Below are 55,800 nucleotides of genomic sequence, written 5' to 3'. Positions count from 1 at the left end.
CGGTCGGGTAGATCGACCGGAGGGGCCCTTCGCTCGTTCCCGACGACGAGGCGACCCGCTGCCGGCGCGACTAACGCAACGCCAGTTCGGCGCGGACCGGGGCGGCCGGGAGGACGACCGTCGTGCGGGTGTCCCCCGGCACGCTGGTCACCTCCACCGTGCCGCCGTGCTCGGTGACCACCGCCGACACGATGGAGAGCCCGAGCCCGGTGGAGCCGGTCGTCCGGGCCCGGCCGGCATCGCCGCGCGCGAACCGCTCGAGGACGCGCGGCAGCAGGTCGGGCGCGATCCCGGGCCCGTCGTCGCGCACCACGAGCCGGACCTCGGCGCCGGTGCGACCGAGTTCGACGACGACGTTCGTGCCCGCCGGGGTGTGCGTGCGGGCGTTCGCGAGGAGGTTCGCCACCACCTGGTGCAGCCGCTCGGGGTCCCCGATGACCATGACGTCGTCCGCACCCTCGTCGTCGGGGAGCTCCAGCGCCCAGAGGTGCTCGGGGGCGGCGGCGTGGGCGTCGCTGACGGCGTCGAGGACGACGCGGGCGAGGTCGACCGGTTCCCGCGCGAGCGGGCGTCCGGCGTCGAGCCGTGCGAGCAGCAGCAGGTCCTCGACGAGCAGTGTCATGCGCTCGGTCTGCGACCCGACGCGCTCCAGCATCGCGCCGACCTCGTCGGGCAGTTCGTGGGTCCGGCGGCGGGCGAGCTCGGAGTAGCCGCGGATGGCGGCGAGCGGGGTGCGCAGCTCGTGCGACGCGTCGGCGACGAAGCGCCGCACCCGGGTCTCGGACTCCTGTCGGACCGCGAGCGAGCGGGCGACGTGGTCGAGCATCCGGTTGAAGGCCGCGCCGACCTGCCCCACCTCGGTGCGGGGGTCGGCGTCGGCCTCGGGGACGCGGTCGTCGAGCTCCACCTCACCGCGTCCCAGCGGCAGCTCGGAGACACGGCGGGCCGTGGCCGAGACCCGGTGCAGGGGGCGCAGGGTGGCGCGCGTGGCGAAGGCGGCGATCACGCCGGCGACGAGCACGCCGCCCCCGAAGATGATCGTCTCGTACACCGCGAGGCTGCCCACGGTGGCGTCCATCCGGCCCGTGGAGATGCCGAAGTAGACCACCGAACCGTCGGCGGCCTCGCGGGCCGACAGCCGGTACGACGAGGCGAGGCCGGGCAGGTCGATCGTCTCCACCCGCCCGTGGTCGGAGGGATCCTCCGGGTCGTCGCCGGTGGGCGTCACCGCGAGGACCGGCGCGACGTCCGCCAGCGCGATCGGCTGGTCGGAGGACCGGAAGCCGCCGAGCGCGATGCCCGAGACGACCCGGCCGTCCACGCTGCGGACCTCGATGCGGCTCGTGGCCGAGTCGCCCCCGCCGAAGCCGCCGCCGGCGTCCGGGGGCGGCGGGCGACGGCCGTCGGAGTTCTCGGGCGGATTCGCGAGGAAGCCGAGTGTGCGGGTGACCTCCTGGTCGAGCTGTTGGGTCAGGTAGTGCCGCAGCGACAGCGCGGCGCCGACACCGACGACGGCGCACACCACGAGGAGCAGCACCATCGTCGTCAGGACGATCCGTGCCTGGAGGGACCGCAGGAAGCGCACCGCCGTCACCCGGCGGGCTTGAGGACGTACCCGGCGCCGCGCACCGTGTGGATCATCGGCGTGCGGCCGGCGTCGATCTTCTTGCGCAGGTAGGAGATGTAGAGCTCCACGATGTTCGACTGGCCGCCGAAGTCGTAGTTCCACACCCGGTCGAGGATCTGGGCCTTCGACAGCACGCGCCGCGGGTTGCGCATGAGGAAGCGCAGCAGCTCGAACTCGGTGGCGGTGAGGTCGATCTGGTCGCCGCCCCGGAACACCTCGTGCGAGTCCTCGTCGAGGGTCAGGTCCCCGACGACGAGGCCCGCGTCGCCCCGGACCGCGGTCGCCACGGCGGCGCGGCGCAGGAGCCCCCGCAGGCGCGCGACGACCTCCTCGAGGCTGAACGGCTTGGTCACGTAGTCGTCCCCGCCGGCCGTGATGCCCGCGACCCGGTCCTCGACCGCGTCGCGCGCGGTGAGGAACAGGACCGGCACGTCGGGGTTGTCGGCGCGCAGCCGGCGCAGCACCTCGAAGCCGTCGATGTCGGGCAGCATGACGTCGAGGACGACGACGTCGGGGCGGAACTCCCGGCCCGACGTCACCGCCGCGAGGCCGTCGCCCGCGCTGCGGACCTCCCAGCCCTCGTAGCGCAGCGCCATCGAGAGCAGGTCGGCGAGCGTGGGCTCGTCGTCGACGACGAGGGCACGGACCGGGGTGCCATCCGGCCGCCGGAGCTCGGCGCGCACTGCTGCGTTCATGGTGCTCACTGTGGCACCGGGCGCTCCGGCCCCGCTGGGCGAATCCTGTGCGTCAGCTGTGGACGGGGAGGCTCGTCCAGCCACGCAGGATGATCGTCGGCCGACGGACGGGTGTCCCCGCCGGCGCCAGGTCCGGGAACCGGCTGAAGAGGCCCCGCAGCGCCACCTCGCCCTCCATCCGCGCGAGCGCGGCGCCGAGGCAGTAGTGGATGCCGCTGGAGAACGCGACGTGGTCGCGGGCGTTGGAGCGGGTCACGTCGAAGCGCTCCGGGTCGGTGAACACCGCCGGGTCCCGGTTCGCCGCGCCGAGCACCGTCACCACGATCTCGCCCTGCCGGATCGCGACGCCCTCGACCTCGGTGTCCCGCCGGGCCAACCGGGCCGTGCGCTGCACCGGCGAGTCGTGGCGCAGGACCTCGTCCACGGCGTTCGACCAGAGGTCGGGCTGCTCGGCGAGCAGCGCCCGCTGGTCCGGGTGTTCGAAGAGCCGCTGCGTGCCGTTGCCGATCAGGTTGACCGTCGTCTCGAAACCGGCGGCGAGGATGAGCATCGAGGTGGCCACCAGCTCCTGCTCGGACAGACCGGAGCCGTCGTCGTCGGCCACCTGCACGAGCCGGGAGAGCAGATCCTCGCCCGGGTGCGAGCGCAGCGTGCGGAGGTGCTCGCGCAACCACCCGTCGAAGGCCGCGAGCGAACGCTCCGCGGTCGCGTACCGCGACCACGGCAGCCCGAGGTCGAGCGTCGCGGCGCCGCCGTCGCCCCAGGCGAGCAGGTCCTCCCGCCGCTCCGGCGGCACGCCGAGCATCTCGGCGATGACGGTCAGCGGCACCTGCGCGGCGAAGCGCTCGACGAGGTCGACCGGGCCGCGGCGCAGGTCGGGCTCCAGCCCGTCGAGCAGCTCCGCGGTGATCTCCTCCGTGCGTGTGCGCAGGGCGGCGACGGCCTTCGCGGTGAAGGCGCGGGTGACCAGTCGCCGGTAGCGGGCGTGGTCGGGCGGGTCGACGGCGAGCATCGAGGGGGCGTCGTCGATGCTCGCGTAGCGGCGCGGACCGATGAGCCGCATCCCGAGGCGCACCGGGGCGGGGAAGACCTGGTCGCGGTCGGCGACCCCGAAGTCGTCGCTGCGCAGGATCCGCGTGGTGATGTCGTGGTGCGCGGTCAGGCGCCCCATCGGCCCCTGCGCGAACGGCCGGTGGCGGCGCAGCTCGCGGTAGTGCTCCCACGGCTCGGCCTGCAGCGCGGGATCGCGGAGCAGCCGCGCGTCGCGGTTGCCCGACCGCTCCCGCGCGGCGAGCGCGCGCCGCAGCAGCCCGTGGGTGAGACCCCACCGCACCGCCAGTGCCGGTGTGGACGGCACCCCGGAGCGGGCACCGTCGACCAGGAACGCGACCATACCGACCACCTCTCACCGACCCGTCGTCGGGAACATACTCGGGGTATGTGACTGACCGGGACTATGCTCCGGCGTCGTGGCCGAGGTCAAGAGTCGTCGCGGCGAGTACACCGAGGCGACGCGGCGTGCCCTGCTCGACGCGGCGGCCCGCCTGTTCACCGAGCGCGGGTTCGCGCGGACCTCGCTCGACGACGTCGCGGCCGACGCCCGGGTGACCAAGGGTGCGATCTACCACCACTTCTCGAGCAAGACGGGGCTGTTCGAGGTGCTCTTCGACGAGGTCGAGGAGCAGGAGAACGACCGCGCGCGGGCCGCGTTCGCCGCGGCGTCCGACCCGGCGCTCGGGGTCCTCGCCGCGCTCGACCAGTTCCTGCTCGCCTGCTCGGAGCCGGAGTACGGCGCGCTCGTCTTCCGCGAGGCACCGCTGGCCCTGGGCTGGGACGCCTGGCGGCGCTGCGAGGAGAAGTACTCCTACGCGCTGCTCACCGACATGCTCGTCGCCCTGGCCGACGCCGGCCGGATCCCCCGGCACGCCGGGGAGGCGCTACCGAGCATCGCCTTCGGCATGCTCGGCGCGGCCGGCCAGCTCCTCATCCGGACGCCGCCGCAGGACCGGGAGCGCGTCCGCGCCGAGTGCCGGCTGCCGTTCGTGGCGCTGCTGGCCGGACTGAGCAGCACCACGGCCTGAGCGGCCGCGCTCTCCGCCTCGTGACAGGAGAGCGTCGTCGCTGTCACCCAGTGGCAGGAATGCCTCGCCGTCAGCGGTGCGGTCGCGGCAGCGGCCGGCCCGCCGCCCGTCGGCACCACCCGCCGCGCGTGGTCGACATCCGTCGCGTCGTCGACGGCATGAGCTCGCCGTGCAGGACGATCTCGCCGTCCTCGTAGGCCCAGTGGAGGTACCGCTCCTCCCACGGGCGCTCCAGCAGGCTCAGCCGCTCGGACATCTCCTTCTGCTCCGCCCAGAACCGGGCGAGGGCGCTCCACCGCTTCACACCGTCCATGCTCCGAGCCCGTCGTCGTTCTGAGAAGCGATTACTTCCGCGCCGGGGCTTAAGCTGTCCTTCATGCTCGACCCTCGGCGGCTGCTGACACTGCGGGCGGTGGTGCGGGCCGGCTCGATGACCGCCGCGGCCGCCGATCTCGGCTACACGCCCTCGGCCGTCTCGCAGCAGGTCGGCGCGCTCGAACGGGAGACCGGGACGCCCCTGCTGGTCCGCCACGCCCGGGGCGTCGTCCCCACGGAGGCGGGCGCGTTGCTGGTGGAGCACGCCGAGGTCGTCGCCGGCCGCCTCGCCCGGGCCGCGGAGGAGGTGGGCGACCTCACCGCGCTGCGGTCCGGCCGGCTGCGTCTGGCGTCGTTCGCGAGTGCCGGCGCACGGCTGCTGCCGGGCGCCATCGGGGAGTTCCGGCGCCGCCATCCGGCGGTGCGGCTCTCGCTCGAGCTGGCCGAACCCGACGAGTGCCCGGACCGGTTGCGCGACGGCGATCTCGACCTCGCCATCACCTTCGGCTACGTGCCCGGACCGGCGCCGGACACCGACGGGCTCACGGCGACCTTCCTGTTCGACGACGCCGTCAACGTCGCCCTCCCGGCCGGCCACCCCGCCCTCGGCGACACCCTCACCGCCACCGACGAGCTCGACGTGTCCACGCTGCGCGACGCCGCGTGGATCCGGGACGCGGGCAGCCTGTGCCGGGAGCAGCTCGTCGACATGTGCGCGACCGCGGGCTACACGCCGAACATCGCGTTCGACTCCGACGACTTCCCCATGGTCAGCGGGCTCATCGAGTCGGGCGTGGGGGTGGCGCTGGTGCCGGACCTCGCCGTGCACCAGATGGGGCGCCGGGTCGTGCTGCGTCGCCTGCGGCCGCGGGTGGTGCGACGGATCGAGGCGCTGACGCTGCCGAACCCGGCGCCGGCCACCGCCGCCATGCTCGACGTGCTCCGGTCGCGCCGGGCAGCCTGACGACGGCTCAGGAGCCGAACGCCTCCAGGATCCGGTCGGCCGCGAGGGCCGGGGTGAGCTCGCCGTCGAGGACCTCCCGCTCGAGCTCGGAGCGCATCTCCTTGACCTGCGGGTGGTCCTTGAGCCGGGCGAGCAGACGCTCGCGGACCATCTGCCAGGTCCAGTCGACCTGCTGGCGGGCGCGCTTGGCGTCGAACTCCCCGCGCTCGTCGAGGAACTCCTGGTGCCCGACCAGCGCCGACCAGACGTCGTCGAGACCCGTCCGCTCCTGCGCGCTGCAGGTGAGGACGGGGACGGTCCACGGATCGCGCTCGCCGCGCAGCATCTTCAGCGCCGACTCCAGCTCCCGCGCGGCGCGCCTCGCGTCGCGGGCGTGCGGGCCGTCGGCCTTGTTGACGGCGATCACGTCGGCGATCTCGAGGATGCCGCGCTTGATGCCCTGCAGGGAGTCCCCGGTGCGGGCGAGGGTGAGGAAGAGGAACGAGTCGACCATCTCGGCGACCGCGGTCTCGGACTGCCCGACGCCGACGGTCTCGACGATGACGACGTCGTAGCCCGCCGCCTCCATCACCACCATCGTCTCGCGGGTGGCCTTCGCGACGCCCCCGAGCGTGCCCGCCGTCGGGGACGGCCGGATGAAGGCCCGGTCGTCGGTGGCGAGGGCGTCCATGCGCGTCTTGTCGCCGAGGATCGAGCCACCCGAGCGGGTCGAGCTGGGGTCGACCGCGAGGACGGCGACCTTGCTGCCGGCCGCGGTCAGCTGCGACCCGAGCGCCCCGATGAACGTCGACTTCCCGACGCCGGGTACGCCCGAGATGCCGATCCGCCTCGCCCCTCCCGCCTGCGGCAGGAGCTCGACCAGCAGTTCCTGCGCGGCGTCGCGGTGGTCCGCGCGCGTGGACTCGACGAGCGTGATCGCCCGCCCGATCCACAGCCGGGAGCCCGACCGGACGCCCTCGACGTACTTCTCGAGATCGATGTCGGTCACGTCGCCGGCCCGGGGTCCGTTGTCGACATGGTCGGTCATCCTACGGGCGGGGACCGTCGGGCGACGCCGGTCGGCCGCTCCCGCGAGACTGTCGGACCCCCGCTCTACCGTCGGGCCCCAGAGATCGAGAGGGGGCCTCACATGGTGGAACGTGTGACGGTCGAGGGGCTCGACGCCGGGGAGCTGGCCGAGGTGCTCGGCCCGGTGGTGTCGGAGCGGGGGCGCCGGTACGCGCGGGACGGTGCGGTCCTGTACGCGGAGTGGCATCGGGGCACGCTGCAGCTGCGCGGCGTGGTGCGGGGCGGCGAGGGGCAGGTCTACTCGACGATCGTCCGCTTCGACGGCGACGGCCACGGCGGCCTGCAGCTCGTCGACGGCGAGTGCTCGTGCCCGGTCGGATCGATGTGCAAGCACGTCGCCGCGATGGCGTTCGGCGCGGTGCCGGAGCCGGCCGCGCCGAGCCCGCCCGACTGGGAGCGGGCACTCGACGCCCTGCTCGGGCCCGCGCCGGCGACGCGCACGGCCACGGGCACGCTCGCGATCGAGGTGACGCCGGACGGTGCCGGCGGGCTCATGGCGCGGCTGATGCGCCCCGGCGCGCGGGGCTGGGTCCACGGCGGGCTGCAGTGGAACCGGATGCTGCAGGGTGCGGCCGAGGTGGAGCACCGGCCGGAGCAGCTCGCGGTCGTCCGCGAGCTCTACCTCCTCCACCACGCGGCGCAGGCCGGCTCCGGGTTCTCGCCGTACCGCTACTACGGCTACGGGGCGGACGAGAAGGTCATCGACCTCGCGGAGATCGCCAGCCCGCGCCTGTGGCCCCTGCTCGACGCGGCGGCGGAGGCCGATCTCGCGATCCTGCCGTCCCGACACAAGCTGGGCCCGGTCACACGCCGCGGGGTTGCGGCGCTGCAGCTCGACGTCACGGCCCGCCCCGACGACGGGGCGCTCGTCATCCGCCCCGTGCTGCGGGTCGACGGGGAGCCCGACCCCGACGCGCGGCCCGTCGCCTTCCTCGGCGGCGACCTCGCGCACGGCGTGGTCACCGTCTCGGCGGCGGAGAACCTGGCGCCCGTCTCCTGCCGGCTGAGCCTGGCCCGCCTCGAGCCGCCCGTGGGCCGGGCCGTCTGGCAGGCCGCGCTCGACGGGACCGACATCGCGGTCCCGGCCGACGCGGTGGACCGGTTCCGGTCCCGCTTCGCGTCCCGCCTCGCGGAGGTGCGGGGCGTGACGTCGTCGGACGGGGCGTTCGCCCCGCCGCGGATCGGTCCGCCGGTGCTGGTGCTCCGGGCCGCGTTCGCCGCCGAGCACGCGCTGACCCTGGCCTGGGAGTGGTCGTACGACGTCGGCGGGTCGGACGTCCGCGCCGCGATCGACCGGCCCGCCCCCGACGAGGACTTCCGCGACGTCCCGGCCGAGCGGGCGACGCTGGACCGCCTGGCCGACCTCCCGGTCGACTGGCGCCGGTTCCGGGTCCGCCCCATCGACGGGCCCGGGCCGCACCGCCTCATCAAGCTCCTGACGGCCGCCTTCGTCACCGAGGTGCTGCCGGTCCTCGAGGACACGCCGGGGCTGCGGGTCGAGCGGACCGGGGAGCCGGCGCGCTACCGCGAGGTCGGCGACGAACTCTCGATCGACGTGTCGACCACCGCGTCGGAGGAGGCCGGGAACGACTGGTTCGACCTCGGTGTGACCATCTCCGCCGAGGGTAGGGAGGTCCCCTTCAGCGACGTGTTCTCGGCCCTCGCGAAGGGCCGCACCCACCTCCTCCTGCCCGACGGCGCGTACTTCTCGCTGGAGAAGCCCGAGCTGGTCGCCCTGCGCCGCCTCATCGAGGAGGCGCGGGCGATGCAGGAACGGCCCGGCGGCCCGATCCGGCTCAGCCGCTACCAGGCGGGTTGGTGGGAGGAACTGGCCGCGCTCGGGGTCGTCGCGCGGGAGGCCGACGCGTGGCGCGAGCAGGTGGGCGGCCTGCTCGCCGCCGGATCCCTCGACCCGGCACCGGTGCCGGCGACGCTGCGCGCCGAGCTGCGGCCCTACCAGCGCGCCGGGTTCGAGTGGCTGGCCTTCCTGGCGCGGCACCGCCTCGGCGGTGTACTCGCCGACGACATGGGCCTCGGCAAGACCGTGCAGGCGCTGGCCCTAATCGCCCACGCCCGCGAGGCCGAGCCCGACGCGGGTCCGGTACTCATCGTCGCGCCGACGAGCGTGGTGCCGAACTGGACCGCCGAGGCCGCCCGGTTCACGCCGGCGCTGCGGGTGGTGGCGCTGACCGACACCCTGCGGCGGCGGGGCCAGGACCTGCAGGCGGTCGTGGCGGGCGCCGACGTCGTCGTCACCTCCTACACGCTCTTCCGGCTCGACGTGGAGGCCCACGAGCGCGTCGGCTGGTCGATGGTGCTGTTCGACGAGGCGCAGTTCCTCAAGAACCGCCGGTCGAAGGTCTACCTGTGTGCCCGACGGGTCGCCGCACCGACGAAGCTCGCGATCACCGGGACGCCCATGGAGAACGACCTCATGGAGCTGTGGTCGCTGCTCTCGATCACCGCGCCCGGCCTGTTCCCGAACTCCGAGCAGTTCCGCGAGGGCTACGCGCGCCCGATCGAGAAGGGCGACGCCGAGCTGCTCGCCCGGCTACGCCGACGTATCCGGCCGGTGATGCTGCGCCGCACCAAGGAGCAGGTCGCCCCCGACCTGCCGCCCAAGCAGGAACAGGTACTGCCCGTCGAGCTCGCCCCGGCCCACCGACGGCTCTACCAGCGGGTCCTGCAGCGCGAGCGGGCGCGCGTCCTGCAGCTGCTCGACGACGTCGACGACAACCGGATCGCCATCCTCGCCTCGATCACGAAGCTGCGGCAACTGAGCCTGCACCCGGCCCTGATCGGGGAGGACGGCGGTGGTGGCTCGGCCAAGATCGACCTGCTCGTCGAGCAGCTCGGCGACGTCGTCGGCAGCGGTCACCGGGCCCTGGTCTTCAGCCAGTTCACCGGCTTCCTCGCGCACGTGCGGGAGGCCCTCGACGCGGCCGGGATCACCTACGCCTACCTCGACGGCTCGACCCGCGACCGGGCGGCGGCGATCGCGGAGTTCAAGGACGGCGACGCCCCGGTCTTCCTCATCAGCCTCAAGGCCGGCGGGTTCGGGCTGAACCTCACCGAGGCCGACTACTGCTTCCTGCTCGACCCGTGGTGGAACCCCGCCACCGAGGCCCAGGCCGTCGACCGGACGCACCGGATCGGGCAGGACCGCACGGTGATGGTCTACCTGCTGATCTCCCAGGACACGGTCGAGGAGAAGGTCCGGGCCCTCGCGCAGCGCAAGGCCGAGCTCACGGCCGGGGTGATCGACGACGGCGCCGCGTTCGCCGCGACACTCGACGCCGACGACATCCGAGCGCTGATCTCGTGAGGCGCTCGTCGGACGTCGCCGTCGTCGCGCGGCTCCCGGCCGGGTCCGCCGATCCGCGCCCCCGTTCCGCGAGGGCGTGCAAGTTCGGGACCCGGTCAGGACGTCGCGTGGCCCAGCTTCTGCGACAGCTGACCCAGCAGTTCCTGCGCCGCGTCCGCGATCACGGTGCCCGGCCCGAAGATCGCCGCGGCACCGCCGGCGTAGAGCTCCTCGTAGTCGCCCGGCGGGATGACGCCGCCGGCGACGATGAGGATCTCGGAGGCGCCCAGCTCGGCCAGCGCGTCGCGCAGCGCCGGGACGAGCGTGAGGTGCCCGGCGGCCAGCGACGACACCCCGACGACGTGCACGTCGGCCTCGACGGCCTGGCGTGCGACCTCCTCGGGGGTCTGGAACAGCGGGCCCACGTCGACGTCGAAACCGAGGTCGGCGAAGGCGGTCGCGATGACCTTCTGGCCGCGGTCGTGGCCGTCCTGGCCCATCTTCGCGACGAGGATGCGGGGACGCCGACCCTCGGCCTCCTCGAACGCCGCGGCCGCCGACCGTGCTGCATCAACCCCCGCCGACTCGCCCACCTCGTCACGGTAGACCCCGGAGATCGTCCGGACGTCCGAGCGGTGACGGCCGTAGACCTTCTCCAACGCGTCGGAGATCTCGCCGACCGAGGCGTGCACCCGGGCGGCGTCGATCGCGAGCTTGAGCAGGTTGCCGTCGAGCTCGGAACCGCGCGAACCGTCCTGCGCCGACTGTGCCGCATTCGTCAGCGCGGTCAGCGCCGACTCCACCGCTGGGGCGTCGCGGCCGTCCCGCAGGTCAGCGAGGCGCGCGACCTGCTGACGGAGCACGTCGGCGTTGTCGACCTTGAGGACCTCGACGTCCTCGCCGCCGAGCAGCGGGTACTTGTTGACCCCGATCAGCGCCTGACGTCCGGAGTCGATCCGCGCCTGGGTGCGGGCCGCGGCCTCCTCGATGCGCATCTTCGGCAGGCCCTCGTCGATGGCCCTGGCCATGCCGCCGGTGTTCTCGACCTCCTCGATGTGCGCCCACGCCCGGCCCGCGAGCTCCCGGGTCAGGCGCTCGACGTACGCCGAGCCACCCCACGGGTCCACGGTCCGGGTGGTCCCCGACTCCTGCTGCAGCAGGAGCTGGGTGTTGCGCGCGATACGGGCGGAGAAGTCGGTGGGCAGCGCGAGCGCCTCGTCGAGGGCGTTGGTGTGCAGCGACTGGGTGTGCCCCTGGGTCGCGGCCATCGCCTCGATGCAGGTGCGGACGACGTTGTTGTAGACGTCCTGTGCGGTCAGCGACCAGCCGGAGGTCTGCGAGTGGGTGCGCAGCGAGAGCGACTTGTCGTTCTTCGCGCCGAAGCCCTTCACGAGCTTCGCCCAGAGCAGGCGCGCGGCCCGCATCTTGGCGATCTCCATGAAGTAGTTCATGCCGATGCCCCAGAAGAACGACAGCCGCGGCGCGAACCTGTCGACGTCGAGGCCCGCGTCCCGCCCGGCCCGCAGGTACTCCACGCCGTCGGCGAGGGTGTACGCGAGCTCCAGGTCGGCCGAGGCCCCGGCCTCCTGGATGTGGTAGCCGGAGATGGAGATCGAGTTGAACTTCGGCATCTTCTGCGAGGTGAACGCGAAGATGTCCGAGATGATCTGCATCGAGGGCTTGGGCGGGTAGATGTAGGTGTTGCGGACCATGAACTCCTTGAGGATGTCGTTCTGGATGGTCCCGGCGAGCTGCTCGGGCGCGACGCCCTGCTCCTCGGCCGCGGCCACGTAGAGCGCCATCACGGGGAGCACGGCCCCGTTCATGGTCATCGACACCGACATCCGGTCCAGCGGGATGCCGTCGAAGAGCTGCCGCATGTCGAGGATCGAGTCGATCGACACACCGGCCATGCCGACGTCGCCGGACACGCGGGGGTTGTCCGAGTCGTAGCCCCGGTGGGTCGGCAGGTCGAATGCGACCGACAGGCCCTTCTGCCCGGCGGCGAGGTTGCGCCGGTAGAAGGCGTTCGACTCCTTGGCGGTGGAGAACCCGGCGTACTGGCGCACCGTCCACGGCTGGGTCCGGTACATCGTCGGGTAGGGCCCGCGCAGGAACGGCGGCAGCCCGGGCAGGGTCGCCAGGAAGTCGAGGCCCTCGGTGTCGGCGGCTGTGTAGAGCGGCTTGACGCCGATGCCCTCGGGGGTCTCCCAGAGCAGGTCGTCGGCGTCCTTCCCGGTCGCCTCGTGCAGCGCGGCGGTCCAGTCGCCGTCCCCGGACGGCGTGCCGAGCTCGACGTCGGCGAACGATCCGATGCTCATGGTTCAGGCCCCCAGCTCGTCGAGCAGGTCGGTGAGCAGCGCCGCGGCGTCGCACCCGGTGTACAGATGCCCGGTCAGGGCGTCATCGTCCAGCGCCTTCGGCGATCCCGCCAGCACGATCCGGGTCGCCCCGGCCGCGGCCAGCGCCTGCGCGAGCGGTACCGCGTGCTCGGCGTAGACCTTGTCCGAGGACGCGATCACGGCGACGGACGTCCCGGCCGACCGGAACGCGGCGACGATCGCGTCGACGTCGGTGCCGCCCGGGCCCGCGGTGACGTCGATGCCGCCGGCGTGGAGCAGGTTCGTCGCGAAGGACACCCGCGCGGTGTACTGCGCGAGCGCTCCGAGGGTCGCGAGGAACGCGGTGGGACGGGACCCGGACGCAGCGGCGGCGTCGGCCCGGTCGCGCAGGTCCTCGAAGACCTGCGCGTAGCGGCGCCGCGGCAGCCCGCCCTCGGCATCGCCCGTTCCCGACGGCGGGGCGGTGCGGGTCGGGAGGGTCTCGTGCAGGTTCGGGAACTCGCTGACGCCGGTGATCGGGTCCTTCCGGTGCGCGATCCGGTCGGCGCGCGCGGTCCACGTCTCCTCGAGGGCCGCTGCGAGCGACCCGTCGTCGAGAACGGCCTCGATGCCCCCGTCGCGCTCGATGCCGGTGAAGACGTCCCACGCGGCGTGGGCGAGCGCGTCGGTCAGCGACTCGACGTACCAGGAGCCGCCCGCCGGGTCGATGACGTGTGCGAGGTGGGACTCCTCGAGCAGCAGCGCCTGGGTGTTGCGGGCGACGCGGCGGGAGAAGTCGTCGGGCAGGCCGAGGACGGAGTCGAACGGCAGCACGGTGACGGCGTCCGCCCCGCCGAGCCCGGCCCCGACGGCGGCGACCGTGGTGCGCAGGATGTTCACCCAGGGGTCGCGGCCGGTCAGCATCGCCGGCGAGGTCACCGCGTGGGTGCGCATCGCGCGGGCCGCCGCACCCGATGGTCCAGCTCCGCCGCGCTGCGTGTCCGAAGCACCGGCGACCGAGCCGATCCGGTCCCAGCACCGGCGCGCGGCCCGCAGCTTCGCCAGCGTGGCGAACTGGTCGGCGGTCGCCGCGAACCGGAACTCGACGCGGGCGAAGGCGTCGTCCACCGACAGCCCGGCGTCGTTCAGGAGTCGGACGGCGTGGAGACCGGCGGCCAGCGCGGCCCCGAGCTCCTGGCCGTCCGAGCCGCCCGCCTCGTGGTACGGCAGACCGTCGGCCACGACGGTCGCCAGGTGCGGGTGCTTCTCGGCGGCCGCCCGGGCGTGCTCGACGAGGGACGAGCGGTACGCGTCGGTCAGCGCCGCGCCACCGCGGGTGCGCGCGAGCAGCGGGTCGTACCCGAGCGAGCCACCGAGGTCGCCGGTCACCCCCTGGTCGGCCGCGAGCGCCAGCAGCGCGTCGGCGGCCTCGGGGGTGTCCCGGCCGGCCTCCAGCGCGATCGGCGCGAGGTCGAGGTACACGCCCTCGAGGAGCCGCGGCAGCGCGTCGACGGCGGGGCCGCCCGCCTCGCCGAGCACCAGCCAGAGCGAGGAGACACCGTTCTCCAGCTCGGCCATGACGACGTCGTGGGCGCCCTCGAGGTCGGTCAGCGCGTGGCGCTGGCGCCGGTACCAGCCGTCGGCGACGTGGCCCTCCGGCCGGGACGCCCGCGTGAAGGGCGGGAGTCCCGGCGACCCGGTCGGCACGCCGGGGGCGTCGTCGGCGGTGTAGAGCGCGGCGATCCCGAACCCGTCGTCGGTGGGGGTGCGCAGCGCCGCCTCGGCGTCGGCCGGGTCGACCTCCCGCCCGGACTTCGCGAGCACGCCCGCGACGAGGTCCCGCCACGCGTCGCGCGTCGGCGTCGGGAACTCGCCGGCGAGCACGAGCTCCTCGGGCGCCTCCGGTGCTGTCATGGCCGGGATCGTAGAGCGGTCAGCGCGGTCCGGTTTCCCGACGATGGCGCTTCCCACCCGGGCCTACGTCACGGAATCGGTGCAGACCCACACCGCGATGTCAGCGGTGGCACACGGCTGCCACCGGAGGTCACCGGGGGACCACCGCTGACGCCGACGCCAGCGTCTCCAACAGCTCCACCGTCGTGTCCCAGCCGACGCAGCCGTCGGTGACGCTGCGGCCGCGCACCATGTCGGGACCGATCTCCTGGCGACCCTCGGCGAGGAAGCTCTCGATCATCACCCCGACCACCGAGCGTCCCGCGGCGCGCTGCCGGGCGAGGTCGGCGACGACGGCGGGCTGGCGCCGGTGGTCCTTGCCGGAGTTGCCGTGGCTCGCGTCGACCACGACCCGCCCGGCGTGGCCCTTCGCCCCCAGCGCGGTGCAGGCGGCCGCGACGGACGCCTCGTCGTAGTTGGTCCCGGCCGAGCCGCCCCGCAGGATGAGGTGGGCGTCGGGGTTGCCGGTGGTGGTGATCAGGCCGGCCAGCCCCTCGGGTGTGACGCCCATGAACGCGTGCGGCGCCCCGGCCGCGCCGACCGCATCGATCGCCACGCCGACGTCGCCGTCGGTCCCGTTCTTGATCCCGATCGGCATCGACAGGCCGCTCGCGAGCTGGCGGTGCACCTGGCTCGCCGCCGTCCGGGCCCCGATCGAGCCCCAGGAGACGAGGTCGGCGAGGTACTGCGGGGTGATCGGGTCGAGGAACTCGCAGCCCAGCGGCAGGCCCGCCGCCGCCAGGTCGAGCATCAACGACCGGGCCGTACGCAGGCCCCGCGCGACGTCGAAGGACCCGTCGAGACCCGGGTCGTTGATCAGACCCTTCCACCCGACCGTCGACCGCGGCTTCTCGAAGTAGGTCCGCATGACGACGTGGAGCCGGTCGGCGTGCCGCTCCGCCTCGGCGGCCAGGCGCGCGCCGTACTCCCGGGCGGCGTCGACGTCGTGGATCGAGCACGGGCCGACGACGACGAGCAGCCGGTCGTCCTCGCCGCGCAGGATCGCCTCGGCGCCGGCGCGGCCGCGGTGCACGGAAGCGGCGACGCGGTCGGACGCGGGGAGCTCGTGGCGCAGCAGCGCCGGCGAGGGCAGCGGGGTGACGGCGGCCGTACGGGCGCCGTCGAGCGGTCGGTGATCGACCAGGGTGGTCATGGCGGGCTCTCCGGGACGAGGAGGAGCCGGGCCCGACCCGCCGTCGTGACACGCGAGCCGGGATCGGCTCGCGGACGGGGGTCTAGCGCAGCGGTCTACCCGCCGACCCCTCCCGGGCCGAGCACGTAAACCGGTACCAGCGCTGCACGGCGATCACCCTACACGGGTCACGCGGAACGGACGCTCGCCCTCGCTGCGGCTCGCCCCGTCGAGGATCTCGCCGATCACGCGGTGGGTCGGCGGGTCGGCGGCGCGCAGGAGACCGTCGGCCCAGACGAGCTCCACCGGCCCCACCGGCAGCCAGGAGAGGTCGCGGACGCTCTCCTCGAGGGCGTCGAGGTTCGCGGCGACGTAGTCCGGGAAGTGCAGCGCCCGCCCGATCGCGGCGAGCGTGGACTGCTTGTCGGCGGCCTCGGCGACCACCCCGACCGTGCGCGCCCGGTCCCGGGCACGGGTGGTGGCCGCGTGCAGGTCGGTCATCGGCTCACGTCCACGACGACGAAACTCCCGTAGTGATCACCCGAGTAGTAGTACTCGCCCCGCGAGCCCGTGACGATCCGCCGGGCGCCGCGGTCCGACGAGCCCGGCGTCGGGACGGTGTACTCGTGGTAGTAGCCGCTCGGCTGCGCCGGGAGGAGGCGCTCGCGGTTGCCGAAGACGATCCCGTCGCGACCGGACGGGTACGGGCCGCCGCGCCGGACGAGTCGCACGGTGTCGGTCACCTGCGACGGCAGGGCCGACAGCGCCCGCACCGGGAGCCCGGACTGCGACCCGGGCACGGCCGTTGCGACGGACGTCACGGTCCCGGCGGCGGGTGCGCCCGGCCCCGCGCAAGCGGCCGTGGGGAGCAGGCCGATCAGAGCAGCGAGGAACGAGGCGGCGACCAGCGCACGAGTGATCACCCGCGGATCGTGACCAGGTAGGACGTCGGAGATCCAGCATCCCGGCGGATCGTCGCCGCGCGATCACATCGCGTTTGCCGCCCTTCCCGACCGGGAAGCGGGGGACACCTTCCGGTCGTCGGGTTGCTCCGCTTGCGTCCCGCGACGGCCATCTCCCGCCCGTAGCGTGAGGAACCGATGACGACGACGCATGTCCATCGACGCCCGCTCGCCCCGCACGTGATGACCTACCTCGTCGTCACCGTGCCCTTCCTCGCCCTGCTCGCAGCCGTGCCGCTGGCCTGGGGCTGGGGGCTCTCCTGGCTCGACGTCGGCCTCGCCGTCGGGCTCTACGTGGTCTCGATGCTCGGCATCACCGTCGGGTTCCACCGGTACTTCACCCACGGCGCGTTCCGCTGCGGGAGGGCGCTGCGCATCGCGTTGGCCGTCGCCGGCTCGCTCGCGGTGCAGGGCCCGGTACTGCACTGGGTGGCCGACCACCGCCGCCACCACGCCTTCGCCGACAAGGAGGGGGACCCGCACTCCCCCTGGCGCTACGGCACCTCCCCCGCCGCACTGGCCAAGGGCTTCTGGCACGCCCACATGGGCTGGATCCTCGAACGCTCGCTGACCGACCAGCAGCGCTACTGCCCGGACCTGCTCGCCGATCCCGACGTGGTGCGGGTCAGCCGGGCGTTCGGGTGGATCACCGCGGCGACGTTCATCGTCCCCGCCCTGATCGGTGGGCTCGCCACCTGGTCGATCTGGGGCGCATTCACCGCGTTCTTCTGGGCCGGCCTGGTGCGGGTGTGCCTGTCGCACCATGTCGCGTGGTCGACGAACTCGATCTGCCACATGGTCGGCGAGCGGCCGTGGAAGGCGCGGGACCGCTCGACCAACGTGTGGCCGCTGGCGGTGCTGTCGATGGGCGAGTCCTGGCACAACCTCCACCACGCCGACCCGACGTCGGCGCGCCACGGCGTCGGCCGGTTCGAGGTCGACCTGTCGGCGGAGACGATCGCGCTCTTCGAGAAGCTCGGTTGGGCGTGGAACGTCCGGTGGCCACGGCCGGAGCGGCTGGAGAAGCTCAAGGCGACGGGCTGACGCGTCGGCGGACGGCTAGGGCGCCGCGTCCCGCAACGTCAGGACGACGCGCATCACGCGCTCGACGGCGGCGGCGAACAGCGAGCCGCGCAGTTCGCCGCGGTCGGCGAGGTTCTGCTGGGCCATGTCGAGCGTGCGCTCCGGGCCGAGCCGCCGCACCAGCAGCGCCGCGATCTCCTCGAGCTCGAGATCGGGGTGGTCCAGCCGCGTGAGCGCGAACGCGACGATCAGTTCCTCGTCCGACACGGGCCATCCCCTTCGCTCCCCAGCGTAGTCGGCGGGGCGCACCTCACGCCCGTCGCAACCGCGCCTTCTGCACCTTGCCCATCGCGTTGCGCGGCAGCTCGTCCACCACGACGACCTCGCGGGGCCGCTTGTGCTTGGAGAGCCGTTCACCGACGAAGTCCATGACGGCCTGGGCGTCGACGGCGCCGTCGGGGCAGACGACGTGGGCGACGATGCGCTGGCCGAGGTCGGAGTCCGGCTCCCCGACGACGGCCGCCTCGCTGATGCCCTCGTAGGCCAGCAACGCCGTCTCCACCTCGCCCGCGCCGACGCGGTAGCCGCCGGACTTGATGAGGTCGACCGACCGGCGCCCGACGATGCGGTGATAGCCGCCGGCGTCGACGACGGCCGCGTCGCCGGTGCGGAACCAGCCGTCGTCGGTCCAGGTCTCGGCGGTCGCCTCCGGGCGGTTGAGGTAGCCGTCGAACAGGCACGCGCCGCGGACCTGCAGCTCGCCGATCGACTCGCCGTCGGCCGGGACGTCCTCGTCGGTGGTGACCGGTTCCCCGGACTCGTCCTCGGTGACCGCCCGCAGCCGCGCCTCCACGCCCTCGACGGGCACGCCGACCCACCCCGCGCGGCGCTCGCCGTCGGCGCGGACCGCGAGGGTGATCATGGTCTCGCTCATGCCGTAGCGCTCCAGGGGTGCCTGCCCGGTCAGCTCCCGGATGCGCTCGAAGACCGGCACGGGCAGCGGCGCCGACCCGCTGACGAGCAGCCGGGCGTCGGCCAGCGCGGCAGCTGACGTCGGGTCGTTCCCGATGCGCGACCAGACGGTGGGCACCCCGAACAGCAGCGACCCGCCGTGCCGGGCGACGGCCGCGGCGTAGTTCTCCGGCGTCGGACGACCGGTGTGGACCAGCCGGGAGCCGGTGCGCAGCGCGCCGAACACGCCGAGCACGAGCCCGTGCACGTGGAACAGCGGCAGGCCGTGGGCGAGGGTGTCGGCGTCGGTCCACGCCCACGCGTCGGCGAGCCCGTCGAGGCCGGTCGCCATCGCGTGGGCGGAGAGCAGCACGCCCTTCGGCGACCCCGTGGTCCCGGACGTGTAGAGGATGAGCGCCGGCCCGTCGCCGGACGCCTCGGTGACGGCGTGCCCCGCCCGCCGCGAGAGATCGACCCGACGCGCGGGCAGGCGCACGTCCCGGGGCCGCTCGCCGAACCACGTCGTCGCGCCGGAGTCGGTGAGGACGTGTGCGCGCTCGGCCGGGCCGGAGTCCGGCGGGACCGGGACCACCGGGGCCCCCGCGAGCAGACAGCCGACGATCGCGACGACGGTCTCCGCGCTCGGCGTCGCACCGACCGCGACCGGGGAGGACGGGGCGGTCCGACCGGCGATCTCGTCGGCGACGACCGCGGCCGCGCCGAGCAGTTCGGGCCCGGAGAACGCGGTGTCGCCGATGCGGACCGCATCGGGATCGTCGAGCCCGCCGTCGAGCAGCGCGCGCAGCAGGGGCACCGTCGTACCTCCGGATCACCGTCATCGGGGAGTGCCGCACATTCTCACCCGTCCGGGGTCCGGCGCGCGCGGAACCTCCCGCTGGGAGGAACGTGCCATCATGCGCCGGGTGACCCCGACGCCCGCCGCACCCAAGCGGCCGTCACTGCTCTACGCGGTCAAGCAGGTCGAGCTCATCGTCCGTGCCCGGCTCGACGAGCTGCTGCGCGAGTCCGGCGTGACGGCGCTGCAGTACACGGCGCTGACCGTCCTCGTCGCGCGCGACGGGCTGACCTCGGCCGAGCTCGCCCGCAACTCCTTCGTCACGCCGCAGGCGATGGCCGATCTCGTGACGGCGCTCGAGCGCTCCGAGCTCATCGTGCGCCACCGCAACCCGCACAACCGCCGCCAGCTGCTCATCTCGCTGACCCCCGCGGGCCACGCCCTCCTCGAGCGCTACGCGGCCCCGGTGGCGGCCATCGAGGAACGGATGGTGCACGGGCTCGACGCCGAGGACCGCGAACGGTTCCGCGCCTACCTCAACGCCGCCCGGGCCTCACTGGCCCGGTGACAGCGACCGACGGAGCGCCGGCTTGTCGAGCTTGCCCGTGGGGTTGCGGGGCAGCGCGTCGACGACCTCGACGGTCCGCGGGGTCTTGAACCGCGCGAGCCGGCCGTCGAGCCACGCGAGCAGGTCCGCGGGCGTCGTCGTCGAGCCGGCCGCCAGGACGACCCACGCGTGCCCGACCTCGCCCCACCGGTCGTCGGGGACCCCGACGACGGCGGCGTCGACGACCTCGGGATGGCCGGTGAGCACCCCCTCGACCTCGGCGGGCGAGACGTTCTCCCCGCCGGAGATGTAGAGGTCCTTGACGCGGTCGACGATGCGGTGGAAGCCGTCGTCGTCGACGGTCGCGACGTCACCGGAACGGAACCACCCGTCGTCGAACGCGGCGGCGCTCTCCTCGGGGCGCTGCCAGTACCCCGGCACGACGTGCGGGCCGCGGACGAGGATCTCGCCCACCTCCGAGAGCGCGACGTCGCTGAAGAAGTGCGGGCGGCCCGCCGTCCCGACCTTCGAGCGCGCGTGCGCCGGGTCGAGCAGCAGGACGCCGGGCGCCGCCTCGGTCATGCCGTAGCCCTGGAGGAAGGCGGGGCCGCGTGCCGCATAGACGTCGAGCAGCGCCGGGGGCACCGGGGCGCCGCCGCACAGGAGGTAGCGGACGCTCGAGAGGTCGGCGTCGGCGAAGCGGGGCGAGCGGGCGATCGTCGCGAACATGGTCGGGACGCCGAACATGATCGTCACGCGTTCGGACTCGACGAGGTCGAGCGTGCGGTCGACGTCGAAGGCGGGCTCCAGGACGAGGGTGCCGCCCTTGAGCAGCACCGGCAGGCAGGTCATCCCCAGGGCCGCGGCGTGGAAGAGCGGGGCCGAGAGCAGGCACACCTCGTCGGAGCGCAGGTCGATGTCGACGACCACGTTGAGCGCGTTCCACGTCAGGTTCGCGTGGGTCAGGCACGCCGCCTTCGGCCGGCCCGTGGTGCCGGAGGTGAACATCAGGACGGCGAGGGCGTCGGGGTCGGAGTCGACGAGGTCGGCGCGGTCGCTGCCGTCGATGAGGGTGTCGTAGGAGCCCCCCACCTCCAGCGACAGCGGGGCGTCGTTGCTGTCGTCCAGTGGCAGCGACGACGCTCCGCTGCCACCGGGATGGGCGACCACCACCCGCGGCGACGTGTCCCCGAGCGCGAACGCGATCTCGGCCGGGGCGAGCCGGGTGTTGAGCGGGACGAAGACCGCGCCCAGACCCGTCGTCGCGAAGAGGGTCTCGACGAAGGCCGGGTGGTTGGGCCCGAGGTGGGCGACGCGGTCGCCCGGGCCGACCCCGAGGCCGCGCAGCCCGGCGGCGAGCCGGCGGACGCGGTCGTCGAGCTCGGCGTAGGTGACGCGGGTCGGGCCGGCGACCAGCGCCACGCGCTCCGGGGAGTTGCGGGCGCGGCGGGCGGTCCAGGTCCCGAGGCCGGGCGGCGGCGTCATGACCGCTCGTAGGATCCCAGACCGGGCCGGTAGGTCTTGGCGTCGAGGAACTGGGTGAGGCCCTGCTGCTTGCCCTGCTCGGGGTCGTGGCCCGTCGCGGCGTCGAGCTTGGCGTAGAGGTAGTCCTCGGCGACGTCCCACGACATCTGCCGCACCTTCTTCACCCCGACCTTCGCCGCCCGCAGCACGTGGGTGTTCATGCCCGCCAGCTTCCCCGCCACCTCGACGGTCCGCGCGCGCAGCGTCTCGCCCGGCACGGCCTCGTTGACCAGCCGCATCGCCGACGCCTGCCGGCCGTCGAAGCGCTCGCCGGTCATGACGTACCACTGCGCGTCCCGCGCAGGGATCGTCTCGGCCAGCGCGCGGGACACCAGGCCGCCCGGCGGGATGCCCCAGTTGACCTCGGAGAGCCCGAACGACGCGTCCTCGGCGGCGATGGCCAGGTCGCAGCACACGAGCGGGGTGAACGCACCGCCGAAGCACCAGCCGTTGACCATCGCGATCGTCGGCTTCGCGAAGTGGATCAGGCGGCGCCACTGCCACTCCGCGGAGTCGCGGCGGGCCCGGATCTCCACGTGCGGGGGCGCGGCGTCGACCTCGCGGAAGTACTCCTGCAGGTCCATGCCCGCCGACCACGCGTCGCCGCGCCCGGTGAGCACGACGACCCGGACGTCCTCGGCCCCCTCCAGCCAGTCGAGAGCCTCGATCATCTCGCGGTTGAGCGTCGGGTTCATCGCGTTGCGCTTGTCGGGCCGGTCGAAGAACAGCCAGCCGATGCCGGCCTCCTCCGGTCCCTCCCCGACCTCGATCGCGACGGTCTCGAACGACGGTGGCGTGCTCATGGGCTGAGATTAACAGGAAACCTGATGATCAGGGAGGGGTCTTCCCGACGGCGGGTGCGCCGCGTCAGGCGCGTCCGGCCCCGACGCACTCCGGTGCCGACGCGTCCTCGGCGAGCGGCACCGACCCGGCGTCGGGCTCCGGAACGGCCCGGCGGGAGCGCCGGGCGTCGACGAGCACCGCGAGGACGACCCCGCCCACCAGGGCGAGCTCACCGGCGAGCCGGAGCGGGCCGGGGACACCGCCCTCGACGATCGCGGCGAACACGAAGCCCCACGCCGTCTCCAAGGCCATGAGCTGGCTGACCAGCACCGGCGACAGGTGGCCGGCGGCGGCGTGCCAGAGCCGGACCGCGAGCCAGGACGACACGAGCCCGAGGAAGAGCACGACGGCCAGGGCCCGCAGCGGCTGGGCGGGCGCGCCGTCGATCAGGAGCAGGGCGATCGCGGCGGGCAGCGCGAGGGCACCCGCGGCGAGCCCCTGGGCGGCGGCGAGGACGGGCGCGATGTCGGGACGGTCGTGCAGGAGCTTGTGGGAGTCGAGCCCGTACCAGGACCACGAGACCAGGGCGAGCACGGCGAGGGCGAGGCCGACGAGGGCCTCGAGCGACCAGTCCTGCCCCGGCCCGATGTGCAGCAGCACCTGCCCGAGCCCGACGAGGACCAGGGCGGGCACGAGCCCGGCCACACGGCCCGTGCCCCGCGCCGACACCAGGGCCATGACGACGGGGACGAGGCCGATGGTGGCGACGGCCACGGTCGGGCCCGCGAGACGCACGGACACCGCGACGAGGGCGTAGTAGAGCACCGAGCCCGTCAACGCGTGGGCGATCACGCGCCCCCACGGCACGTCGGCGTGCAGCACCCGGCGGATCTGGGGCAGGGAGACCGCCCCGAACGCCACGAACCGTCCGGTCGCCAGCAGCAGGGCCGGGGCGAGCGGCGCCAACCCGGGCGCCACGAACACCGCTCCCCACGCCGCACCGGCGACCACCATCGCCAGCAGGGCCACGTTCCTCGTCATGAGATCCATGGTGCGGCGATCATGGTGGGCGATGCCGGGCGACTTCCCGACCCGGAGACCCGGAGGGTGCATGATTCCGTCATGACTACGCCGCCCAGCGAACGAAGCACCCAGCTCGACCGGGTCGACCGGTTGATCCTGGCGTACCTCGTCGACCACGGGCGCTCGAGCCTCGCCGACCTGGCCGAGGCGGTGAAGGTGTCGGCGTCCTCCGCCCAGCGACGACTGCGCCGGCTCGAGACCGACGGCGTCATCCGCGGGTACCGCGCGGTGCTCGACCCGGAGGCGATCGGGCGCGCGCTGGTGGTGCACCTGTCGGTGGTGCTGGTCGACCACACCGCCGACACGGTGGGCCGCTTCGAGCGCTGGATCGTCGACCTCGACGGCCTCGTGAGCTGCCACCACGTGACCGGCGACGTCGACTACCTGCTGCGCATCGACGTGGCGGACGTGCACGCCCTCGACGTGCTCCTGCGCCGGACCCTCGCCCAGATCCCCGGCGTCGCGCGCTTCACGACGATGGTCGCGACGTCGGGGCTGGTGGACCGGTTCACGTCCATGTGAGCTCCGCTCACGTGAGCACTCAGTGGGCCTGTGGCCCCACCGACTGCTCACCTGCCAGCGGCACCCCGCGGTAGTTCTCGGCGATCGTGGTCCGGTAGGACTCCGACTGGGCGACCAGCCGCAGGTGGGAGAGGGCGAGCTGCTCGTCGAACGGGTCCTGGTCGGGGACCGTGTGCAGCATTGTCGTCATCGTCCAGCTGAAGTGCTCACCCCGCCACACCCGCGCGAGCGCGGTGTCGGAGTAGGCGTCGAGCAGCTCCTCCGACCCGTCGGCGGCCCACGTGGCGATCGCCTCGGCGAGCACCCGGACGTCGGCGACGGCGAGGTTGAGCCCCTTCGCCCCCGTCGGCGGCACGATGTGCGCGGCGTCGCCGGCGAGGAAGAGCCGGCCGTGGCGCATCGGCTCGGCGACGAAGGAGCGCATCGGGGTCACGCTCTTGTCGGTGATCGTCCCGCGGTTCAGGCGGAACGAACCGTCGGCGAGCCCCGTCCGGGCCTCGAGCTCGTCCCAGATCGCCTCGTCCGACCACGACGACGGGTCGGTGTCGTTCGGCACCTGGATGTAGGCCCGCGTGACGATGGGCGAGCGCATCGACAGCAGCGCGAACCCGCGCACGTGACGGGCGTAGATCAGCTCGTCCGACGACGGCGGGGCGTCGGCCAGGATCCCGAGCCACGAGAAGGGGTAGACGCGCTCGTAGGTGCGCACGGCCTCCGTCGGGATGGCGCGGCGGGCGACCCCGTGGAAGCCGTCGACCCCGACGACGACGTCGGCGCGCAACTCGTGCTCGACGCCCTCGTGGGTGTAGCGGACGAGGGCCTCGCCGTCGCGCGACATCGGCCCGTCGACCTTGTCGACCGCGCTGACCTCGGCGTCGAACAGCAGCGGCTCGCCCTGCTCGAGGCGCAGGGCGATGAGGTCCTTCACGACCTCGGTCTGCGCCCAGATCATCACGTTGCGCCCGGTCAGCGCCTGCATGTCGACGTGGATGCGCTCGCCGTGGACGTGGAAGGCGAACCCGTCGTGGGGCAGGCCCTTCTCGTCCATCCGCGCGTCCGCCCCGACCTCGCGCAGCGCGTCGACGGTGCCGTGCTCGAGGATGCCCGCGCGCTGGCGCGACTCGACCCGCTCGCGGGGCCGGGACTCCAGCACCACCGAGTCGACCCCACGCGCACGCAGCAGGTGGGCGAGCATCAGCCCGGCGGGCCCACCGCCGACGACGGCGACGGTCGTGCGGTCGGGGACGGTCACGCTCACGACGAGCCCCCGACGAGGTCCAGGAACACGGTCTCCCCCGGCCCCTGCATCCGGACGTCGAACCGGTAGCCCGGGCCGCCGAACCAGCCGTCGGGGACGGCCATCAACGTGGCCGCCCGCTCCTCGGGCAGGGCCGCGAGCAGCGGGTCCGCGGCGTTGGCCTCGGGGTGGTTCGGGAAGTAGACGCGCGTGAACAGGTGGTGCAGCAGCCCGCGGGCGAACACCGTCACCGCCAGGTGCGGCGCCTCCGCGGAGCCCGCGATCGGCCCGGGCCGCAGCGTGCGCACGGCGTAGTCGCCGCTGCGGTCGGTGGGCACGCGGGCGAAGCCGGTGAACGACCGTCCGTCGCGGGCGAGCGACCCGGCCCGGGCGGGGATGCGGCCGTCGGGGCCGGCCTGCCAGAACTCCAGCAGCGCGTCCGGCACCGGGGCACCCGCGCCGTCGCGCACCGTCCCGTGCAGCGAGATCGCGCCGGCGGTGCCGGGCGGGACGAGGTCGCCGCCGCCCTCGAAGGGGAGGCCGAAGGCGAAGAACGGGCCGACGGTCTGGGACGGGGAGGGGTCCAGGGTCATCTCACACCTCGTCCGGGTCGGGCGGGGTGGCGCCGGGACCGTCGAGGACGATGTCCCACTGGTAGCCCAGCGCCCACTCGGCGACGGTCGTGTCGTGGTCGTAGGTGGCGATCAGTCGCTGCTGGGCCTTCTCGTCGGTGACCGAGGAGAAGATCGGGTCCAGGTGGAAGAGCTGGTCGCCGGGGAAGTACATCTGCGTGACGAGGCGCTGCGTGAACGCCGTGCCGAACAGCGAGAAGTGGATGTGCGCCGGCCGCCAGGCGTTGTGGTGGTTGCGCCACGGGTAGGCGCCCGGCTTGATCGTGACGAAGCGGTAGCGGCCCTCGTCGTCGGTGAGGCAGCGGCCGCCGCCGGTGAAGTGCGGGTCGAGCGGGGCCGGGTGGCGGTCGCCGTCGTGGGCGTAGCGGCCGGAGGCGTTGGCCTGCCAGATCTCCACGAGCTGGTGGCGCACGGGCCGGCCGTCGCGGTCGAGCACCCGACCGGTGACCACGATGCGCTCGCCGAGCGGCTCCCCGGTCGAGTGCACGGTCAGGTCGGCGTCGGTCGGCCGGACGTCCTTCGCCCCGAACACCGGCGCCGTCTGCTCGAGGAGGCTCGCGGGGGCGACGACGAGCGGCTGCGACGGGGCCCGCAGGCTCGTCGAGCGGTAGGGCGTGTACGCACGATCGGGGTGTCCACCGCGCTGCGGGGCGACGGTCGCGGCCTCGCGGATCGCGTCCGTGACCTCGTCCTGCTCCGTGCGTCGGCGCTCGGGTGCTGCTGGGCTCACGCCGCTCAGGGTGGCGGGGATCCCCGCACTGCGAGAGGCTGGCTTCCGTCCACCGGAAGCAAAGGAGCCACCGGTGACCTCGGACGCCTCGAAGCCCGCCCCGGCCCGCCCCGTCGGCCGCCCCCGCCGTCCCGGGCTGCCCTCCGGGAGCGGCCTGACCTCCTCCGCCGCGCGCAGCACCGGCCGGGCCGGCGGCGAGACCGTGACCGGTCGCGTGTTCTCGATCCTCGAGGTGTTCGACCACGACCACCCCGCCCTGACCCTCACCGAGATCGCCCGCGCGGCGGCCCTGCCGGTGTCCACCGCTCACCGTCTGGTCGGCGAGCTCGCGGCCTGGGGCGCGCTCGAGCGCGGCGCCGACGGGGCCTACCGGATCGGGCTGCGGCTCTGGGAGGTCGGCTCACTCGCCCCGCGCAGCGTCGGGCTGCGCGAGCGCGCCATGCCGTTCCTCGAGGACCTCTACGAGGCCACCCGCCAGAACGTGCAGCTCGCGGTGCGCGACGGCCACGAGGGCGTCTACGTCGAGCGGCTCGCCCACCCCGACGCCGTCCGGCTGTTCTCCCGCGTCGGCGGCCGGTGGCCGCTGCACGGCACCGGGGTCGGCCAGGTGCTGCTGGCCTTCGCCCCGCCGGTGGTCCAGGAGTCGGTCCTCGCCGCGCCGCTCACGTCCTTCACCGCCCGCACCATCACCGACCCGGCCGTCCTGCGCCGCACGCTCGCCGGGATCCGTCGCGACGGCGTCGCGGTGTGCGACGGGATGATCGACCTCGCCTCGCTCTCGGTCGCCGCCCCCGTGCGCGGCGAGGGCGACGCCGTCGTCGCCGCGATCTCGGTGGTCGTCCCCTCGCCGTCGACCCCCGGGGGCATCGAGCCGCGGACGCTGGTGCCGGCGGTACGCGCGGCCGCCCGCGGCATCTCCCGCGCGATCGGCGCCCCGACCCCCAGTCGGACGCCGCGCACCCTCCGGACGGACGTACCCCGGCCGTCGTCGTGATCGCCGGGTGAGGTCTACTTCCCGCAACTGCGCGGGTGAGGAGACACACACATGCGGCCGTTCCCGACGAGGGGTTCGTGGGTCAGGGCGCTCGGCGCCGGCGTGGTGGGGCTGGCCCTCGCGGCCGGCCTCGCCGCCCCTGCGGCCGCCGCCCCCACCTGGTCGACCGCCACCTCCGGCCCCGCGTTCACGACGCCGCAGGGGACGCTCGACGCGGCGATCGCCTGCGGGCCCGGCACGACGAACACCTCCCGGCCGGTCGCGCTGTTCATCCCCGGGACGACGCTGACCCCCGACGAGAACTTCTCCTGGAACTACTTCCGGGCGTTCCGGGCCGCGGGGCGGCCGTACTGCTCGGTGGAACTGCCGAACCACGCGATGAGCGACATCCAGGTCTCGGCCGAGTACGTGGTGAACGCGATCCGCTCGGTGCAGGCGCACAGCGGCCAGAAGGTCGCCCTCGTCGGCTTCTCCCAGGGCGGGATGATCGGCCGCTGGGCCCTGAAGTACTGGCCCGACACCCGCACGAAGGTCGGCCAGTACGTCGCGATCGACCCGTCCAACCACGGCACCCTGGACTCCTACCCGGCCTGCACCACGGGCTGCGCCCCGTCGATCTGGCAGCAGGCGTCCTTCTCCCACTTCCTCGGCGCCCTCAACGCCGGCGTCGAGACCTACGCCGGCATCAACTACACCTCGATGTGGACCCCCACCGACGAGGTCGTGTTCCCCAACCTCCCGCCCGCCGAGAGCTCGCGGCTGAACACCGGCGCGGGCGGCCGGGCGAACATCTCGACCTTCGACGTCTGCCCCGGCCACGTCGCCGACCACCTGTCGATGGGCTCGATCGACCCCGTCGCCTACGGGCTCGTGATCGACGCGCTCGACCACGGCGGACTCGCCTCGGCCGCGCGGGTCCCGAAGACCGTGTGTGTGCAGCCGTTCCAGCCCGGGGTCGACCCGGTGACCGGTCCGGCCCGGTTCGCCGCCTACGTGGCCGGCGCCGGGTACCAGGTCGCCACCTACCCGCGCGTGCCCGCCGAGCCGCCGCTGATGCCGTACGCGACGGCGGGCTGAGGCCCTCCCCCTCCTGGCAGCGAAGCGTCGTTGCTGTCACCCAGTGACAGCAACGACGCTTTCCTGTCGTGAGGGCCTACTCCAGGTCGGCCCGCTCCGCCTCGGCCTGGTCGAGGGCGCGGCGGGCCTCGTCGGCGGCGGTGTCGGCCTCGTCGGCGGCCTCCCGGGCGGCGTCGAGCGCCTCGCGCGCGGCGGACTCGTCGGCCTCGGCGCGGGCCAGCCGCTCCCGCAACGACTGTGCCGCGGCAGCCGCCTCGTCGTGGTCGGACCCGGCCTGCTCGACGCGGTGCCGGGCCCATTCGGCCGCGCGGGCCGTGTCGTCGCGCGCCTCGCGGGCGCGCTCAACCGCCCGCTGCGCCGCCTCCCGCGCGCGCTCGCGTTCGACCTCGGCCGGGTCCGGCCCGTCGTCGGGCTCGGGCCCGTCCCGACGACGGGGCGCGGGTCGCGCCGCCGAGGAGCCGGACGAGCCGCGTGGCGGGGGCCGGCGCGTCGTGCCGCCCGCGCCCCGGGCGGTCGAGCCGCCGGTGAACCCGACGCCCGGCTCGAGCGCGGTCGTCAGCCGACCGGCCGCGAAGGCCCGGGCCGCCTCCGGGTCGGCCAGCGCGGCGGCGATCGTCTGCTCCAGGTCACGGGCGACCGAGTCGCCGACCTTCTCCCCGTCCTCCCGCGCGAGCTTGCGGGCGCGCGCGACGAGGGCGCCGACGAGCTCGCGGCGCTGCGAGGTCAACGTCCGCAGCGCGTCGCCCGACAACGTCTCCTGCGCCGTGCGCAGCTGCCCGCCGAGCTCCTCGAGCGCGCCCACCTCGTCGGGCGACTCCCGCGCCAGGACGTTGGCCAGCCACGCCCCGAGCGACGGCTTGCGCAGGGCACCGATCGCGGTCGCGGCCTCCTTGTCCTTCACCGCCCTGGCCGCCTTCACCAGCTCGGTGCGACGGGGCACGAAGCGGTCGGGATGCAGCCCGTAGAGCTCGTCCGCCGCGTCCTCGACGTCGGGACCCTCCGCCTCCTCGCTCACGGGAGGGCATCCTGCCCGGTCCGCCCCGCTCCGTGCTCAGGCGGCGACCCGCGCCCGCGGCGGGGAGAACAGGAAGGGGGCGGATCGCCGTGGCCCCGCCCACGGCGATCCGCCCCCACGCCTGCCGGGCCCGTCCCGGGCAGTCCGGTCGACATCGAGCGGACGTACCCGGCGGGCCCGGTGCTACGCGTGCAGTTCGGCCGACTCCGCGCCGGCCTCGGCCGCCTCGGCCTCGACCTCGCGCGCCACCTGGTCGGCCGGCATCGCCATCGAGACGGCGAGGTAGAAGATCACCAGCGACCACACCGCCACGGCGGCCAGGTCGATCCACTCCGGGATGATCGACGCGCCGTCGTACTGCCCGAGCGCGGAGATCACGAGGATCCCGCCGAGCCACGGGAGGATCCAGCCGAGCGACCGCAGCTGGAGGTCCTTCCCGGCGAACGCGAGCCCCTCGCGGGACGACCGGTAGGCCCGGTAGGCCGCGAAGAGCGCGAACCCGATGACGATGGCGACGCCGAGCTTCCAGTCGGTCGTCCAGCCCGACCAGTAGATGATCTCGTTGGCCGCGATGAACGAGAGCGGGGCGATGACGGTCGCGGCGGGCATCCGGTAGGGCCGCGGCCGGTCGGGGTCGACCTTGCGCAGGGCCGCCAGGGTCAGCGGGGCGAAGCCGTACATGATCACGGTCGCCGACGTCACGATCGAGACCAGGGACTGCCAACTGGGGAACGGTGCGAAGGCGATCAGCCCGACGACGAACGCGACGACCGTCGAGACCCACGGGATGCCGCGCTTGGAGATCTTCGCGAGTCCCTTGGGGGCGAACCCGGTCTGCCCGAGCGCGTAGGACAGCCGCGCCGAGGTGGCGACGTAGACGAGGCCGGTCCCGGCCGGCGAGATGAACGCGTCGACGTAGAGCAGGATCGACAGCCAGGTCAGGCCGAGGGCCCCGGCGATCGTCACGTACGGCCCGAAGTCGCCCTTGCCGATCGGGTTCTCCCAGCCCGTCGCGAGCGCCGCGGGGTCGAGCGCCCCGACGAAGGCGACCTCGAGGGCGAGGTAGATGACCACCCCGAGCGCGACCGCGCCGATGAGGGCGCGCGGCAGGTCCCGCTGCGGGTTGCTCGCCTCGCCGCCCATCTGGGCCGCCTGCTCGAACCCCTGCAGGGCGAACACCACGCCGAGCGGCAGCGCGGCGAACACGCCGTGCGCGCCGTACGGGGCGAAGCCGCCACCGGCGACGAAGTTGCTGCCGTGGAAGGCGACCGCGATCAGGACGATCACGGTGAGCACCGGGATCGCGATCTTCCACAGCACCGTGATCCGGTTGGTCTCGGCGAGCAGCGCCACCCCGGCCAGGTTGATCAGGGTGAACACGACCATGAGGGCCGCGGCGACCAGCAGGCCGAGGCCGGTCAGGTTGCCGTTGTCGTCGACGAACCCGTGGACGAGGTGGTCGAGGTAGGACAGCGCCGCCTCGACCTCGATCGGGGCGATCGCGACGGCCTGGAGCCAGCCGACCCAGCCGGCGGTGAAGCCGGCGACCGCGCCGAACGCCAGCCGCGGGTAGCGGGCGGTGCCGCCGGCGACCGGGTAGGTGGAGCCGAGCTCGGCGTGCACCAGCGCCAGCAGCACGACGATCACGCCCGCGAGCACCCAGGACAGGATGGACGCGCCGCCCGCCGACTTGGCTGCCGTCAGGGCGCCGAGGAGCCAGCCCGACCCGATGATCGAGCCGAGCGAGATGAACATCAGGGCGCTGAACCCGACGGTGCGGCGAAGGCCGGGCCCGCTGGATACAGGCGCGTCGGCGGTGGTGGACATGGGACTCCCCGGGATCTCACGCAGGTGGTCGGGCGCACGGGATCGTGCTCACCCGCCGTCGTCCGCGCGACCCGGACGTTAGGGGCTTAATCGGGTGTAACCGGACCGTCGAGTGAACAACGAAGGAACAATCGGACAGCTCGTCACCAGAACGTCACGGAAAGTCCCGTGGCCACCCGGTCGGGCGAGCCCGCCGGTGACAGGAATGCGTCGTTGCTGCCGTCGGGTGGCAGCAACGACGCGTCCCTGTCACGGGGACGGCGGAGCGCCTCAGCTCGCGAGCGGGGGCCCGGCGTCGTCGTCGGCGAGGAGCTGCGCCTCCACCTGCGCCCGCAGCTGGGCAAGCGTGCGCGCGAGCAGCCGGGAGACGTGCATCTGGGAGATGCAGAGCACCGCGGCGATCTCGGCCTGCGTCTGCTCGTGGACGAAGCGCAGCGCGAGCATCGTGCGCTCGCGGCGGGGCAGCGAGGCCACGAGACCGTGGACCAGCGACCGCACCTCGACGCGGTCGAACTCCGGGTCGACGGTGCCGAGGACGTTCACCAGCGAGGAGTCGTCGCCCTCGCCGAGGGTCTCGTCGAGCGACGCCGGGTGGTAGGAGCCGTGGGCCGAGACGGCCTCGCTGACCTCGTCGCGGGAGATCCCGAGGTGCTCGGCGATCTCCGCGACCGTCGGGGCCCGGCCGAGCCGCTGCGAGAGCGCGGCGGTCGCGCCGCCGACGGCGAGGTAGCGGTCCTTGACGCTGCGCGGGGTGCGGACCGACCACGCCGAGTCGCGGAAGTAGCGGCGGACCTCGCCCATGATCGTCGGGACCGCGTAGGACAGGAAGTCCCGCTCGCGGCCGGGGTCGAACCGGTCGACCGCGTGCATCAGCCCGACCGTGGCGACCTGCTCGAGATCCTCGGTCGGCTCACCGCGGCGTGCGAAGCGCCGTGCGATGTTGTGGGCCACGGGCAGGTAGGCCACCACCAGCCGGCTGCGCAGGTCGGCCCGTCGCGGGTCGTCCGCGGCGTACCCGGCGTGTTCGGCCAGCAACGGCGCGAGCTCCCGGTAGTCCTGCTCCTGCTTGCCGTGGTGTCCGGTCGTCGTCGACGCCATGTCCGTGCCCCCGCCATCGCGTCGGATGCACGGGCACGCCGCGCTCCGGCGCGGGAGTCCGAGCCTCGTCATCGCGGCTGCGGTCTGAACCGGAGGACTTCGAGCCGGGCCAGCGTTTCAGCCGCGCACCACGCAACGCAAGGACCCGATCACGCGCGCCGCCCCCCGACACCGCCGTTCGGGGGAACGGGAGCGGACCGGCCGGGGGGACGGCCGGTCCGCTCGACACCGTGGCCACCCGGGGGGAGGGCCGCCACCGTGCCCCGCCGGTGCGACCCGGCGGCCCGCGCAGTGTAAACGCACCTGTTGACTGGACTGACCACCCGACGGCGTCGGCGCGTCACGGCTCGACGGCGAGCACCACGTGCGAGGGGTGGGCGGCGTCGTGGAGCACCTCGCGTTCGCGGGCGACGAGCAGCCGGCCGTCGCCGAGCGGGGCGCCCGTGCCGGGGTGCCGCGCGAACCGGGGGTGCGCGCCGCCCGAGACCTGCACCCGGACGCGGTGGCCGGCCGCGAAGCGGTGCCCCACCGGCCACAGCTCGACCTCCACCGGCACCGTCCCGTCGTCGGCGGGCGCGGGCGAGCCCGGCCGGAGCCGCCGGATCCCGTCGGTGACGTTGACCGAGCGGCCCGCGGGGTCGACGTCGCAGACCCGGACGAACACGTCGAGGTGCTCGACCTCGGCGCGGACGTGCACCGTGGCGCGGGCCGGACCGAGGGCGACGAGGTCGCGGTCGAGCACGGGGCCGGTGAAGACGACGACGTCGTCGCGGGCCTCGAGCGCGGTCTGGTCCCGCGGCCCGGAGGCGCCCGTGAGGATCGGGCCCCCGACGGCGGGGGTGGGGTCGTTCGGGTCGTACACGAGGCGGGTGCCCGCCCAGTAGGCGTCGTCGCGCGTCGGGAACGTCGGCGGTTCCGTCCCGAGCCCGTGGTCGGTGCGCAGGTAGAAGGCCTGCTCGCGGGTGTGCTCCGGAGGCCAGTCGGCGAGCCGGCGGGCGCCCCCGCCCCCGGAGAGCTCGAGGTGCACCGGGTCCCCGTCGTCGGGAACGGCGTGCCCGAAGGTCTCGTCGAAGGTCCGGAGCGCGTCGCGGAGTCCGGCCGCCATGCCCTCGCGGCTCGTGTGCACCCACGGGCCGATGCGCAGCAGGGGGCGGGCGCCGGCGGCGCGCAGCGCGGCGTGGTCGGCGAGCTGCCAGGGCAGGAAGATGTCCTGCCACCCGCCGGTCATGCTGATCGCGACGTCGCGGCGGCCGACCTCGCGGACACCGCCCGCGTAGGACCGCTTGGCCCAGTAGGCGGAGTCCGGGTCGTCCTCGCGCAGCCAGTCCTGGAAGAAGTCGATCGGGACGCCCGCGGCGACCAGGTCGGCCTGCGAGAGCGGCACGGTGCCGAAGCCCGCCTGCACCCGGTGGCGCACCGCCTCGACGAGGCGACCGCCGAGCCCGGGGTGCTGCATCATCGCGGCCCAGGACAGGGCGTTGTCCAGGGAGAACGCCCCGCCGGGGTAGGTCTGGTCGCGGAACTGCGAGGCGGTGACCAGCGTGCCCATGGCGGCGAGCGCGTCCCCGGCCTCGGGCGCCAGCGCCCACTGCGTGATGCCGAGGTAGCTCGGCCCGAGGGTGGCGACGCGGCCGTCGCAGAAGGGCTGGGCGACGAGCCAGTCGACGGTCGCCACGCCGTCGTCGGCCTCGTCGAACGGGGACAGCTCCCCCTCGGAGCCCGCCGTGCCGCGCACCGACTGGACCACGACCTGGTAGCCGCGCTCGGCGACGAGCCGGCCGAACACGAGCCCCACCCAGCCCGCCCGCCCGTACGGGCTGCGCACCAGCACGACCGGTCCGCGCCCGACCCCGGCCGGCCGGTGGTGGTCGTGGCGCAGGACGACCCCGTCGGGCATCGGCACCGCGACGTCCCGGACGACGCGGACCCGCGGGGCGCGGGGGGCGGGCAGGCCGATCCCGCGGCGCAGCAGTCGGGTGACGGGGCTCATCGCCCCATCATGGCAAGCGGCCGTCACTCCGGCAGGAGGTCGTCGCTGACCGTTTCGTCCGTTCCATGAGACGTGTTCACGTCGTGTTCAACCACCTTCCCGTGCGCCCGATCCACCTCCGGGTGACGCTGCCCGTCGTGACGCGCACCCCCCGTGGCGAGGCCCCCGACGTCGGCGTCCCGGCCCACCTCGCCGAACACATGACCGTCGCCGAGCAGCACGACTGGATCTCCGGCTTCCTGCGCCGCCACCCGGTCTCGCGCCGCAGCGCCCTCAAGCGCGGCTCCGGCGTCGTCGCCGCCATGGGACTGGCCTCCGCGCCGTGGACGCTCGCCGCGTGCGCGTCCGCCGCGCAGGCGCCGGTGTCGGTGGTGGGCCGGCACCTGGCGTTCGGGGACGACCCGATGCGGTCGATGGCGATGGCGGGCGAGCTGACCGCGCCGCCGCAGGGCGCGGTGCTGGTCGACCTCGGCCAGAACGGCTCGTTCGGGGCGACGCTGCCGGTCGAGGTGCGCCACCTGGTCTCGCAGGTGCCGCAGGCGGACGGCTCGATCCGGGCCAGCGACCAGTACTTCGTCCACGCGCTCGCCAACGGTCTGCAGCCCGGTGCGAGCTACGACTACCGCTTCCGGCTCGCCGACGGCACCACCACCGAGACGGCCACCTTCCACACCGCGCCGCGGCAGCCGACGTCGCCGTGGAGCTTCACCGCGTTCGCCGACCAGGGCGTCGACATGGTCCCGTCGAGCGGGCTGTCCGGCTTCACCAACGGCTACTACAAGCCCGACGACACCCGGCGCACGATGACGCCCTCGACCGCCATGGTCGACCGGATCGCCGGCACCCGGCCCGCGTTCCACCTGCTCGCCGGCGACATCTGCTACGCCGACCCGTCCGGCATGGGCGAGCCGGTGAAGAGCACCGGCACCTCGAAGTCGCCGACCGGGTTCGACTCCTTCGACCCGACGGTGTGGACCACCTACTTCGGGCTCATCGAGCGCTCCGCCGCCACCACCCCGTGGATGTTCGCCACCGGCAACCACGACATGGAGGCCCTCTACGACGACAACCAGGCCCGCGGTGCGCTGCACGGCTACGGCGGCCACGCCGCCCGGCTGGACCTGCCGCGGACCGGCCCGAGCGCCTGCCCGAGCGTCTACTCCATGCGCTACGGCAACGTCGGCGTGATCAGCGTCGACGCCAACGACCTGTCCATGGAGATCCCGACCAACGCGGGCTACTCCGGAGGGTCGCAGGTCGCCTGGCTGCGCCAGACGCTGGGCCAGTGGCGCACCGCCGGCTCGGGCGTCGACTTCGTCGTCGCCTTCTTCCACCACTGCGCCTACGCCACGTCCTCGACGCACGCCTCCGACGCCGGGGTGCGTGCGGCGGTGGCGCCGCTGTTCGACGAGTTCTCGGTCGACCTCGCGCTGCAGGGACACAACCACCAGTACGAGCGGTCGAACCCGATCCGCGGGGGACGCTCGACGACGCAGGTCCCCGACGGCGGGACGGCGCGGCCCGCGACCGACGGCACGACCTACGTCTGCGTCGGCTCCGGCGGACGCCCCCGCTACGCCTGGCAGCCCGGCGAGGTCGACCGCTACCGCGGCAACCCGGCACCGCAGGGCGACGTGAACGTCGTGAGCTACCAGGCGGTGAGCGCGACCGGCAAGATCCCCGACACCGTCGACTGGTCGCAGGCGCGCTACCTCGACTACGCCTACGTGACGGTGGACGTGGTCCCGCCCTCCGGGCCCGGCCAGCTGACGACCATGACGATGCGCACGATCACCGACACCGGGGCGGAGGTCGACCGGGTCGTCCTGGAGCGCCGGGCGGGCTGAGCCCGAAGGCGCACTCCGGAACACGCGGGAGTCCGCCGGAACCCGCCGGAGAGGCCCGGGCCACGTGGCCCGGGCCTCTCGACGTCCACCGACGACGTCGGCGGGGATCCTCCGACACATCCCCGCGGAACTCCCGGTGACGGAACTCGGACATCGTCACCGGAATCGTCGTCCGTACTGTGTGGACTCCGGGGCGACGCGTCGTCCCGTCGGTCGTGACGCCGTTCCGTCGTGCGCCGCGCGGACGAGTCGCCCTCGTCCGTCTCGCCGTACGGCCGTGCACCCGGAAGGATGATGAGGTGTCCCGGCGCCATCGCGTTCTCGAGGTCCTCGCCGCCCGCCTCGCCGAGGGGTCGGGTCCGGGGGACCGGACCGACGGCCACCGCGTCGCCCTCGCCATCGAGGGCGGCGGCTCCCGCGCGACCTACTCCTCGGGCATGGTGCTCGGCCTCGAACGCCTGGGGCTCACCCGCTGCTTCGACGCGGTGTACGGCGCCTCCGCGGGCGCGCTGGCCGGCAGCTGGCTCGTCGGCGGGCAGACCGAGAAGTGCTGCGCCGGGTGGTGGGAGCCCGGCCTGATGGAGCGGGTCACCCGGCCCTTCCGCGGGCTGCGCGGACGGCCGGTGGTCGACGTGGAGTACCTCGTCGAGACCGTCGGCGAGGAGATCGTCCCGGTCGACTGGCAGGCCATCGTCGACGCCGAGGTCCCGCTGCACCCCGTGGCCACCGACGTCGACACCGGTGAGGCGCTCGACCTGCACGGCACGATCACGGACGCGGCCTCGCTCAAGCTCGCGCTGCGTGCCTCGGCGAACGTGCCGCTACTCGCCGGGCTGCCCATCGAGATCCACGGGCGCCGTCTCGTGGACGCGGCGGTCGCGGAGCCGCTCCCCTTCCACACCGCCCTCGACCAGGGCGCGACGCACGTGCTCATGCTGCGCACCCGCCGGGCCGACCAGGAGGCGATCGACGCGACGCGGCTGGAGAAGGCGCTGGTCACCCGGCTGGGCCAGACCAGGGTGCCGGGCCTGGTGCACGTGCTGGGCAACCGCCTCGAGACCCGTCGCGCCGACGACGAGCGGCTCGCGGCGGCCAGCCTCGACGAGGGTGACGAGCCCCCGCACCTGCTCGAGGTCCGCCCGCCCGAGGGCGCGGACACGATCAACCCGCTGGAGACCGACCCGGACCGGCTGCGCCGCGGCGTGGAGACCGGGTGCGACGCGCTGCGGGCGATGATCGAGCCGGCGCTCGAGGGCGTGGCGCCGCCGGACGAGCAGAGGGTGTCCTAGCGGCCCGCTACCGTCCCAGCACGGCGGTGCGGGTGGCCTCGAGGTGCTCGGAGAGCCGACCGTGGGCCTCGACGGTCCGGTCGGGGCCCAGCGCCGCCAGGATCGCCTCGTGCTGGCCGAGGATCTGCTCGGCGCGGGCGGGTCCGTGACCGAGCAGGGAGCCGAGGTTCATGCGCAGCTGGCGGTCACGCAGCGACCGGTAGAGCTCGGAGAGGATCGGGTTGCCGGCGCTCTCCACGAGCACGGTGTGGAAGCGGCGGTCGCCCTCGGCGAAGGCCCGCTCGTCGCCGACGCCGAACGCGGCCCGCTGCTCGGCCAGGACCTCGCGCAGCCGGGCGAGGACCGCCGCGCGCTCGGCCTCCGGCGCCGCGCACAGCTTCGCGACCGCGTGCCCCTCGACGAGTTCCCGCGCCTCGAGCACCGCCTCGACCTCGGCGGGCGAGACCGGGACGACGAGAGCACCGCGCTTGGGGAACAGGCGCAGCAGCCCCTCGGCCTCGAGGCGCAGGAACGCCTCGCGCACGGGCGTCCGGCTCATCGCGAGCACCTCGGCGACCTGACCCTCGCTGATCAGCTCGCCGCCGGGGAGGCTGCCGTCGAGGATCGCCGCCTTGGTGTGGCGGTACGCGCGTTCCTTGGCGGAGTGGCCAGTACGCGTCCCGTCCACCGCACCCGGCTCCCGTTCGGCCCGCTCGTCCGGACGCCCTGCCCGCGAGTGCGTGTGACCCTACTCGCGCCCGCCCCGGGGCATCCCGCCTGCGAACGGGCGGGCCGGGCGACCTCAGACCCCCGCGAGGCCCCGGGCGACCCCGATCGCCGCGGACACACCGCGGACGGGCTCGAACCGGTCGGACGCCTCGTTGAGCGCGGACCACTCGTCGGGCGCGAGCACGATCTCGGCGGCCGCGCAGTTGCTCTCGAGCTGCTCGACGCTGGAGGCACCCGGGATCGCGACGACCTCGGGGCGGTGGATCGTCCACGCCAGCGCGACCTGCGACGGCGTCGCGTCGTGGACGGCGGCCACCTCGCGCAGCACGTCGACGAGCGGCTGGGCCCGGCGCAGCGACTCGGGCAGGAACAGCGTGTTGATCTGCCGCACCCGGTTCGACGGCCGGTGGTCGGCGTCGAACTTCCCGGAGAGCAGCCCCTGGGCGAGCGGGCTGTAGGCGATCACCGCACGGCCGGCCTCGGCGGCGTAGGGCAGCAGCTCCCGCTCCGGGTCCCGCGACACGAGGCTGTACTGCACCTGGTTGGAGATCACGCGCGACCCGAGCGCGGCCTCGGCGTCCTGCCAGCGGTCGAGGGAGTAGTTCGACACCCCGACCTCGTCGACCACGCCCGCGGCCTGCAGCGTGCGCATGCCGGGCATGGTGCGGCGGTCGCCGATCAGCGGGTTCGGCTGGTGGACCTGGTAGAGGTCGAGCGGACGGCGGAGCCGGCCCGAGCTGGCCACGCCGCGCTGCTCGACGACCGGCCCCACGGGGAACACCGGGAAGACCTTCGACGCGACGACGGTGGTCGCCGGATCGGCGTCGGCACGGTCGAGGGCGTCGCCGAGGATCCGCTCGCTGCGCCCGAAGCCGTAGACCTCCGCGGTGTCGAAGACGGTGATGCCCAGCTCGAGGGCGCGGCGCACGATCCGCGCGGCCTCCGAGTCGGGTCCCGAGGTGTAGTCGCCGCCGTACCCCCACTCGCTCGACCCGAACTGCCAGGTCCCGAGTCCGATGGCCGACCAGCGCTTGGTGGTCGGCAGCTCCAGATAACGCATGCCCCCTGGTTACCCCCGATCCGTCAGCCGATGACGGCCGCGACGTCCGCCGCGGGCAGCGCCTCCAGGCAGGCCGGACCCGTCGTCGAGAACGGGCAGGCCGCCTCCCACCAGCACTCCTGCTCGGTGATCGCCGTCGGCCGGCGCACCGGGCAGTCGGGGTGTCCCTGCAGGTTGCGGCCCTCCTCGAGGCCGTAGCGGCTCGCGAGCGTGGGCCCGAACAGCGCCACCGTCGGCGCCCCGACCGCCGCCGCCATCCGCACCGGGCCGGTGTCCCCGCCCACCACCACGCCGCCCGCCCGGCCGACCGCCGCGAACCGGGCGGCGAGCCCGCGCAGGTCGGTCGGCTCCCAGGTCGGGACGCCCGCGACCGGGGTGACGGCGACGACGGGCCGGTCCCCCAGGGAGGCCACCAGGTCGCGCCACCACGGCCAGCGCTTCACGGCCATCCCCGCGTCAGGCACGAGGACGACGGTGCCGGGCGCGGGCTCCGGCACCCGCTCGTCGTCGCCGAGCACGATGCGCGGCGGTCGCGGCGGTCCGGCGATGACGCCCTCGGCCGCGAGGATGCGCTGGTAGCGCTCCCCCACGAGCTCGTCCGCCGGCGGCGAGCGCCACAGGTTCGTCACGGCGCGCGTGCCCCGGGCCGCCGCGTCGGCGTCGATCAGGTCGCCGATGCCGTCGAAGCGGGTGGTCGTCACGACGAGGTCGGGCTCGAGCTCCGCCAGGGCCTTCCCGACGGCGGGTCGCTCCGCGTGCTTCGCCGCGGTCCGCACGGCGGTCACGGCCGGGTCGCGGGCGAGCAGCGCGTCGCCGGGCTCGTGGGTGAGCACCACCAGCTCGCCGTCCGGGGCGGCGTCGGCCAGGGCGTGGACCGACGGCAGCACCATGATCAGGTCACCGAGGCCGCCGAGCAGGTCGACGACGAGCGTCCTCACGCCAGCTCCGCGTACAGCGCCCGGTGCCGCTCGGCCAGCGTCGGCCAGTCCCGGCCCGTGAGCAGGTCCCGCCCCCCGGCGGCGACCCGGGCGGCGAGGGCGGGGTCGGCGAGGAGTCGGCGCAGCGCCGTGACGAGCACGTCGACGTCGCGCACGGCGGGGGCGACGACGACGGTCTCGCCGTCGACGAGCTCGGTGTCGGCCTCGAGCTGGGTGACGATCGTCGGGAGCCCGTGGTCGAACGCGGCGAGCAGGGCCCCGCTCTTCGTGGTCGCGCCCGCGGTGAACGGGAAGGCGGCGACGTCGGCGGCCTGCAGGGCGGCGGAGACCTCGGCGGCGGGGACGTGCCCGGTGATCGTGACGCGGTCGGTCGCGCCCGCGTCCGCGACGTGCTTCGTGAGCTCCGCGCGGAACGCCGTCGCCTCGTCGTCGGGCAGGGCGAGCGAGGTGAAGCCGCCGACCACCAGCAGGTGCAGCGACGGGTGCTCGGGCGCCAGCCGCGCGACGGCGTCGATCAGGTAGCGCAGCCCCTTGACCGGGTGGACGAAGCCGAAGAACACCACCACCGTCGCGTCCGGGGCGATGCCGAGCGCCCCACGGACGGCCGCGCGGTCGACGGGCGGGGCCACCACGACGTTCGGCGGGATCGGCAGCCGGACCACGCCCGTCGTCGGGAACCGGGCCCGCAGGACCGCCTCGTGGGCCCCGTTCGTGGTGATGACCCGCGCGCTGCGCGGGACCAGCCGGCCGCTCTCGGGGTCGGCGAGCCCGAGGCGGGCGGGGAGGCGCCAGGGGCGGGGCGACCACCAGCCGTACTCGTGGATGGTGGTGACCAAAGGCGCTCCCACCAGGTCCCCGAGCAGGCCCGGCCAGCTGGAGAACCGGTAGGCCGACGGCGCGAACTGCAGGTGCACGACGTCGGCGCCGCGGGCCGCCCGCACCGCGGCGAGCAGACCGCGGGGGCCCGGGTCGACGGGGACGTCGCGCACCTCGGTGCCGGCGGCGCGCAGCGCGGCGACGAGGCGGGCGGTGTAGTCGGCGACGCCGTCGTGGGCGGGGTCGGCGCGGCCGTGGAGCATCGCGACCGTGGGCGGGGGCACGAGGGCCGGTACCCGGAACCGGACCCGCGGACAGCACGAACGGGCCGTCCGTCACCTCGCAAGGTGACGAACGGCCCGTTCGAGCGGTCGGACGGCGTCAGCGCACCACGAGGTCCCCGCGGGTGACCGTGCCGCCGGTGGTGGCCTGGCCGATCGTCACCGACAGCGAGTCGACGCCGGTGCCGCCGGGCTGGTTGCCGTCGACGACGGTCGCCGTGAACGGGACGACGGCCCCGCTCTGGGTCAGGGCGGTCCCGGTGATGGTCGCGGTGCCGCGACCGTCGCTGGTGACCGAGGTGATCGTCCGGCAGACCGCACGCAGGTCGCCGTCGCGGAACGAGCAGCTGCCCGAGCCGGAGTTCGCGGAGCCCGACACGCCGATCGACGCCCGGCCCTGGGCGCCGTAGCGGACCTCGCCGCTGACGCTCGCCGGGCGGACGACCGGACCGTCGTAGGTGACCGTCACGCGGCCGGCACCGGTGTTCGCCGCGGTGGCGGTGGTGCCGAGGTTCGTCCCGCCCCCGCCGCCCCCGCCGCCGGTGTTCGCCGCGGACGACCCGGCGCCCCCGCCGAGGAACCCGCCGCCCCCGCCGCCGGCCCCACCGGCCGAGGTGAGGGCGGCCGCGCTGGTGGCCGTGCCGCCGGTCGCGCTGCTGCTCGCGCCCGCGGCACCTCCCGGTGCGGCGTTCACCCCCGTGCCCGCGGTGCCGGCCGTCGCGGCCGCACCCCCGGCGCCACCGACGCGGGTGGTGTCGGTCCCGCCGGCACCGCCACCACCACCGCCGCCTCCCGCGGCGACCGTCAGCACGGTGCCGTCGACGGCCACGGCGGACGCGCTGCCACCGGCGCCACCCCCGCCGCCCCCGCCGACCGCCCCGCTGCCGGAGCCGCCCGTCGCGCCGCCGCCCCCGCTGCCGACACCGGCGGCCCCGGTGCCGCCCGCGGTCGTGCCGGCGGTCCCGGCGCCACCCTGCCCGCCGGGCGCGATGGTGAGGGTCTTCCCGGCCACGGTGGTCGGCGCCACGACGACGACGGCACCGGTGCCGCCGGCCGCGCCGGCGGCGCCGCCTCCGCCGGCACCGCCCGCCCCGCCGGCACCACCGCGGGCGACGATCCGCACGTTCGTGGCGGTCGCCGGGATCGCGAGGGTCTGCTGACCGCCGGCGGCCAGGTAGGTGCAGGTGACGGTGGCACCGGACTGCGTGCACTGGCTCGGGAGGGTCTGTGCGGGCGCGGCCGTGGCGGCACCGGGCAGGAAGAACAGGGCGGCCGCCGCGGCGATCGCGGAGGCGGACAGACGGGCCGTGGTCGTGGGCATGACGGACTCCAGGGATGGTCGGTGGAGCGAGGGACCGGGCATGTCGCCGCGCAACGGACACGCCCCACCGCGGCCGGCTTCCGATACGGTTCGTGACGGGCCGGTGACGCAGTGGCATCACGTCTGTCGTCCGGACGGAGCAGTGCGCTACGCGATTCACCGACTCGATCGGGCGATGTCCGTCAAACGTGCTCCGACCGCGTGACCGGCCGACCTGCGGGTACCTGCACCTCGTGACGTCTCCGTCCCTGCTGCCGCTGCCCACCCACCCGGCGGCCCACCGTCCCGGCGTGGACGACCCGGACTGGACGGCGATGGCGCGCATCCTGGTGGTGCGGCCGGACAACGTCGGTGACGTGATCATGACGGTGCCCGCGCTGCGGGCGTTGCGCGCGGCCGCACCGCAGGCCCGGCTCGAGCTGCTCGCCTCCCCGGCGGGCGCGGCGGCCGCGCCGCTGATCCCCGAGCTCGACGACGTCGTCGTCGCCTCGGTGTCCTGGCAGCGCCTCCCGGGCGCCGGGACCGCGGAGGACCCGGACCCCGACGCGGAGCTGGTGGCGACCCTCGCCGCCCGGGACTACGACGCCGCCGTCGTCCTCACCTCATTCTCCCAGTCGCCCTGGCCCGCCGCGGCGCTCTGCCGGCGCGCGGGGATCGGCGTCCGCATCGGGACGAGCAAGGAGTTCGGGGGCGACGCACTCACCCACTGGGTCCCCGCCCCGCCCGACGGCGGCCACCAGGTCGACCGGGCCCTCGACGTCCTCGCGGCCGTCGGCGTCCCGCCGTGCGGCACCGACCTCGCCGTCGCCGTCCCCGCGCCGCCGCCCGCCCGCCCGGCCGGGCGCTACGTCGTCGTCGCGCCCGGCGCCAGCTGCTCCTCCCGGCGCTGGTCCCCCGAGCGGTTCGCGACGACGGGTCGCGGGCTCGCCGAGCGGGGCTGGACCGTGGTGGTCACCGGCACCGCGAAGGAGGCCGACCTGGTGCAACGGGCCGCGGCCGACGTCCCGGGGGTCGTCGAGGTGATCGGCGAGCTCGACCTCGGCGGCCTCGCGGCCCTCCTCGCGGGCGCCGACGCCGTCGTCGTCAACAACTCGGGGGGCGCCCACCTGGCGGACGCGGTCGGGACCCCGGTGGTGGAGCTGTTCGCGGGGACCGAGGAGGTCGCGCAGTACGCCCCGCGCACCGTGCCCGCCGAGGTGCTGACCCGCCCGGTCGGGTGCTCGCCGTGCCGGCAGCTCGTGTGCCCGTTCGACCAGGAGTGCCTCGACATCGCGCCGCAGCGGGTGGTGGACGCGGTGGTGCGGCTGGCCGTGCCCCGGGAGCACGCCCCGTCGTCGTGACCGGGGAGAAGCCGCCGCCGGAGCGGACGCCCGACGGGCACCACGTGGTGATCGACGGGCGGCGATGGCGGGCCACCGACCCCGAGATCCCCGAGGCGGACGCCGCACGGCTGCGCCGCTGGCTCATGGCCGCCCGGCGGGACGTCGGCGCCGCGCGGAAGGCCGAGGACCCCGACGCCGAACGGGCCGCCCGCGACCGCGTCCACGCCGCGAAGACCGCGCTCGGCGAGCGCGGTCCCGTCTGGTGGGAGCAGTCGGTCGAGGAGCGCCGGGCGCGCTGGTCGTCCGGGGTTTCACGGGCGGCGGGCGAGGGATTCTGATCCGACCGCACCGAGTGAGAGGACCACGTCGTGACCACCCCGCCCGTCCAGGACGACCCGAACCCGAACGACCCGAACCCGGCACGCTCGAGCGCCACGCTGCACGCCTTCGCCGGTCAGGTGCAGCGGCGCCTGGGGCTGGACACCGAGAGCGAGGCCGAGGTGCTCACCCGCGCCACGCTGAACGAGTTCGGCAAGGTCGTCAGCGCCGGGCTGGCCCAGGACCTCACGGTCAGCCTGCCCCCGGAGCTCTCGGCCGAGCTGCGGGCGCAGCGACCGTCGGACGACCAGGCCCGCTCGATCGGTCGGGCCGAGTTCGTCGACGCCGTCAGCGGCGCGGTGCACTCGGTGGACGCCGAGGAGGTCGAGCGTCAGGTGGAGCAGGTGCTGCGCCTGCTGCGCGAGTGGCTGCCGGAGTCCGACGTCGACCGCACCCTCGAGCAGCTGCCGGGCGACCTCGTGGAGCTGATGCGCTGACCGCGTGCCCCGGCGGCCGCGTCAGTGGCCGCCGGGCGCCGGCTTCGGCGTGACCGGTCCCGACGACGGCGGCGTGGTCGGCTTCGGATCCTTCGTCCGCGTCGGCGCCGGGGCCTCGGAGGCGGGCGGGTCCTGCTGCGGTGGGGCCTGCACCGGCGGCTCCTGCTGCGGCGGGGCCTGCTGCGGCGGGGCCGCCACCGGCGGCGCCACGGGCGCGACCGGCGCGACGACGGGCGGGCGGGCCGGCAGCACCGCCCGCACCGGCACCGCCGCGGCCGGCGATGCGGCCGCCGCGCGGTGCGCGGTGGTCGTCGGGTCGGGCTCGTCGGCCGCCGTCCCCGTGCTCGTCGGGGCCGGCCCGAGCACCGGGATGATCGGCGCGTCGGGTACCGCGGCCGCCGAGCCGGCGGGCAGCGTCGCGACCCCCGCGATGGCGGCGATGCTGGTGACCGGAGCGACCCCGGTGGCGACGACCACGCCGAGTGCGGCGGTCGCGGAGACCACGAACGCCAGCAGCGAGTGCGCCGGCTGGACGCCCGCTCCCCGACGCCGGCCCGCGCCGGGGCGGCGACGCGGGGTCGGGTCGATGAGCGCGGTCTCCGACTCGGGCTCCGGCCAGGGACCGGCGGGCGGCTGCGGCATCACGGAGGCGTAACGAGGTCACCCGTTCAGGGGTGACGCGTCCGGGGCGAACTGCCACGGACGGTCACCTCTCGTCACCGACCGTGCAGCGTCGGGCAGGGCTCGATGTGGACCACCTTGGTCGTCGTCATCTCGTCGAGGAGCTCCGGCCCGTACCCGAACCCGGTCCCGGAGAGGCCCCGGGGCTGGGCGGCGCCGCCCGGGGCGCCCCCGAACGCCGCGTTGACCTTGACGGTGCCGACGGGCAGGGCCCGCCAGGCCTCCTGGGCGTGGGCCATGTCGGGCGTCAGCACCGTCGCGGCCAGGCCGTGCGGGTCGTCGATCGCCTCCGCCAGCGCCTGCTCGAACGAGTCGACGACGCGCACGGGCGCCACCGGGCCGAACGTCTCCTCGCGCAGGATCCGCATCTCCGGGGTGCAGCCGGAGAGCACCGTCGCCGGGTAGAACGCGCCCGCACCGGCGGGGATCGCGCCGCCGACGTGCGCGACGGCGCCCGCGCGCAGGGCCTCGGCGACATGGCTGTGGACGTGCTCGCGCTGGCGGCGGTCCACGAGCGGCCCCAGGGCCTTCTCGCCCTCCGCGGACGGCCGGTACACCCAGCGGGTCGCCTCCTCGGCGAGCGCGGCGAGGAACTCCTCGGCCACCGCGGCGTGGCAGTACACGCGCTCCACGGAGACGCAGACCTGGCCGCCGTTGGCGTAGGAGCCCAGTGCCACCTGGCCGGCCGCCCACTCCGGGTCGACCCCCGCGTCGACGATGAGCGGGTCGTTGCCGCCGTTCTCGAGCAGCACCTTGGCGCCGGTCCCGGCCGCGGCCTCGGCGATCGCGCGGCCGGCCGCGATGGACCCGACGTGCGCGACGACGTCGATCCCGGCGTGCGCCGAGAGCAGCGCGCCGGTCGGGCCGGCGCCGTCGACGACCGTGAGGACACCGTCGGGCAGGAACGAGGCGACGAGGTCGGCGAACCGCCGCCCGAGGTGGGGGCAGCGCTCGGAGGGCTTGTGCACGACGGTGTTGCCGGTGACCAGCGCAGCGCCGATCAGCCCGCCGGCGACCGCCACCGGGTCGTTCCACGGGGTGATCACGGCAACGACGCCACGGGGCCCGGGGACCATGAGGTCGGTCGCCGACCAGTTGCCCTGCAACGACCGGCCCCGGTGCAGCGGGCCGAGCTCGGCGTACTGCTCGAGGGTTCCGGCGGCCGCGAGGACGCCGCCCAGCCCGTCGCCGAACGGGCGGCCGGTCTCGGTCTCGTTGAGCCGGGCGAGCTCCTCCGCGACCTCGCGGACGGCGGCGGCCGCGGCCCGGACCATGCCCGCGCGGTCGGCCGGCGCGGTGCGCGCCCACTCCCGACCGGCCGCGACCGCGCGACCGACGGCGTCGTCGACCTGCTCGGGGCCGGCCGGACGCACGCGTCCCACCACCTCGTCGGTCGCCGGGTCGCGGATCTCGATGTCGGCCGCTGCCGTCGTCATGGGGCTCCTCGCAGGTGTCGGGGCGGTCGGGCGGGGGTGCCCGTTCCCGGGGCCGGGTAGCCGGTGATCATGAGTGGAGCACTGGACGGCGTGGTCGCGGCGGTCACCGGCGCGTCGAGCGGGATCGGGGAGGCGACCGCCCGGGCGCTCGCGGCCGAGGGGGCGACGCTCGCGCTGCTGGCCCGTCGTCGGGACCGGCTCGAGTCCCTCGCGGGCGAGCTGGGGACGGCGACCACCGTGCACGAGGTGGACGTGTCCGACGCGGACGCGGTCGCCGGCTCGATCGACGAGGTCGTGGCCCGCCACGGGCGGCTCGACGTCCTGGTCAACAACGCGGGCTACGGGACGATGACCCCGGCCGCCGAGGCCGACCTCGCCGAGTGGCGCACGATGGTCGACGTCAACGTCAACGGCGTGCTGGCCACCACCCACGCCGCCCTCCGGCACCTGACGACGGCCGCGGCCGGCGACCGCGGCGTGGCCGACGTCGTGACGATCTCGTCGGTGGCCGGGCGGAAGGTGGCCAACCCCGCCGTGAACGTCTACGCGGCGACGAAGCACGCGGTCGGCGCCTTCTCCGAGGCGCTGCGCCAGGAGTTCGCGGCGCAGCACGTCCGCATCGGGCTGGTGGAGCCGGGGCTGGTGCGCAGCGAGCTCACCGCGGCCAACGGCGCGCTCGGCGAGGTGGGCGAGCTGGGCGTCATGGAGGCGACCGACATCGCCGAGGCCGTGATCTACATGGTCACGCGGCCGCGCCGGGTCGCGGTGAACGAGATCCTCGTCCGACCGATCGAGCAGACCCGCTGAGTCGTGCTAGACAACCCAGCATGACGCTGCCCGCCGGAGTCGGTTGGACCGCCCTGATGACCGCGTACGCCCGGGCGCAGGAGCGGGAACTGGTCGACGACCCGTGGGCCCGGGCCGTGGTGGACCACGCGGGCGAGGCCGCCCGCCTCCCCGACGGCCGCGAGTCGGGGATGTGGGCGGCCCTGGGGACCTACTTCGTCACCCGCTCGCTGTTCTACGACCGGCAGGTACTCGCCGCGGTGGATGCGGGCGTCGACCAGGTGGTGCTGCTCGCCGCCGGGTTCGACGGGCGCGCCCAGCGCCTCGGCCTGCCCGCCGACGTCACGGTCTTCGAGGTCGACACCGAGGAGGTCCTGGCGTTCAAGGACGCGGCGATCGCCGACGCGCCCGGCCCCACGGCCCGGCGGGTCGACGTGCGCGCCGACCTGCGCGAGGACTGGCCGCCGGCCCTCGTCGCCGCGGGCCTCGACCCCCACCGGCCCGCGGTGTTCCTCGCCGAGGGCCTGCTGATGTACCTCGACGAGGACCAGAGCGACCGGCTGCTGGACGCCGTCGGCGACCTCGCCGCCCCGTCGAGCCGGTTCGTCACCGAGTGGTTCGACCGCAATCCCGCGGGCGAGCCGTCCCTCGTCGGCTGGCCCGACGAGCGGGACAACCGCACGGGCGCCGCCGTGGGGGCGATGTTCCGCAGCGGCCCGCCCCTCCCGCCGGAGTCCTGGCTCGCCGCGCACGGCTGGGAGGTCCTCGCGGTCGACGACGTGGGGACCCACGCCGCCGCGGTCGGGCGGGAGACCCCGTGGATGTTCGACCCGGCGCACGCCGACGGGCTGCGCGTGCACCTCGTGGCGGGGGTCAGAGGGCGATGAGCAGGATCGCGAACGACGTCAGGTTGAACGTCGCGTGCGTGACGAAGCACGGCCAGATCGACCGCGTCCGCTCGTAGAGCACGGCGTTCAGCACGGCCAGGACGAGCACCGCGAGGAACACGACGTTGAGCCCGTGGGCCAGCGCGAACACCAGCGACGACACGGTCGTCGCGACGATCACCCCGAACCGGCGCAGGGAGCCGTAGCCGATCCCCCGGAAGAGCAGTTCCTCCCCCAGCGGCACCGCCAGACCGCCGAGCAGGACGACCCAGGCCGCGGCGGCGCCCCCGGAGAACTGCGTGAGGGCCGCCTGCGGGTCGGTGAGGTCACCGGTGACCGACACGTAGACGACGATCAGCACCCGCGAGACCACCCAGACGGCGAGCCCGAGCAGCACCGCGAGTCCGATCGTGCGCCACGGGACCCGCCGGAACCCGATCGCGGCGAGCGACCGCACCCGCAGCGCCAGGGCCACCGCGACCGCCCCGAACGCCGACAGCGCGGACACCGCGAGCAGGACCGGCGCCGACGGCAGCGCCCCGGTGGCGGTGATCAGCGCGAGGCCCGCGAGCCCCTGGATCGCGACGTAGACGACCGCGCCGACGAGGAGCTCCGGCAGCCCGAGCCGCCGGCCGCGGGGGCCATAGCCGATCCCGGTGTCCTCGTCCGGCGGCGGCGGGAGCGGGGCGTCGCCCAGGCCCGCGGGCCCGGTCCCGACGGCGGGCGTGGGCCCGTCCGTGGGCGGCGACGCGGGTCCGGCCGGACCCGTCGTCGGGACGGCGTCCTCGCGAGCCGGCTCGCTCACTCGCGGGCCTTCCGGGTCTCCCGGTCGTTCGCCTTCTGCAGCGCGTCGACGAGCTCGTCCTTGTCCATCGTCGAGCGGCCCTCGACGTCGAGCTCCTTCGCCCGCTCGTAGAGGTGCTCCTTGCTGGCGTTCGCGTCGACCCCGCCCGCGGACTCCCCGCTCGGGTTCGGGCCGCCGCTCTGCGCGCGCGAGTCGGACGGGCCGTACTCGTCCTTGGGCTCCCAGTGGTCGCCGACCTTCTCGTGGGTGTGCTTGAGCGCGGCGTAGGCCGTGCGGCTCGCGCGCTCGCCCTTCCCGTAGGTCTCCTCCGCGGACTCCTTGGCCTGCGCGTACGTGTCGCGGGCCTTCTTGTCCGAGCGCTGCAGCGTGGACGGCAGGTCCTCGAAGTCATCCGGCATGGCGGGGGAGTACCCGGTCAGCCCCGGGAGCCGACCTCCAGCGACGCGACGCTCTCCACGATCTGGTTCGGCCGGTACGGGTAGCGGTCGAGCTCGGTGGAGTCGGTGACCCCGGTGAGCACGAGGATCGTGTGCAGCCCCGCCTCCATGCCCGCGACCATGTCGGTGTCCATCCGGTCGCCGATCATCGCGGTGGTCTCGGAGTGCGCGCCGATCGTGTTCAGCCCCGCCCGGATCATGAGCGGGTTCGGCTTGCCGACGAAGTAGGGCTTCTTCCGGGTCGCGTGCGTGATCAGCGCGGCCACCGAGCCGGTCGCCGGGAGCGTGCCCTCGGCACTGGGTCCGGTGGCGTCGGGGTTGGTGCAGATGTAGCGCGCGCCCCGCTCGATCAGTCGGATCGCGCGGGTGATGGCCTCGAACGAGTAGGTGCGGGTCTCGCCGATGACCACGTAGTCCGGGTCGCGCTCGGTGAGGACGTAGCCGATCTCGTGCAGCGCCGTCGTCAGGCCGGCCTCGCCGACCACGAAGGCGGAGCCGTTGGGCCGCTGGTCGTCGAGGAACTGCGCGGTGGCGAGCGCCGAGGTCCAGAGGTTCTCGACGGGGATGTCGATGCCGCTGGCGTGCAGGCGGGCCCGCAGGTCCCGGGGGGTGTAGATGGAGTTGTTGGTGAGGACGAGGAACTGCTTGCCGGCCTCGCCGAGGCGGCGGATGAACTCGTCCGCACCCGGGAGCGCGTTCTCCTCGTGGACGAGCACGCCGTCCATGTCGATGAGGTAGCTGTCCAGCTCCGGGAGCTCGGACCCGGAGCGCTGCGCAGCTGGACCGTCCGAATCCGTCACAGGTGCTCCCCGAAGAACGCGAGGATCCGCCGCCACGAGTCCTCGGAGGCCGCGGCGTCGTACCCCATCCCGAGCGGCCGGACCAGGCTCTCGGCGTAGAACCGCTCGTGGAAGGAGTGCCCGGCCGTCGGGTAGGTCTTCACGTCCTTCTCGACGCCGAGCGTGGTCAGCGCGGCCTCGAGCCGCTCCGGGTGCCCCTTGAGCATCGTGTCCTTCGCCCCGAAGCTCGCGACGACGGGGCAGATGTCCTCCAGCTCGCGCTCGGCGTCGGTGGGCACGTGTCCGTAGTTGGGCGCGGAGGCGGCGAAGTCGTACCGGGCCGCCGCGAGCAGCGCGAACCCGCCGCCCTGGCAGAAGCCGATGACGCCGATGCGGCCGGTGCAGTCGTCCCGACCGGCGAGCCAGGTGCGGGCGGCCTCGATGTCCTCGAACACCGGGCCCTGCCCGCTCGTCATCGCCCGGAACACCGCGGCCACGCAGCGGATGCCGCCGCCCCGCGGGGTGTACAGCCGGGGCGCGACCGCCAGGTAGCCGGCGGCGGCGAGCCGGTCGGTGTGCTCCCGCAGGTTCTGGCCCATGCCGAAGGCGTCCTGCAGGACCACGACGCCCGGCCAGGGACCGGTGCCTCCGGGCGTGGCCAGGTACGCCTCCTGGTGCGAGCCCTCGGCGGCGGGGATGTGCAGGTCGGGCACGATGTCCAGCTCCTCTTCCGGTGGCGGGGCGCCCAGCGTGGCAGGCTCCGGCCGACAGCGCGTGACCGAGGAGGAGAACGTGGCGGACGTGCGGGTGCGGGTCGAGGCGTCGGACGGGGTCGTACGGCTGGTCCTGGCCAACGGGGCCGGGCACAACGCGGTGGACTTCGAGTTCGGCGCCCAGTTCCGGGCGGCGCTCGCCGGCCCCGCGCAGGGCGCCCGCGTCGTCGAGATCGTCGCGGAGGGGCCGAACTTCTGCGTCGGCGGTGACGTGCGCGGATTCGCGGCCGACCCCGACTCCTCGCTCTCGGCCCTCGCCGACGACTTCCACGCCTGCCAGCGGATCCTGCTCGACCTCGCCGTCCCCGTCGTGATCGGCGTGCAGGGCTGGGCCGCCGGCATCGGTCTCTCGCTCGTTCTGACCGGGGACATCGTCGTGCTCGGGGAGGGCGCCCGGCTGCGGCCCGCCTACACCGCGATCGGTCTGACCCCCGACGGCGGGATGACCGCGACGCTGCCCGCCGCCGTCGGCCGCGCCCGCGCGCTCGACATGTTCCTCACCAACCGGCCGATGGGCGCCGCCGAGGCGTTGACCGCCGGGCTGGCCTCGCGCGTCGTGCCCGACGAGTCGCTGCACGCCGAGGTCGCCTCGATCGGCGCCGCGATCGCCGCCGGGCCGCCGCAGGCCCTGGCCGCGACCAAGAAGCTGGTGCGGGCGGCCGGGGGCGTGCTCACCGACACCCACTTCGAGGCCGAGGCGAAGTCGATCGGCGACCGGGGTCTCTCGGCGGAGGGCCGGGAGGGCGTCGCGTCCTTCGTCGGCAAGCGGGCGCCGGTGTGGCACGTGGCTTCGCCAGGTGAGCACTAAGTGGGGTCATAGCCCCACTTAGTGCTCACATGAGCGAAGCTCACCTCGTGCGACTCCCCCTCCGGACCCGTCTCCTCGGCGCCCTGCGCACCACCCTCGGCGGCTCGGTCGCCGACCTCCCGCCCGCCGAGGTCCCGGCCGCGCGGGAGCGGTCGGGGCGGATCCAGGCCGGTCCCGCCGGCCGGGCCGTGGTCGGGCGCCACGACCGCCGGGTGGTCACCGAGGACGCCTCGCTCCCGATCCCCGGAGCGGTCCTCCCGGTGCGGGTGTACCGGCCGCCGCACCTCGCCCGCGTGCCCGCACCCGTCGTCGTGAACATGCACGGGGGCGGGTTCGTCCAGGGTGACCTCGACCAGTCCGACTGGTTCTGCGGGCAGGTCGCGCTCGTCGCGGGCGTCGTGGTGGTGTCGCTGGACTACCGGCTCGCACCCGAGCACCCGTTCCCCGGCCCGGCGCAGGACTGCTACGCCGCCGTCGAGGCCCTCGTCACCGACGCCGGGCGGTGGGGCATCGACCCGGAACGTGTCGCGGTGATGGGCGACAGCGCCGGCGGCAACCTCTCCACCGTCGTGTGCCTGATGGCGCGCGACGCCCGCCGCCGCGGGGAGCGCGCCCCGACGATCGGCGCCCAGTGCCTGATCTACCCGGGCACCGAGATGGTCGACGTCCTCCCGTCCGAGCGCGCCATCCCGACCGCCCCGATCCTCCACGCGAGCGACATCCGCGGCTTCCACCGGCTCTATCTCGCCGGCGCCGACGGCACCGACCCCTACGCCTCCCCGCTGCGCGCCGACCTCGCCGACCTGCCGCCTGCGCTGGTGCAGACCGCCGAGCACGACCCGCTGCGCGACCACGGCATCCGCTACGCCGACGCGCTCGCCGCCGCGGGTGTGACCGTCCGCTACACGGACTACCAGGGCGCCTGCCACGGGTACGTCTCGATGCCGCGGCTGCTGCCGACGACGGCGCACCAGGCGGCCTGGGAGGTCGGGTCCTGGGTGAGCACGTGCCTGACGACGTCGGAGGGCTCCCCTACCCTGGGCCCATGACCTCGACCGGCGCCCGCGCGCTCGGCGTCGGCGCGCTCGCGCCCGCGCTGGGCGCCGCCGCGCACGTCGAGGCGGGGGGCGGGCTGCCCGAGCTCACCGCGCCGGTCCTGCTCGTCGCGTTCCTGACGGCGGGTCTGGCCGCGTCGGTGGTCCGCCGCCGGGTGGGCGTCCTGCGGCTCGCGGTCGTGCTGGGCGCCGGGCAGGTGGCCTGGCACCTGGCGATGGCGTCCGGGGGCGAGCAGGCCGGTCACGCGATGACGGCCGCAGACCCGATGTCGGCGACCCCCTCGCCGGGCATGGTCACCGCCCACCTGGTCACCACCGTCCTCGTGGCGCTGGGCGCCGCGGGTGCCGACCGCGCCGTCGCCGCGATGGTCGCGGCGCAGGTCGGCGCGGTGCTCGCCCTGCTGCGGGGTGACGTCGCGGTCCCGGTCGTCACGCCGGCGTCGTGCCAGGTGGGGCGGACGGTCGCCCGGCCGGTCGCCGCCGCCCTCCTGCGGACCCGTCCCCTGCGGGGACCACCGGTGCGTCCCGCCGCCGCGTGACCACCCCCACCCCGCTTGAAGGGACCATGACCCACACCTCCGCGCCCCGTGGCGCGCTCCTCCGCCCTGCCCTGGTGGCGGCCCTGATCGGCCTGCTGGCGCTCGTCGGCGCCGGTCCGGCCCTCGCGCATGCCGTGCTCGAGAGCAGCGACCCGGCCGACGGCTCGTCGGTCGCCACCGCCCCGTCGAGGATCACGCTGACCTTCGACGAGGCACCCACTCCCGACACCGCCACCATCACCGTCGTCGGCCCCGACGGCACCACCCACTACGAGTCCGGCGCCCCCACCTCGGACGGCGCGAAGGTCTCGGTCGGCGTCGCACCGCTCGGGGCCGCCGGGAAGTACGAGATCGGCTACCGGGTCGTCTCCGACGACGGGCACCCCGTGTCCGGCGCCCTGTCGTTCACGCTCACCACCCCCGGACCCGCGGCGGCTGCGGCCACCACGTCGTCCGCCGCCGCACCGGCGAGCACCGCCCCGGCGGTGACCCCGAGCAACGCGGCCGCCGCGTCCCCCGCCCCCGACCAGGGCGGCGTCCCGGCGTGGCCGTTCGTGCTGCTGGCGATCGTCGTCGTCATCGGGGCGGTCGTCCTGGTGCTGCGGCGCCGGGCCTAGTTCCCCGCTGAGCGAAGGGCCCCTCCGGTCGAGTAGATCGACCGGAGGGGCCCTTCGCTCGAATGCGGGCTGGCCGCTACTCGACGATCTGCACCCGGTCGTTCGGGTTCAGGTGCTCGAAGAAGCGCTTTGCATCGTCCTCGTTCAGGCGCACGCAGCCCGCCGACTGCCGATCGAGGGTGCCCTGGTGGAACGCGCGGCCGTTGCCGTCGAAGAACACCGCGTACGGCATCTTCGCGCCCTCGAACTCCTGGCTGACGTGGTAGCGGTCCTTGCGCTGGATCACGTAGTCGCCCACCGGCGTCTCGTGGCCCTTGCCGCCGTGGGTGTTGTCGACCGGGCCGTGGACGACGGTGCCCTCGCCGTCGAGCAGCCACGCCGTGTTCTCCGAGAGGTCGACGCACGCCCGGATCGTCGGTGTGGTGCACGGCGTGCCGCCCACGCCCGGTGCGGTCCCGGCCGGTGCGGCGGCCGCGGCGATGCCGGTGGCCTGGACCAGCCCCATCCCTACGGCGGCCGCGGAGACGACGAGGCGCCCCGTGCCCGGGCGCTGCTGCTGACGATGCCTGCCCTTGCTCACTGAACCTCGCTCGGTCGTCCACGCGCCGGCCACGCGCCGTGCCGGCATGCACGCACGGCTCCCCCCGGACGTGCACGAAAAGGACAACGACGCGGGAAAGGGACGGTCACGAACCGGACGGACAACCCGAGACCGGTCGCAGTTGCGCGACTCGGGCGCGCGCTACCCGTCGTCGGGAAGATTCCTGGCGAACGGCGCTACCGCTGCACCGCGCGGGTGAACGCCTCGTACGCGTCGTCGCCGAAGAGGACGAAGCGGACCTCCTCCACGGCCGTCCGGGTGGATTCGACCGTCTGCACCGCAATCCGCGCGGCGTCGTCCATCGGCCAGCCGTACACGCCCGCGGAGATCGCAGGGAACGCCACGGTGCGGGCGCCCAGCTCGTCGGCGACGCGCAGCGACTCGCGGTAGGCGCTCGCCAGGAGCTCGGAACGGTCCTTCGACTTCGCGTAGACCGGCCCCACCGTGTGGATCACGTGCTGCGCCGGGAGCTTCCCGGCCGTCGTGGCGACGGCCTGGCCGGTCGGCAGCCCGTCGGGGAGGGACGTCGCCCGGAGGCGCTTGCACTCCTCGAGAATCTCGGGGCCGCCCCGGCGGTGGATCGCACCGTCGACCCCGCCCCCACCGAGCAGGCCCGAGTTGGCGGCATTGACGACCGCGTCGACCTCCTGGGTCGTGATGTCGCCCCGCACGAGGCTGATGCGCGCTCCCACACCGACGGCAGTACCCCCGGGCGTGCCACGATCATGCACATGACGTCCGACCGCAGCATCGAGGTGTCCCGCCTGGTCGACGCGCCGCCGGAGCGCGCCTTCGCCCTCGTCGCCGACCCGGACCGCCACCCCGACATCGACGCCTCCGGCATGGTGCGCGCCTCGCAGACGCACCTCGCCCTCACCGAGCTCGGCGACGTGTTCACGATGGACATGCACAACGAGCAGATGGGCGACTACACCGTGGAGAACCACG

At 74.6% G+C, this 55,800-nt stretch carries 55 protein-coding genes (1 of these 55 cut by a window edge); 20 read left to right on the top strand and 35 right to left on the bottom strand.

All coding sequences use genetic code 11. The features are described from left to right. Positions 1–70: 70 nt before the first annotated feature. Genes A3CO_RS0115335 through A3CO_RS0115325 form a run of 3 tightly spaced genes read right to left on the bottom strand, consistent with a single transcriptional unit; the run spans position 71 to position 3,715 of the window. Complete coding sequence (locus tag A3CO_RS0115335; protein ID WP_033414517.1) at positions 71–1,585, bottom strand: ATP-binding protein; 1,515 nt, start codon at positions 1,583–1,585, stop codon at positions 71–73. Positions 1,586–1,590: 5 nt separating this feature from the next. Next, positions 1,591–2,322, bottom strand: coding sequence for a response regulator transcription factor (locus tag A3CO_RS0115330; protein WP_085942367.1), 732 nt, complete (start codon positions 2,320–2,322; stop codon positions 1,591–1,593). A 52-nt stretch (positions 2,323–2,374) separates the two neighbouring features. After that, the gene (locus A3CO_RS0115325) at positions 2,375–3,715 is read right to left on the bottom strand and encodes a cytochrome P450 (protein WP_018333130.1); all 1,341 of its coding nucleotides are present in this window, start codon (positions 3,713–3,715) and stop codon (positions 2,375–2,377) included. A 76-nt stretch (positions 3,716–3,791) separates the two neighbouring features. Here A3CO_RS0115325 and A3CO_RS0115320 point away from each other — a divergent pair, with 76 nt between their 5' ends. Then, entirely contained in the window at positions 3,792–4,403 is a 612-nt protein-coding gene (locus tag A3CO_RS0115320; protein ID WP_018333129.1) for a TetR/AcrR family transcriptional regulator, read from the top strand. 70 nt (positions 4,404–4,473) lie between these two features. Here A3CO_RS0115320 and A3CO_RS0115315 read toward each other — a convergent pair whose 3' ends face one another. Next, on the bottom strand, positions 4,474–4,707 hold the full coding sequence (locus A3CO_RS0115315; protein ID WP_157647591.1) for a hypothetical protein: 234 nt from the start codon (positions 4,705–4,707) through the stop codon (positions 4,474–4,476). A gap of 72 nt (positions 4,708–4,779) precedes the next feature. Here A3CO_RS0115315 and A3CO_RS0115310 point away from each other — a divergent pair, with 72 nt between their 5' ends. Beyond that, entirely contained in the window at positions 4,780–5,682 is a 903-nt protein-coding gene (locus A3CO_RS0115310) for a LysR family transcriptional regulator (protein WP_018333127.1), read from the top strand. A 7-nt stretch (positions 5,683–5,689) separates the two neighbouring features. On the opposite strand, the gene meaB is transcribed toward A3CO_RS0115310, so the two are convergent. Next, on the bottom strand, positions 5,690–6,709 hold the full coding sequence (gene meaB / locus A3CO_RS0115305) for a methylmalonyl Co-A mutase-associated GTPase MeaB (protein WP_018333126.1): 1,020 nt from the start codon (positions 6,707–6,709) through the stop codon (positions 5,690–5,692). Between the two features lie 114 nt (positions 6,710–6,823). Between meaB and A3CO_RS0115300 the strand changes: the two genes are divergently transcribed. Continuing rightward, positions 6,824–10,075, top strand: a complete 3,252-nt coding sequence (locus tag A3CO_RS0115300) for a DEAD/DEAH box helicase (RefSeq protein ID WP_018333125.1) — start codon at positions 6,824–6,826, stop codon at positions 10,073–10,075. Between the two features lie 95 nt (positions 10,076–10,170). On the opposite strand, the gene scpA is transcribed toward A3CO_RS0115300, so the two are convergent. The 5 genes from scpA to A3CO_RS0115275 all read right to left on the bottom strand — a co-directional run bounded on the left by scpA (position 10,171) and on the right by A3CO_RS0115275 (position 16,383). Beyond that, complete coding sequence (gene scpA, locus A3CO_RS0115295) at positions 10,171–12,375, bottom strand: methylmalonyl-CoA mutase (RefSeq protein WP_018333124.1); 2,205 nt, start codon at positions 12,373–12,375, stop codon at positions 10,171–10,173. A 3-nt stretch (positions 12,376–12,378) separates the two neighbouring features. After that, entirely contained in the window at positions 12,379–14,289 is a 1,911-nt protein-coding gene (locus tag A3CO_RS0115290; RefSeq protein WP_018333123.1) for a methylmalonyl-CoA mutase family protein, read from the bottom strand. Positions 14,290–14,419: 130 nt separating this feature from the next. After that, the gene (locus tag A3CO_RS0115285) at positions 14,420–15,481 is read right to left on the bottom strand and encodes a 3-deoxy-7-phosphoheptulonate synthase (RefSeq protein ID WP_018333122.1); all 1,062 of its coding nucleotides are present in this window, start codon (positions 15,479–15,481) and stop codon (positions 14,420–14,422) included. Between the two features lie 153 nt (positions 15,482–15,634). After that, on the bottom strand, positions 15,635–15,961 hold the full coding sequence (locus A3CO_RS0115280; protein WP_018333121.1) for a barstar family protein: 327 nt from the start codon (positions 15,959–15,961) through the stop codon (positions 15,635–15,637). Next, a complete protein-coding gene (locus A3CO_RS0115275) occupies positions 15,958–16,383 on the bottom strand; it encodes a guanyl-specific ribonuclease (protein WP_018333120.1) in 426 nt (141 codons plus the stop codon). Before A3CO_RS0115275 ends, A3CO_RS0115280 begins: the two co-directional genes overlap by 4 nt. A gap of 177 nt (positions 16,384–16,560) precedes the next feature. On the opposite strand from A3CO_RS0115275, the gene A3CO_RS0115270 reads away from it, so the two are divergent. Beyond that, positions 16,561–17,466 (top strand): acyl-CoA desaturase, encoded by a 906-nt coding sequence (locus A3CO_RS0115270; RefSeq protein ID WP_211214481.1) that lies wholly within the window; start codon positions 16,561–16,563, stop codon positions 17,464–17,466. 15 nt (positions 17,467–17,481) lie between these two features. On the opposite strand, the gene A3CO_RS0115265 is transcribed toward A3CO_RS0115270, so the two are convergent. After that, positions 17,482–17,712: a hypothetical protein gene (locus A3CO_RS0115265; protein ID WP_018333118.1), complete on the bottom strand. Its 231-nt coding sequence runs from the start codon at positions 17,710–17,712 to the stop codon at positions 17,482–17,484. A 43-nt stretch (positions 17,713–17,755) separates the two neighbouring features. Next, complete coding sequence (locus A3CO_RS0115260) at positions 17,756–19,210, bottom strand: AMP-binding protein (RefSeq protein WP_018333117.1); 1,455 nt, start codon at positions 19,208–19,210, stop codon at positions 17,756–17,758. A 100-nt stretch (positions 19,211–19,310) separates the two neighbouring features. On the opposite strand from A3CO_RS0115260, the gene A3CO_RS0115255 reads away from it, so the two are divergent. Continuing rightward, positions 19,311–19,760 (top strand): MarR family winged helix-turn-helix transcriptional regulator, encoded by a 450-nt coding sequence (locus A3CO_RS0115255; RefSeq protein WP_018333116.1) that lies wholly within the window; start codon positions 19,311–19,313, stop codon positions 19,758–19,760. Here the strand turns inward: A3CO_RS0115255 and A3CO_RS0115250 are convergent. From A3CO_RS0115250 to A3CO_RS0115240, 3 genes are all read right to left on the bottom strand, one after another. Beyond that, complete coding sequence (locus A3CO_RS0115250) at positions 19,746–21,224, bottom strand: acyl-CoA synthetase (RefSeq protein ID WP_018333115.1); 1,479 nt, start codon at positions 21,222–21,224, stop codon at positions 19,746–19,748. The two genes, A3CO_RS0115255 and A3CO_RS0115250, sit on opposite strands and share 15 nt — an antisense overlap. After that, complete coding sequence (locus A3CO_RS0115245) at positions 21,221–22,066, bottom strand: p-hydroxycinnamoyl CoA hydratase/lyase (protein WP_018333114.1); 846 nt, start codon at positions 22,064–22,066, stop codon at positions 21,221–21,223. The genes A3CO_RS0115250 and A3CO_RS0115245 overlap by 4 nt, the downstream gene beginning before the upstream one ends. A gap of 64 nt (positions 22,067–22,130) precedes the next feature. Beyond that, complete coding sequence (locus A3CO_RS0115240; protein ID WP_157647590.1) at positions 22,131–23,087, bottom strand: DMT family transporter; 957 nt, start codon at positions 23,085–23,087, stop codon at positions 22,131–22,133. An 81-nt stretch (positions 23,088–23,168) separates the two neighbouring features. Between A3CO_RS0115240 and A3CO_RS0115235 the strand changes: the two genes are divergently transcribed. Next, a complete protein-coding gene (locus A3CO_RS0115235) occupies positions 23,169–23,651 on the top strand; it encodes an Lrp/AsnC family transcriptional regulator (RefSeq protein ID WP_026204643.1) in 483 nt (160 codons plus the stop codon). Between the two features lie 19 nt (positions 23,652–23,670). Here the strand turns inward: A3CO_RS0115235 and A3CO_RS0115230 are convergent, their stop codons facing one another. Genes A3CO_RS0115230 through pcaH form a run of 3 tightly spaced genes read right to left on the bottom strand, consistent with a single transcriptional unit; the run spans position 23,671 to position 26,193 of the window. After that, positions 23,671–24,909, bottom strand: coding sequence for a 4-hydroxybenzoate 3-monooxygenase (locus A3CO_RS0115230; protein WP_018333111.1), 1,239 nt, complete (start codon positions 24,907–24,909; stop codon positions 23,671–23,673). Further along, on the bottom strand, positions 24,906–25,481 hold the full coding sequence (pcaG, locus tag A3CO_RS0115225; protein ID WP_018333110.1) for a protocatechuate 3,4-dioxygenase subunit alpha: 576 nt from the start codon (positions 25,479–25,481) through the stop codon (positions 24,906–24,908). The genes A3CO_RS0115230 and pcaG overlap by 4 nt, the downstream gene beginning before the upstream one ends. 1 nt (position 25,482) lies before the next feature. Next, complete coding sequence (gene pcaH, locus A3CO_RS0115220; protein WP_157647616.1) at positions 25,483–26,193, bottom strand: protocatechuate 3,4-dioxygenase subunit beta; 711 nt, start codon at positions 26,191–26,193, stop codon at positions 25,483–25,485. Between the two features lie 130 nt (positions 26,194–26,323). Between pcaH and A3CO_RS0115215 the strand changes: the two genes are divergently transcribed. Next, entirely contained in the window at positions 26,324–27,244 is a 921-nt protein-coding gene (locus tag A3CO_RS0115215; RefSeq protein WP_018333108.1) for an IclR family transcriptional regulator, read from the top strand. Positions 27,245–27,295: 51 nt separating this feature from the next. Then, positions 27,296–28,321: an esterase/lipase family protein gene (locus A3CO_RS0115210; RefSeq protein WP_157647589.1), complete on the top strand. Its 1,026-nt coding sequence runs from the start codon at positions 27,296–27,298 to the stop codon at positions 28,319–28,321. A gap of 76 nt (positions 28,322–28,397) precedes the next feature. Here the strand turns inward: A3CO_RS0115210 and A3CO_RS0115205 are convergent, their stop codons facing one another. The 4 genes from A3CO_RS0115205 to A3CO_RS0115190 all read right to left on the bottom strand — a co-directional run bounded on the left by A3CO_RS0115205 (position 28,398) and on the right by A3CO_RS0115190 (position 34,251). Further along, positions 28,398–29,336: a hypothetical protein gene (locus A3CO_RS0115205; protein ID WP_018333106.1), complete on the bottom strand. Its 939-nt coding sequence runs from the start codon at positions 29,334–29,336 to the stop codon at positions 28,398–28,400. Between the two features lie 183 nt (positions 29,337–29,519). After that, on the bottom strand, positions 29,520–31,163 hold the full coding sequence (locus A3CO_RS32470) for an APC family permease (protein WP_051085958.1): 1,644 nt from the start codon (positions 31,161–31,163) through the stop codon (positions 29,520–29,522). Between the two features lie 270 nt (positions 31,164–31,433). Next, positions 31,434–32,261 (bottom strand): SigB/SigF/SigG family RNA polymerase sigma factor, encoded by an 828-nt coding sequence (locus A3CO_RS32465; RefSeq protein ID WP_018333104.1) that lies wholly within the window; start codon positions 32,259–32,261, stop codon positions 31,434–31,436. Positions 32,262–32,601: 340 nt separating this feature from the next. After that, positions 32,602–34,251: a CocE/NonD family hydrolase gene (locus A3CO_RS0115190; RefSeq protein WP_018333103.1), complete on the bottom strand. Its 1,650-nt coding sequence runs from the start codon at positions 34,249–34,251 to the stop codon at positions 32,602–32,604. 137 nt (positions 34,252–34,388) lie between these two features. Between A3CO_RS0115190 and A3CO_RS0115185 the strand changes: the two genes are divergently transcribed. Both A3CO_RS0115185 and A3CO_RS0115180 read left to right on the top strand, forming a co-directional pair. After that, positions 34,389–36,098 carry a metallophosphoesterase gene (locus tag A3CO_RS0115185; protein WP_026204642.1) on the top strand — a complete coding sequence of 570 codons (1,710 nt, stop codon included), beginning with the start codon at positions 34,389–34,391 and terminating at the stop codon, positions 36,096–36,098. A gap of 299 nt (positions 36,099–36,397) precedes the next feature. After that, positions 36,398–37,387, top strand: coding sequence for a patatin-like phospholipase family protein (locus tag A3CO_RS0115180; RefSeq protein WP_018333101.1), 990 nt, complete (start codon positions 36,398–36,400; stop codon positions 37,385–37,387). Between the two features lie 7 nt (positions 37,388–37,394). Here the strand turns inward: A3CO_RS0115180 and A3CO_RS0115175 are convergent, their stop codons facing one another. The 5 genes from A3CO_RS0115175 to A3CO_RS39060 all read right to left on the bottom strand — a co-directional run bounded on the left by A3CO_RS0115175 (position 37,395) and on the right by A3CO_RS39060 (position 42,511). Further along, on the bottom strand, positions 37,395–38,054 hold the full coding sequence (locus A3CO_RS0115175) for a GntR family transcriptional regulator (RefSeq protein ID WP_018333100.1): 660 nt from the start codon (positions 38,052–38,054) through the stop codon (positions 37,395–37,397). A gap of 114 nt (positions 38,055–38,168) precedes the next feature. Then, entirely contained in the window at positions 38,169–39,155 is a 987-nt protein-coding gene (locus A3CO_RS0115170; RefSeq protein ID WP_018333099.1) for an aldo/keto reductase, read from the bottom strand. A 23-nt stretch (positions 39,156–39,178) separates the two neighbouring features. After that, on the bottom strand, positions 39,179–40,093 hold the full coding sequence (locus tag A3CO_RS32460; protein ID WP_018333098.1) for a glycosyltransferase family 9 protein: 915 nt from the start codon (positions 40,091–40,093) through the stop codon (positions 39,179–39,181). Next, positions 40,090–41,193 carry a glycosyltransferase family 4 protein gene (locus A3CO_RS32455; RefSeq protein ID WP_033414514.1) on the bottom strand — a complete coding sequence of 368 codons (1,104 nt, stop codon included), beginning with the start codon at positions 41,191–41,193 and terminating at the stop codon, positions 40,090–40,092. Before A3CO_RS32455 ends, A3CO_RS32460 begins: the two co-directional genes overlap by 4 nt. Positions 41,194–41,290: 97 nt before the next feature. Beyond that, on the bottom strand, positions 41,291–42,511 hold the full coding sequence (locus A3CO_RS39060; RefSeq protein WP_018333096.1) for a hypothetical protein: 1,221 nt from the start codon (positions 42,509–42,511) through the stop codon (positions 41,291–41,293). 233 nt (positions 42,512–42,744) lie between these two features. Here A3CO_RS39060 and A3CO_RS0115150 point away from each other — a divergent pair, with 233 nt between their 5' ends. Genes A3CO_RS0115150 through A3CO_RS0115140 form a run of 3 tightly spaced genes read left to right on the top strand, consistent with a single transcriptional unit; the run spans position 42,745 to position 44,648 of the window. After that, positions 42,745–43,851, top strand: coding sequence for a glycosyltransferase family 9 protein (locus A3CO_RS0115150; RefSeq protein WP_211214480.1), 1,107 nt, complete (start codon positions 42,745–42,747; stop codon positions 43,849–43,851). Beyond that, on the top strand, positions 43,848–44,171 hold the full coding sequence (locus A3CO_RS0115145) for a hypothetical protein (RefSeq protein ID WP_018333094.1): 324 nt from the start codon (positions 43,848–43,850) through the stop codon (positions 44,169–44,171). The genes A3CO_RS0115150 and A3CO_RS0115145 overlap by 4 nt, the downstream gene beginning before the upstream one ends. Before the next feature lie 30 nt (positions 44,172–44,201). Beyond that, on the top strand, positions 44,202–44,648 hold the full coding sequence (locus A3CO_RS0115140; protein WP_018333093.1) for a DUF2267 domain-containing protein: 447 nt from the start codon (positions 44,202–44,204) through the stop codon (positions 44,646–44,648). A 21-nt stretch (positions 44,649–44,669) separates the two neighbouring features. Here A3CO_RS0115140 and A3CO_RS35920 read toward each other — a convergent pair whose 3' ends face one another. Continuing rightward, on the bottom strand, positions 44,670–45,290 hold the full coding sequence (locus tag A3CO_RS35920; protein ID WP_018333092.1) for a hypothetical protein: 621 nt from the start codon (positions 45,288–45,290) through the stop codon (positions 44,670–44,672). 74 nt (positions 45,291–45,364) lie between these two features. Further along, positions 45,365–46,765: an aldehyde dehydrogenase family protein gene (locus A3CO_RS0115130; RefSeq protein ID WP_018333091.1), complete on the bottom strand. Its 1,401-nt coding sequence runs from the start codon at positions 46,763–46,765 to the stop codon at positions 45,365–45,367. Positions 46,766–46,834: 69 nt separating this feature from the next. Between A3CO_RS0115130 and A3CO_RS0115125 the strand changes: the two genes are divergently transcribed. After that, positions 46,835–47,572, top strand: coding sequence for an SDR family oxidoreductase (locus A3CO_RS0115125; RefSeq protein WP_026204639.1), 738 nt, complete (start codon positions 46,835–46,837; stop codon positions 47,570–47,572). Positions 47,573–47,592: 20 nt separating this feature from the next. Further along, complete coding sequence (locus tag A3CO_RS32445) at positions 47,593–48,438, top strand: SAM-dependent methyltransferase (protein WP_018333089.1); 846 nt, start codon at positions 47,593–47,595, stop codon at positions 48,436–48,438. Here the strand turns inward: A3CO_RS32445 and A3CO_RS35915 are convergent. The 4 genes from A3CO_RS35915 to A3CO_RS0115100 all read right to left on the bottom strand — a co-directional run bounded on the left by A3CO_RS35915 (position 48,425) and on the right by A3CO_RS0115100 (position 51,172). After that, the gene (locus tag A3CO_RS35915; RefSeq protein WP_018333088.1) at positions 48,425–49,243 is read right to left on the bottom strand and encodes a type II CAAX endopeptidase family protein; all 819 of its coding nucleotides are present in this window, start codon (positions 49,241–49,243) and stop codon (positions 48,425–48,427) included. The two genes, A3CO_RS32445 and A3CO_RS35915, sit on opposite strands and share 14 nt — an antisense overlap. Beyond that, positions 49,240–49,641: a ChaB family protein gene (locus tag A3CO_RS0115110; RefSeq protein WP_018333087.1), complete on the bottom strand. Its 402-nt coding sequence runs from the start codon at positions 49,639–49,641 to the stop codon at positions 49,240–49,242. Before A3CO_RS0115110 ends, A3CO_RS35915 begins: the two co-directional genes overlap by 4 nt. 17 nt (positions 49,642–49,658) lie before the next feature. Then, positions 49,659–50,405 carry an HAD-IIA family hydrolase gene (locus A3CO_RS0115105; RefSeq protein ID WP_051085974.1) on the bottom strand — a complete coding sequence of 249 codons (747 nt, stop codon included), beginning with the start codon at positions 50,403–50,405 and terminating at the stop codon, positions 49,659–49,661. A gap of 71 nt (positions 50,406–50,476) precedes the next feature. Next, entirely contained in the window at positions 50,477–51,172 is a 696-nt protein-coding gene (locus A3CO_RS0115100) for a dienelactone hydrolase family protein (protein WP_018333085.1), read from the bottom strand. Between the two features lie 61 nt (positions 51,173–51,233). On the opposite strand from A3CO_RS0115100, the gene A3CO_RS0115095 reads away from it, so the two are divergent. From A3CO_RS0115095 to A3CO_RS0115080, 4 genes are read left to right on the top strand one after another with little or no spacing between them, the layout of a single operon-like run. Next, on the top strand, positions 51,234–52,040 hold the full coding sequence (locus tag A3CO_RS0115095) for an enoyl-CoA hydratase/isomerase family protein (RefSeq protein ID WP_018333084.1): 807 nt from the start codon (positions 51,234–51,236) through the stop codon (positions 52,038–52,040). A 47-nt stretch (positions 52,041–52,087) separates the two neighbouring features. Next, entirely contained in the window at positions 52,088–53,089 is a 1,002-nt protein-coding gene (locus tag A3CO_RS0115090) for an alpha/beta hydrolase (RefSeq protein ID WP_018333083.1), read from the top strand. Next, on the top strand, positions 53,086–53,634 hold the full coding sequence (locus tag A3CO_RS0115085; RefSeq protein WP_018333082.1) for a hypothetical protein: 549 nt from the start codon (positions 53,086–53,088) through the stop codon (positions 53,632–53,634). Before A3CO_RS0115090 ends, A3CO_RS0115085 begins: the two co-directional genes overlap by 4 nt. A gap of 26 nt (positions 53,635–53,660) precedes the next feature. Further along, entirely contained in the window at positions 53,661–54,251 is a 591-nt protein-coding gene (locus A3CO_RS0115080) for a copper resistance CopC family protein (protein WP_018333081.1), read from the top strand. Positions 54,252–54,327: 76 nt separating this feature from the next. Here A3CO_RS0115080 and A3CO_RS0115075 read toward each other — a convergent pair whose 3' ends face one another. Beyond that, positions 54,328–54,831 carry a L,D-transpeptidase gene (locus tag A3CO_RS0115075; protein WP_026204634.1) on the bottom strand — a complete coding sequence of 168 codons (504 nt, stop codon included), beginning with the start codon at positions 54,829–54,831 and terminating at the stop codon, positions 54,328–54,330. A gap of 197 nt (positions 54,832–55,028) precedes the next feature. Beyond that, a complete protein-coding gene (locus tag A3CO_RS0115070) occupies positions 55,029–55,544 on the bottom strand; it encodes an O-acetyl-ADP-ribose deacetylase (protein WP_018333079.1) in 516 nt (171 codons plus the stop codon). 39 nt (positions 55,545–55,583) lie between these two features. Here A3CO_RS0115070 and A3CO_RS0115065 point away from each other — a divergent pair, with 39 nt between their 5' ends. Then, positions 55,584–55,800, top strand: the beginning of a protein-coding gene (locus tag A3CO_RS0115065; RefSeq protein ID WP_018333078.1) for an SRPBCC family protein. It continues 233 nt past the right edge of the window; the window shows 217 of its 450 coding nt (coding positions 1–217); the start codon lies at positions 55,584–55,586; its stop codon lies off the right edge, out of view.

It is taken from the genome of Actinomycetospora chiangmaiensis DSM 45062, from assembly GCF_000379625.1.
Taxonomy (GTDB): domain Bacteria; phylum Actinomycetota; class Actinomycetes; order Mycobacteriales; family Pseudonocardiaceae; genus Actinomycetospora; species Actinomycetospora chiangmaiensis.
Note: the sequence above shows the minus strand (reverse complement) of the source record. Positions and strands in the feature narration are given on the sequence as shown.

Coding starts and splice junctions, on each gene's coding strand:
- meaB (WP_018333126.1), bottom strand. CDS start 6,709: ATGACCGACCATGTCGACAACGGACCCCGGGCCGGCGACGTGACCGAC.
- A3CO_RS0115170 (WP_018333099.1), bottom strand. CDS start 39,155: ATGCGTTATCTGGAGCTGCCGACCACCAAGCGCTGGTCGGCCATCGGA.
- pcaG (WP_018333110.1), bottom strand. CDS start 25,481: ATGACCCTGGACCCCTCCCCGTCCCAGACCGTCGGCCCGTTCTTCGCC.
- A3CO_RS0115310 (WP_018333127.1), top strand. CDS start 4,780: ATGCTCGACCCTCGGCGGCTGCTGACACTGCGGGCGGTGGTGCGGGCC.
- A3CO_RS0115130 (WP_018333091.1), bottom strand. CDS start 46,765: ATGACGACGGCAGCGGCCGACATCGAGATCCGCGACCCGGCGACCGAC.
- A3CO_RS0115330 (WP_085942367.1), bottom strand. CDS start 2,322: ATGAACGCAGCAGTGCGCGCCGAGCTCCGGCGGCCGGATGGCACCCCG.
- A3CO_RS0115105 (WP_051085974.1), bottom strand. CDS start 50,405: ATGGACGGCGTGCTCGTCCACGAGGAGAACGCGCTCCCGGGTGCGGAC.
- A3CO_RS0115235 (WP_026204643.1), top strand. CDS start 23,169: ATGACTACGCCGCCCAGCGAACGAAGCACCCAGCTCGACCGGGTCGAC.
- A3CO_RS0115240 (WP_157647590.1), bottom strand. CDS start 23,087: ATGACGAGGAACGTGGCCCTGCTGGCGATGGTGGTCGCCGGTGCGGCG.
- A3CO_RS0115285 (WP_018333122.1), bottom strand. CDS start 15,481: ATGACCACCCTGGTCGATCACCGACCGCTCGACGGCGCCCGTACGGCC.
- A3CO_RS32470 (WP_051085958.1), bottom strand. CDS start 31,163: ATGTCCACCACCGCCGACGCGCCTGTATCCAGCGGGCCCGGCCTTCGC.
- A3CO_RS0115325 (WP_018333130.1), bottom strand. CDS start 3,715: ATGGTCGCGTTCCTGGTCGACGGTGCCCGCTCCGGGGTGCCGTCCACA.
- A3CO_RS0115290 (WP_018333123.1), bottom strand. CDS start 14,289: ATGACAGCACCGGAGGCGCCCGAGGAGCTCGTGCTCGCCGGCGAGTTC.
- A3CO_RS0115270 (WP_211214481.1), top strand. CDS start 16,561: ATGACGACGACGCATGTCCATCGACGCCCGCTCGCCCCGCACGTGATG.
- A3CO_RS0115110 (WP_018333087.1), bottom strand. CDS start 49,641: ATGCCGGATGACTTCGAGGACCTGCCGTCCACGCTGCAGCGCTCGGAC.
- A3CO_RS32465 (WP_018333104.1), bottom strand. CDS start 32,261: ATGGCGTCGACGACGACCGGACACCACGGCAAGCAGGAGCAGGACTAC.
- A3CO_RS0115250 (WP_018333115.1), bottom strand. CDS start 21,224: ATGACGCCGCCGCCCGGCCTCGGGACCTGGACCGCCCGCCGCGCCCGC.
- A3CO_RS35920 (WP_018333092.1), bottom strand. CDS start 45,290: ATGCCGCAGCCGCCCGCCGGTCCCTGGCCGGAGCCCGAGTCGGAGACC.
- A3CO_RS0115085 (WP_018333082.1), top strand. CDS start 53,086: ATGACCTCGACCGGCGCCCGCGCGCTCGGCGTCGGCGCGCTCGCGCCC.
- A3CO_RS0115080 (WP_018333081.1), top strand. CDS start 53,661: ATGACCCACACCTCCGCGCCCCGTGGCGCGCTCCTCCGCCCTGCCCTG.
- A3CO_RS0115125 (WP_026204639.1), top strand. CDS start 46,835: ATGAGTGGAGCACTGGACGGCGTGGTCGCGGCGGTCACCGGCGCGTCG.
- A3CO_RS0115280 (WP_018333121.1), bottom strand. CDS start 15,961: ATGACCGACCTGCACGCGGCCACCACCCGTGCCCGGGACCGGGCGCGC.
- A3CO_RS0115245 (WP_018333114.1), bottom strand. CDS start 22,066: ATGAGCACGCCACCGTCGTTCGAGACCGTCGCGATCGAGGTCGGGGAG.
- scpA (WP_018333124.1), bottom strand. CDS start 12,375: ATGAGCATCGGATCGTTCGCCGACGTCGAGCTCGGCACGCCGTCCGGG.
- A3CO_RS0115255 (WP_018333116.1), top strand. CDS start 19,311: ATGCGCCGGGTGACCCCGACGCCCGCCGCACCCAAGCGGCCGTCACTG.
- A3CO_RS0115190 (WP_018333103.1), bottom strand. CDS start 34,251: ATGAGCCCCGTCACCCGACTGCTGCGCCGCGGGATCGGCCTGCCCGCC.
- A3CO_RS39060 (WP_018333096.1), bottom strand. CDS start 42,511: ATGCCCACGACCACGGCCCGTCTGTCCGCCTCCGCGATCGCCGCGGCG.
- A3CO_RS32445 (WP_018333089.1), top strand. CDS start 47,593: ATGACGCTGCCCGCCGGAGTCGGTTGGACCGCCCTGATGACCGCGTAC.
- A3CO_RS0115210 (WP_157647589.1), top strand. CDS start 27,296: ATGCGGCCGTTCCCGACGAGGGGTTCGTGGGTCAGGGCGCTCGGCGCC.